The sequence below is a fragment of the Pseudomonas sp. GW821-FHT09E04 genome, assembly GCF_059416185.1.
Genome location: NZ_JBWKOR010000008.1, coordinates 113,421 through 171,091 on the forward strand (window position 1 = coordinate 113,421; position 57,671 = coordinate 171,091).

The window sequence follows — 57,671 nt, forward strand, 5'->3', positions numbered from 1 at the left end:
CTGAAGATCGACGGGAGTTTCGTAAAGGATATGCTGGACGACCCGATTAACCGCGCTATGGTCGAAGTGATCAACCACATCGGGCATGTCATGGGTAAGCAGACAATTGCCGAGTTTGTCGAAACAGCCCAGATCGAGCAGGCATTGCTTGAAATCGGCGTCGATTACGCTCAGGGTTATGTCATCGAACGCCCGCAATTGTTTACCTGCGACAGTTTGCAAAGTCGGCCCGCCAGACCGCAGCCGCTGTTGTTCAAGGCGCCTGGCACGTTCCGTTGAAGTCTCTCGCCGATCCTTACAATCACAAATCAAAAGGAGCCGAACAGTGATCGACACATTCAACCGAACCGGACCACTCATGGAAGCTGCAAGTTATCCTGCCTGGGCACAACAGTTGATTCAGGATTGCAGCGAGAGCAAACGCCGGGTTGTCGAACATGAACTTTACCTGCGCATGCGTGATAACAAGCTCAGCGCCAAGACCATGCGCCAGTACCTGATCGGGGGCTGGCCCGTCGTTGAGCAGTTCGCGTTGTACATGGCGCAGAATCTCACCAAGACCAAGTTCGCCCGTCACCCGGGTGAAGACATGGCGCGGCGCTGGCTGATGCGCAACATCCGCGTCGAACTCAACCATGCCGATTACTGGGTGAACTGGAGTCGGGCCCACGGCGTGAGCCTGGAAGACCTGCAGGCCCAGCAAGTGCCGCCGGAATTGCACGCCCTGAGTCACTGGTGCTGGCACACCAGTTCGGCGGATTCGCTGATCGTGGCCATCGCCGCCACCAACTATGCCATCGAAGGCGCGACCGGGGAGTGGTCGGCGCTGGTCTGTTCGACCGGTGTGTACGCCGCCGCCTTCCCTGAAGAGGACCGAAAGCGGGCGATGAAGTGGCTGAAGATGCACGCCCAGTACGATGATGCCCACCCGTGGGAAGCGCTGGAAATCATCTGCACCCTGGCCGGGATGAACCCGAGTCGGGCCTTGCAGGCGGAACTGCGCCAGGCCGTGTGCAAGAGCTATGACTACATGTACCTGTTCCTCGAGCGCTGCATGCAGCTCGAGTTGACGGAGCGGGTGCTGGTCGGGCGCGAGCGACGGGCGCTGGTCGAGAGCTAGTTTCGGCGACATCCATAAAAAAACGGGAGCCTGTGTGCTCCCGTTTTTTATTGGCCTGATAAGGCTCAGCCGGCCATTGTCAGGCGATTGCGCCCCTCGCGCTTGGCCACGTACAGCGCGCTGTCGGCGCGGCGCAGCAGGCTGTCGGCGGACTCGCCCGGCAGCAGGGTCGAACAACCGAGACTCACGGTCAGTTCGATCAACTGGCCATCGGCGTAGTAGTCCTGGGCTTGTGCTGCATAGCGCAGGCGTTCGCCAACCATCGCGGCGGCTTCGCGGCTGGTGTTGGATAGCAGGATCAGGAACTCTTCCCCGCCATAGCGAAATACCATGTCGACGTTGCGCAACTGGTCCTTGATCGATGCCGCGACGGCTTTGAGCACTTCATCGCCGGCCGTGTGGCCATGGCTGTCGTTGACCTGTTTGAAATGGTCGATGTCCAGCATCAGCAGCGACAACGGTTGCAGGTGTCGACGCGACATCTCGATTTCCCGCTGCAGGGTCTGCTCCATGGCGATGCGGTTGCCGGCGCCGGTCAATGGATCACGCAGCGCGGTTTGCGTCGCGACACGATAGAGCAACGCATTGCGCATCGGGTACAGCAGGGACGACAGGAGCGATTCCAGATTGCCCAGTTCCTGCTCGCTGAAACGCTGGTTGCGGCGAAACACCAGTTCGCCCATGTGCTCGCCGTCGTGGCTGAGGCTGTAGCTGGCGGAATGATGACCACGGGCACCGAATTCCAGGCGCAAGTCGCTGCCGCTGTGCACATAGCTCAAGGCATCGAGCGGCACCAGACGCTGAACTTCGCGGAAGAACAGACCCAGGATACGTTGGGGCTCAAGGCTGGTTTGCAGTTGCAGGCTCATTTGCTGGCGCAATTGCGCCAGGCTGACAGGTCGCTCCAGAAGCGGAGGCAGCTGACCAAAGCCCAGGCGTTGCAATTTGGCACTATCGAAGTCAATTGCAGTGGTCTGGGAGGGTGATTTCATATGGCGTGAGCCCCTAAGCAGTAAGTCTGTCTTACAGGCTGGGTGAGAGCGGCTATGGGCTGCGCGTCATACTGATCCATCAGTCCCGTAGGACATTTGGCGTAAGTTTAGTCTGCCCGATGACGATTAGTCAGCTATCGAATCAGGCCTTGCCCGACTGCCTTCACTCGGCGTGCTTTCAGGGAATGTAGAGCGAAAGTCGTGCCATTCAGTTCAGGTTTTATTAAAACCGTTGCGAATCAAAGGCTTGAGTTTTGTGTGAGGAGAGAGGTGGTGGTTATTTGACTGAAACAGGCCTGCGCAAAGCGGCAAATGCCTGCCGCGACGGGAATCCGCCGCGGCAACAAATGCGACGTATGGCACTACTGAGCGTTGAATGCCTGGCCGTTGATACCCGTGCTGTCCGGGCCCATCAGGTACAGATAGACCGGCATGATCTCTTCCGGAGTCGGGTTGTTCAGCGGGTTTTCGCCCGGGTAAGCCTGAGCGCGCATGCTGGTGCGGGTGGCGCCCGGGTTGATGCTGTTGGAACGCACCGGGGCGACGTTTTCGACTTCGTCGGCCAGGGTTTGCATCAGCCCTTCGGTGGCGAACTTGGACACGCCATAGGCGCCCCAGTACGCGCGGCCCTTGCGCCCGACGCTGCTGGAGGTGAACACCACCGAGGCATCCTGGGACAGTTTGAGCAGCGGCAGCAGGGTGCTGGTCAGCATGAACATCGCGTTGACGTTGACCTGCATGACGCGCATGAAGTTTTCACCGGACAGCTGTTCGATCGGCGTACGCGGGCCGATGATCGAGGCGTTGTGCAGCAGACCGTCGAGGTGGCCGAACTCGGTCTCGATCATCGCCGCCAGCTCATCGTATTGATGGGGCAGGGCGGTTTCGAGGTTGAACGGGATCACCGCCGGCTGCGGATGCCCGGCCGCTTCGATCTCGTCGTAGACCTGGGTCAGGTTGGCTTCGGTCTTGCCCAGCAGCAACACGGTCGCACCGTGGGCCGCGTAGGTCTTGGCGGCCGCCGCACCGATGCCGCGACCGGCACCGGTGACCAGAATGACCCGATCCTTGAGCAATTCGGGGCGAGCGGAGTAATCAAACATATAAAACCTCTAATCCATTAACTTCTGATCAGTCCCACGACCGGCATGGGAATGCAGTGGACACGATTCAGCAACTGCAGAGTGCGTTATCCAGCACCTTGCGCAACTCCAGCGGATGATCCACCACCACGTCCGCGCCCCAGTGCCGCGGGTTGTCGTCCGGGTGAATGTAGCCGTAGGTCACGGCAGCGGTCCTGGTGCCCGCGTCACGGCCGGATTCGATATCGCGCAGATCATCGCCGATAAACAGAACGCTCGATGGATCCAGATCAAGCATCTTGCAGGCGAGGATCAGCATCTCGGGATCCGGTTTGCTGTTCTTCACGTGATCCGGGCAGATCAGCAGGGCCGAGCGCTCGGCCAGCCCCAGTTGCTGCATGATCGGTTCGGCGAAGCGCAATGGCTTGTTGGTGACCACGCCCCAGACCAGATTGGCTTTTTCGATGTCGGCCAGCAATTCGCCCATGCCGTCGAACAGCTTGCTGTGCACGGCGCAGCCGGCGAGGTAGCGCTCGAGGAACTCAAGGCGTAACTCCTCGAAGCCCGGTGATTCCGGATCCATCGAAAACGTCACTGCGACCATGGCCTTGGCGCCGCCGGAGATTTCGTCGCGGATGTGCTTGTCGTTCATTGGCGGCAAACCGCGATCCGCGCGCATCGCCTGGCAAATGGCGATGAAATCCGGCGCGGTGTCGAGCAGCGTGCCGTCCATGTCGAAAAGGACTGCTCTGATGGCCATCGGCTTACTCCTCGCGCAGGGTCTGGATCATGTAGTTGACGTCAACGTCCGCCGCCAGCTTGTAGTGCTTGGTCAGCGGGTTGTAGGTCAGACCGATGATGTCCTTGACGGTGAGGCCGGCCATGCGGCTCCACGCACCCAGCTCGGATGGGCGGATGAATTTCTTGAAGTCGTGGGTGCCGCGTGGCAGCAACTTCATGATGTACTCGGCGCCGACGATGGCGAACAGGTACGCCTTCGGGTTGCGGTTGATGGTGGAGAAGAACACCTGGCCACCAGGCTTGACCATGCGGAAGCAGGCGCGGATCACCGACGATGGGTCCGGCACGTGTTCGAGCATTTCCAGGCAGGTGACGACGTCGAACTGCTCGGGCATTTCTTCGGCCAGGGCTTCGGCGGTGATCTGCCGGTACTCGACGTTCACGCCGGACTCCAACTGATGCAGTTGCGCGACCGCCAGCGGCGCTTCGCCCATGTCGATGCCGGTCACGGTCGCGCCGCGCTGGGCCATGGCTTCGCTGAGGATGCCGCCACCGCAACCGACGTCGAGGACTTTCTTGCCGGCCAGGTTGACGCGCTCGTCAATCCAGTTGACCCGCAGCGGGTTGATGTCGTGCAGCGGTTTGAACTCGCTTTCGCGGTCCCACCAGCGATGGGCCAGTGCTTCGAATTTGGCGATTTCGGCGTGGTCGACGTTGCTCATGATTCAATCCTCTAAAACTTGAAAAAGGCTGTAGCCCCGGAGTTTGCCCCGGGGTGTTTACGATTCGGTGTGGCCGCTGATGCGACGGCCCCAGGCCCGGGCGGTTTCGCCCAGCTGCTGTTCGTCCAGGCGCGTCAGGCGCCGGTCGTCGAGTAATTGCTTGCCGGCGACCCACAGGTGTTTCACACAGTCCCGGCCGGTGGCGTAAATAAGTTGCGAGACCGGGTCATAGACCGGTTGCTGTGCCAGGCCGGACAGATCGAACGCGACAATGTCCGCGGCCTTGCCGAGTTCCAGGGAGCCGGTCTCGGCTTCGATCCCCAAGGCCCGCGCGCCGTTCAGCGTGGCCATGCGCAGCGCCCGATGGGCGTCCAGCGCGGTGGCCGAGCCAGCAACAGCCTTGGCCAACAGTGCCGCCGTGCGGGTTTCGCCCAGCAGGTCCAGATCATTGTTGCTCGCCGCGCCATCGGTGCCGACCGCGACGTTGACCCCGGCCTGCCACAGGCGCTCGACCGGGCAGAAGCCGCTGGCCAGTTTCAGGTTCGACTCCGGGCAATGGATCACATTGGTGTTGCTTTCTACCAGCAACGCCAGGTCGTCATCGCTGATCTGGGTCATGTGCACGGCCTGGAAGCGCGGCCCGAGCAGGCCCAGTCGGCCGAGGCGGGCCAGCGGGCGTTCGCCGCGCTGTTCAACGGCCTGTTGCACTTCGAAAGCGGTTTCGTGGACGTGCATGTGAATCGAGGCGTCCAGCTCTTCGGCGATCACGCGGATTTTTTCCAGGTTCTCATCGCCGACGGTGTAGGGTGCATGAGGGCCGAAGGTAATCTTGATGCGTTCGTGATGCTTCAGGTCGCCGAACAGTTCGACGCCCTGACGAATGGCTTCATCGGCGCTGGCAGCGCCCGGAATCGGGAAATCGAGGATCGGAATGGCGATCTGCGCACGGATTCCGCTGTTGTGCACGCGCTCACTGGCAACCTTCGGGAAGAAATACATGTCCGAGAAACAGGTGATGCCACCTTTTATCTGCTCGGCGATGGCCAGGTCAGTGCCGTCACGCACGAAATCTTCATCGACCCATTTGCCTTCGGCGGGCCAGATGTGGTTTTCCAGCCAGGTCATCAACGGCAGATCGTCAGCGAGGCCGCGGAACAGGGTCATGGCGGCATGGCCATGAGCGTTGATCAGGCCGGGGCTGAGCAGCACGTCCGGCAATTCGCGGACTTCGGCGGCGTTACACTTCAAGGCTTCGGCACGCGGGCCGATGAACACGATGCGACCGTCGCGGATGCCCAGGCCATGCTCCTTGAGCACCACGCCTGCGGGTTCGACGGGTACCAGCCAGGTCGGCAGCAATAATAAGTCGAGCGCAATGGCAGGTTTCGGCATCGAGGGTCGGTTCCAGTGCTTTTGTAAAGGATGGCGAAGTATACCCGAGCGTCTTCGCGGGGGGATCGCTATAATCGGCGGCTTTTGTTCATGAGTGCGGGGTGAGGGATGCGCGATCGACTGTTGGCTGCGGAGAAAGTGAAGGCCATCGATTGGCGTGATGGCGCGCTCCACCTGCTGGATCAGCGCGTTTTGCCATTCGAGGAAAACTGGATCGCCTACACCAGCGCCGCCGGCGTGGCCGAAGCGATTCGCTCGATGGTGGTGCGCGGTGCGCCGGCGATCGGCATCAGTGCTGCGTACGGCATCGTGCTGGCGGCCCGTACCCGGATTGCCGAAGGTGGCGACTGGTATGCGGCGCTGGAAGAGGATTTCATGCTGTTGGCCGATTCCCGTCCGACCGCGGTCAACCTGTTCTGGGCGTTGAATCGCATGCATGACCGGCTGGATCGCCTGAAGGACAACGCCGATCCGCTGGCGGCGCTCGAAGCCGAAGCCATCGCCATTCATGAAAGCGATCGTGAAGCCAACCTGACCATGGCTCAGCTCGGCGTCGACCTGATCCGCAAACATCAGGGCAATGCTCAGGCGATCCTGACCCACTGCAACACCGGCGCCCTGGCCACCGGCGGTTTCGGCACGGCGCTCGGGGTGATCCGCGCGGCGTTCATCGAAGGTATGGTCGAGCGTGTCTATGCCGACGAAACCCGGCCGTGGCTGCAGGGTTCGCGCCTGACCGCGTGGGAGCTGGCCAACGAAGGCATTCCGGTAACGCTCAATGCCGACTCCGCCGCCGCGCACATCATGAAAACCAAAGGCGTGACCTGGGTGATCGTCGGCGCCGACCGGATCACCGCCAACGGCGACGTGGCGAACAAGATCGGTACCTATCAACTGGCGGTCAACGCCATGCACCACGGCGTGCGTTTCATGGTGGTGGCACCGAGTTCGACCATCGACATGAATCTGGCCAGCGGTGATGACATCCCGATCGAAGAGCGCGACGGTGCCGAACTGCTGGAAGTCGGCGGCAAGCGTGTCGGGGCGGATGTCGAAGCGTTCAACCCGGTATTTGACGTGACGCCGGCGGACCTGATCGATGCGATCGTCACCGAAAAAGGCATCGTCGAGCGCCCGGACACCGCGAAAATGGCCCAGTTGATGTGTCGCAAGCGCTTGCATTAAGGGTGTTCACTGCCCGCTAAATGGCCATCGCCAGCAGGCTGACTCCTACAGGTTTTGTGTCCGATACGGATCCTGTGGGAGCCGGCTTGCCAGCGATGGGGCCTTGAAAGTCAATAAACATCCGCAATTTCGTCTCGAAATTTGCATTCGGAGAAGCTCTGAGCCTCTCTCGTCCCCGTTAAGCCTGTCATCGGTCATCTAACTATGCTCCATGCGCATCTGGGGGATAGGTGCGTGGCGGCTCTTGTGATAACATCCGGCGTTTTCCGAGGCAGTCCCACGGGGTTGTCTTCACTGCGCAAATCCAGGGTCAACTTGTTGATTTGTCGTAAGTCGGCGCAAGGCACTCAGCCTGCATCGACGAGCTTCGTGCGTCCCCTATGGATATGGCGAAGTTTCACCAGAAAAAGGAATCAGGCTTCTCATGGGCGAACTGGCCAAAGAAATCCTCCCGGTCAATATCGAAGACGAGCTGAAACAGTCCTATCTCGATTACGCGATGAGCGTGATCGTCGGCCGTGCACTGCCGGATGCGCGCGATGGCTTGAAGCCCGTGCACCGTCGCGTGCTGTTCGCGATGAGCGAGCTGGGCAACGACTTCAACAAGCCGTACAAGAAATCTGCCCGTGTCGTCGGTGACGTGATCGGTAAGTATCACCCGCACGGTGATACCGCGGTGTACGACACCATCGTTCGTATGGCGCAGCCATTCTCGCTGCGTTATCTGCTGGTGGACGGTCAGGGCAACTTCGGTTCGGTGGACGGCGACAACGCCGCGGCCATGCGATACACCGAAGTGCGCATGACCAAGCTGGCGCACGAACTGCTGGCCGACCTGCACAAGGAAACCGTGGACTGGGTGCCGAACTACGACGGCACCGAACTGATCCCGGCGGTCATGCCGACCCGCGTTCCGAACCTGCTGGTCAACGGTTCCAGTGGTATCGCCGTGGGTATGGCGACCAACATTCCGCCGCACAACCTCGGTGAAGTCATCGACGGTTGCCTGGCCCTCATCGACAATCCCGAGCTGACCGTCGATGAGCTGATGCAATACATTCCCGGTCCGGACTTCCCGACCGCCGCGATCATCAACGGTCGCGCCGGCATCATCGAAGCCTACCGCACCGGCCGTGGCCGCATTTACATGCGCGCCCGTTCGATCATCGAAGACATCGACAAGGTCGGTGGCCGTCAGCAGATCGTCATCACCGAGCTGCCTTACCAGCTGAACAAGGCGCGTCTGATCGAGAAGATCGCCGAGCTGGTAAAAGAGAAGAAACTCGAAGGCATCACCGAGCTGCGCGACGAGTCCGACAAGGACGGTATGCGCGTCGTGATCGAGCTGCGTCGCGGCGAAGTGCCTGAGGTGATCCTCAACAACCTCTACGCCCAGACCCAGCTGCAATCGGTATTCGGCATCAACATCGTTGCGCTGATCGACGGTCGTCCACGCATCCTGAACCTCAAGGATCTGCTGGAAGCCTTCGTCCGTCACCGTCGCGAAGTCGTTACCCGCCGTACCGTGTTCGAACTGCGCAAGGCTCGTGAGCGTGGTCACATCCTCGAAGGTCAGGCGGTAGCCCTGTCGAACATCGACCCGGTGATCGCGCTGATCAAGGCTTCGCCGACGCCGTCGGAAGCCAAGGAAGCGCTGGTCAGCACGCCGTGGGAGTCCTCGGCTGTGGTCGCGATGGTCGAGCGTGCCGGTGCCGATTCGTGCCGTCCGGAAAACCTCGATCCGCAATACGGTCTGCGTGAAGGCAAGTACTTCCTGTCGCCGGAACAGGCGCAAGCCATTCTGGAACTGCGTCTGCACCGCCTGACCGGCCTGGAACACGAAAAGCTGCTGGCCGAGTATCAAGAGATCCTCAACCAGATCGGCGAGCTGATCCGCATCCTCAACAGCGCCGTGCGCCTGATGGAAGTGATCCGCGAAGAACTGGAAGTGATCCGTGCCGAATACGGCGACGTGCGCCGCACCGAGATTCTCGATGCACGCCTCGACCTGACCCTGGGTGACATGATCCCGGAAGAAGAGCGCGTCGTGACCATTTCCCACGGCGGCTATGCCAAGACCCAGCCGCTGGCTGCGTACCAGGCCCAGCGTCGTGGCGGTAAAGGCAAATCGGCTACCGGCGTGAAAGATGAGGACTACATCGCTCACCTGCTGGTTGCCAACAGCCACACCACGCTGTTGCTGTTCTCCAGCAAGGGCAAGGTGTACTGGCTCAAGACCTACGAGATTCCGGAAGCGTCCCGCGCCGCTCGTGGTCGTCCGCTGGTCAACCTGCTGCCTCTGGATGACGGTGAGTACATCACCACCATGCTGCCGGTCGATCTCGAAGCCATGAAGCGTCAGGCTGATGAAGAAGAAGCCGAAGGCGCCGAGGCTGATGTAGAAGAAATCGAAAACAGCAACGAAACCGAAGAAGAGCGCAAGGCACGTATCAAGGCTGCCGACCGCAAGAAGGCACCGTTCATCTTCATGTCGACCGCCAACGGTACCGTCAAGAAGACCCCGCTGGTGGCCTTCAGCCGTCAGCGCAGCGTCGGTCTGATCGCGCTGGAGCTGGACGAAGGCGACATCCTGATCTCCGCTGCCATCACCGATGGCGAGCAGGAAATCATGCTGTTCTCCGACGGCGGCAAGGTGACGCGCTTCAAGGAATCCGAAGTCCGCGCCATGGGCCGTACCGCTCGCGGTGTGCGTGGCATGCGTCTGCCGGAAGGGCAGAAGCTGATTTCCATGCTGATCCCGGAAGAAGGCAGCGAGATCCTGACGGCTTCCGAGCGCGGCTACGGCAAGCGCACGGCGATCACCGAGTTCCCTGAATACAAGCGTGGCGGTCAGGGCGTTATCGCCATGGTCAGCAACGAACGTAACGGCCGTCTGGTCGGCGCGGTTCAGGTGCAGGATGGTGAAGAGATCATGCTGATTTCCGACCAGGGCACGCTGGTGCGTACCCGTGTCGACGAAGTCTCCAGTCTGGGTCGTAACACCCAGGGCGTGACCCTGATCAAGCTGGCCAAGGATGAAACCCTGGTTGGTCTGGAGCGGGTCCAGGAGCCTTCGGAAGTCGAGGGTGAAGAGTTTGAGGGTGAAGAAGGTGTCGAGCTGGAAGAAGGCGTGATCGGCGCCGAACCGGACGATGCAGTCGACAACCTGCAGGCGGACGCCGCAGACGAAGAAGAGTCGCAAGACTAACCAAACCGTAGCAGGGCAGAGTGTTTGCTCTGTCCGCTACCGTGATTGCATAGCGAGAGTGGATGTGAGCAAACGAGCCTTTAACTTCTGCGCAGGTCCCGCTGCGCTGCCTGAAGCTGTCCTGTTGCGTGCCCAGTCCGAGCTGCTCGACTGGCACGGCAAGGGTCTGTCGGTCATGGAAATGAGCCATCGTAGTGATGACTACGTGGCCATCGCCGAGAAAGCCGAACAGGACCTGCGCGACCTGCTGTCCATCCCCTCCAATTACAAAGTGCTGTTCCTGCAGGGCGGCGCGAGCCAGCAGTTCGCCGAGATTCCGCTGAACCTGCTGCCCGAGAACGGCACTGCCGACTATGTCGAAACCGGCATCTGGTCGAAGAAAGCCATCGAGGAAGCGCGTCGCTTCGGCAAAATCAACGTTGCCGCCAGCGCCAAGCCTTATGACTACCTGGCCATTCCTGGTCAGAACGAGTGGAAGCTGACCCCGGGTGCGGCCTATCTGCACTATGCGTCAAACGAAACCATCGGTGGCCTGCAGTTTGACTGGGTTCCCGAGGCCGGTGACGTTCCGCTGGTGGTCGACATGTCCTCCGATATCCTCTCGCGCCCGATCGATGTGTCGCAGTACGGTCTGATCTACGCCGGTGCGCAGAAGAACATCGGCCCGAGCGGTCTGGTGGTGGTGATCGTCCGTGAAGACCTGCTGGGTCGTGCCCGCAGTTCGTGCCCGACCATGCTCGACTACAAGGTCTCGGCCGACAACGGTTCGATGTACAACACCCCGGCCACCTATTCCTGGTACCTCTCGGGCCTCGTCTTCGAGTGGCTGAAGGAGCAGGGCGGTGTCGCCGCGATGGAGCAGCGCAACAAGGCGAAGAAAGATCGCCTGTACGGCTTCATCGACAACAGCGATTTCTACACCAACCCGATCAGCGTCAACGCCCGCTCGTGGATGAACGTGCCGTTCCGCCTGGCTGACGAGCGTCTGGACAAGGCGTTCCTGGCCGGCGCCGACGCCCGTGGCCTGCTCAACCTCAAGGGGCATCGTTCGGTCGGCGGCATGCGTGCCTCGATCTATAACGCCCTGGGCCTGGATGCGGTTGAGGCTCTGGTTGGTTACATGGCTGAATTCGAGAAGGAGCATTCCTGATGTCCGAGCAGGAGCTCAAGGCGCTGCGCGTTCGCATCGATAACCTGGATGAGAAGATCCTCCAGCTGATCAGCGATCGTGCACGCTGCGCCGAAGAGGTTGCACGGGTCAAGATGGCCAGTCTGGCCGAAGGCGAGCAGCCGGTGTTCTATCGTCCGGAGCGCGAGGCGCAGGTCCTCAAGCGCGTGATGGAACGCAACAAGGGGCCGCTGGGCAACGAAGAGATGGCGCGGCTGTTCCGCGAAATCATGTCCTCGTGCCTCGCCCTCGAGAACCCGCTGAAAGTAGCCTACCTCGGTCCGGAAGGCACCTTCACCCAAGCGGCGGCCATGAAGCACTTCGGTCACGCGGTGATCAGCAAGCCGATGGCGGCGATCGACGAAGTGTTCCGTGAAGTGGCGGCCGGTGCGGTGAATTTTGGCGTGGTGCCGGTGGAGAACTCCACCGAAGGTGCGGTCAACCACACCCTCGACAGCTTCCTCGAGCACGACATGGTCATCTGTGGCGAAGTCGAGCTGCGGATTCACCACCATCTGCTGGTCGGTGAAAACACCAAGACCGACAGCATCAGCCGCATTTATTCCCACGCCCAGTCGCTGGCCCAGTGCCGCAAGTGGCTGGACGCCCATTACCCGAATGTCGAGCGCGTGGCGGTGTCCAGCAACGCCGAAGCGGCCAAGCGGGTCAAGGGTGAGTGGAACTCGGCGGCGATCGCCGGTGACATGGCGGCCGGGCTGTATGGCCTGACCCGTCTGGCCGAGAAGATCGAGGATCGTCCGGACAACTCCACGCGCTTCCTGATGATCGGTAACCAGGAAGTGCCGCCGACCGGCGACGACAAGACGTCGATCATCGTGTCCATGAGCAACAAGCCCGGCGCGCTCCATGAGCTGCTGGTGCCGTTCCATGACAACGGGATCGACCTGACCCGGATCGAAACCCGTCCGTCGCGCAGCGGTAAATGGACCTACGTGTTCTTCATCGACTTCGTCGGCCATCACCGTGATCCGCTGATCAAGGGTGTGCTGGAAAAGATCAGTCAGGAAGCAGTAGCACTCAAGGTGCTGGGTTCCTACCCGAAAGCAGTTCTTTAAGGGGTGGTAGCAATGAGTGGCAACTTCCTCGCTCTGGCACAGCCGGGCGTGCAACAACTTTCGCCATACGTTCCGGGCAAGCCCGTGGACGAACTGGCTCGCGAACTGGATCTGGATCCGGCGAGCATCGTCAAACTGGCGAGCAACGAAAACCCGCTGGGCGCCAGCCCGAAGGCGCTGGCCGCGATCCGCGAAGCGCTGGACGAACTGACCCGCTATCCGGACGGTAACGGTTTCGCACTGAAATCCCTGCTGGCCGAGCAGTGCCGTGTCGAGCTGAACCAGGTCACCCTGGGCAACGGCTCCAATGACATTCTCGAGCTGGTGGCGCGCGCCTACCTGGCGCCGGGCCTGAATGCCGTGTTCAGTGAGCACGCGTTCGCGGTCTATCCGATTGCGACCCAGGCGGTCGGTGCTCAGGCCAAAGTCGTTCCGGCCAAGGATTGGGGGCATGACCTGCCAGCGATGCTGGCCGCCATCGACGCCAACACTCGCGTCGTGTTCATCGCCAACCCGAATAACCCGACCGGTACCTGGTTCGGCGCCGAGGCGCTGGACGAGTTCCTGCAGGACGTGCCGGAGCACGTGCTGGTGGTGCTGGACGAGGCTTACATCGAATACGCCGAAGGCAGCGATCTGCCGGATGGTCTGGATTTCCTCGCGGCTTACCCGAACCTGCTGGTCTCGCGCACCTTCTCCAAGGCCTATGGTCTGGCGGCCCTGCGGGTTGGCTACGGTTTGTCCACGCCAGTGGTGGCGGATGTGCTGAATCGCGTACGTCAGCCGTTCAACGTCAACAGCCTGGCCTTGGCCGCGGCGTGTGCGGCGTTGAAGGACGAGGAATATCTGGCGCAGAGCCGTCGGCTCAACGAGTCCGGCATGCAACAGCTGGAAGCGGGTTTCCGCGAGCTGGGCCTGAGCTGGATTCCGTCCAAGGGCAACTTTATCTGTGTCGACCTCGCTCAAGTAGCCGCTCCGGTGTTCCAGGGCCTGCTGCGCGAAGGCGTGATCGTGCGTCCGGTGGCCAACTACGGCATGCCGAACCATCTGCGGGTGACCATCGGTCTGCCGGCGGAAAACAGCCGCTTCCTCGAAGCGCTGCGCAAGGTTCTGGCTCGTGGGTGATGTCACTGCGCTGCAATCTGCTGCACCTATGATCGGGCGCCTGGTGGTGGTCGGTCTGGGGTTGATCGGTGGTTCGTTTGCCAAAGGCTTGCGTGAAAGCGGTCTGTGCCGCGAAGTGGTCGGGGTTGATCTCGACCCGCAATCGCGCAAGCTGGCGGTCGAGTTGGGTGTGGTGGATCGCTGCGAAGAAGACCTGGTGGCTGCCTGCCAGGGCGCGGACGTGATCCAGTTGGCGGTGCCGATCCTGGCCATGGAAAAAGTGCTGGCCCGTCTGGCTGGCATGAATCTGGGGCGGGCGATCCTGACGGATGTCGGCAGCGCCAAGGGCAATGTGGTGCGCGCGGCGACCGAAGCGTTCGGCGGCATGCCGGCGCGTTTCGTGCCGGGTCATCCGATTGCCGGTTCCGAGCAGAGCGGGGTGGAAGCCTCCAACTCAGAGCTGTTTCGTCGTCACAAGGTGATTCTGACCCCGCTGGAGCAGACCGATCCGGCTGCGCTGGCAGTGGTTGATCGCTTGTGGCGCGAGCTGGGTGCCGACGTCGAGCACATGCAGGTCGAGCGTCACGATGAAGTGCTGGCGGCGACCAGTCATCTGCCGCACCTGCTGGCCTTCGGTCTGGTTGATTCGCTGGCCAAGCGCAATGAAAACCTTGAGATCTTCCGTTACGCTGCGGGCGGTTTTCGCGATTTCACAAGAATCGCCGGAAGCGACCCGGTCATGTGGCATGACATCTTTCTCGCCAACCGCGAGGCTGTCCTGCGCACACTCGATACATTTCGCAGCGACCTCGACGCCTTGCGCGACGCGGTCGATGCAGGGGATGGGCACCAATTGTTGGGCGTCTTCACGCGCGCCCGGGTTGCCCGCGAGCATTTCAGTAAAATCCTGGCCCGCAGGGCCTATGTGGACGCTATGAATTCCAACGATCTGATTTTCCTGGCTCAACCTGGTGGCCGCCTGTCCGGTCGGATTCGCGTACCAGGTGACAAATCGATTTCCCACCGTTCGATCATGCTCGGTTCTCTGGCTGAAGGCGTCACTGAAGTCGAAGGCTTCCTCGAGGGCGAAGATGCCCTGGCGACCTTGCAGGCGTTCCGCGACATGGGCGTGGTCATCGAAGGCCCGCATCACGGCCGCGTGACCATCCACGGTGTCGGCCTGCACGGCCTGAAACCTGCGCCGGGCCCGATCTATCTGGGCAACTCCGGCACTTCGATGCGTCTGCTGTCCGGCCTGCTGGCCGCGCAGGATTTCGACAGCACTCTGACCGGTGATGCTTCGCTGTCGAAGCGTCCGATGAATCGCGTGGCCAACCCGCTGCGGGAAATGGGCGCCGTGATCGAAACCGCTGCCGAAGGTCGTCCGCCGATGACTATTCGTGGCGGTCACAAGCTCAAAGGCCTGACCTACACCATGCCGATGGCTAGTGCCCAGGTGAAATCCTGCCTGCTGCTGGCGGGTCTGTACGCCGAAGGCAAGACCACCGTGACCGAGCCGGCGCCGACCCGTGACCATACCGAGCGCATGCTGCGCGGCTTCGGCTATCCGGTAAGTGTCAATGGTGCCACGGCATCGGTTGAGTCCGGCGGCAAGCTGAACGCGACCCACATCGAAGTACCGGGCGACATCTCGTCGTCGGCGTTCTTCCTGGTGGCAGCGTCGATCGCCGAAGGTTCGGAGCTGGTGCTCGAGCACGTCGGTATCAACCCGACACGTACCGGTGTGATCGACATCCTGCGCTTGATGGGCGCCGACATCACCCTGGAAAACCAGCGTGAAGTGGGCGGCGAGCCGGTTGCAGACCTGCGCGTGCGAGCAGCTAAACTCAAAGGTATCGAGATTCCGGAAGCGCTGGTTCCACTGGCCATCGACGAGTTCCCGGTACTGTTCGTGGCGGCAGCCTGTGCCGAAGGGCGCACCGTGCTGACCGGCGCCGAAGAGTTGCGGGTCAAGGAATCGGACCGTATCCAGGTCATGGCGGACGGTTTGCTGGCGCTGGGCGTCAAGTGCGAGCCGACCCCGGACGGCATCATCATCGACGGCGGCCAGATTGGCGGCGGCGAAGTGCATGGTCATGGCGATCACCGTATCGCGATGGCTTTCAGCGTGGCCTCGCTGCGCGCCACTGCACCGATCCGCATCCATGATTGCGCCAACGTCGCGACATCGTTCCCGAACTTCCTGGCGCTGTGCGCGCAGGTCGGCATTCGTGTGGCGCAAGAGGCTCAGTCGTGAACAACATTGCTCCGGTCATCACCATCGATGGGCCAAGCGGCTCGGGCAAAGGCACCGTAGCCGGGATTCTGGCCAAGCGTCTGGGCTGGAACCTGCTGGATTCCGGTGCGCTGTATCGCTTGCTGGCGTTTGCTGCGCACAACCATGGTGTCGACCTGACCAATGAAGAGCTGCTGAAGAAACTGGCCGCTCATCTGGATGTGCAGTTCATCGCGGCGACCGACGGTCAGTTGCAGCGCATCATTCTGGAAGGTGATGAAGTCAGCGATGTCATCCGCACCGAGAGCGTCGGTTCCGGCGCTTCCCAGGTGGCTGCATTGCCGGCCGTGCGTGAGGCGCTGCTGCAGCGCCAGCGTGCTTTCCAGGAAGCGCCGGGCCTGGTGGCCGATGGCCGCGACATGGGAACGGTGGTATTTCCGAATGCGCCCTTGAAGATTTTCCTGACCGCCAGTGCCGAGGAGCGGGCGCGCCGTCGATATTTGCAGTTGAAGGGCAAAGTCGAGGGTGTTAGTCTGTCGAGTCTGCTAGATGAGATTCGTGCGCGCGATGAGCGTGATACCCAGCGAGCGGTGGCCCCGCTCAAGCCGGCGGCCGACGCGATACAGCTGGATTCCACGGAGTTGTCCATCGATCAGGTGCTTGAACGCATCATGAGCGAGATCGCCATTCGCGATATCGCCGGGTGACCAAGAAGGCCACAGGGGACCAGTCATAGTCCTGCGGTGCTTCTTTTTAATGAAACTAACCCACATCGTCTGGGATGTGGAGATGGGCGTACTTTTTCGCCCTAATCAACAGGAATTAAAATGAGCGAAAGCTTTGCGGAACTCTTTGAAGAAAGCCTAAAGACCCTGAACCTTCAGGCAGGCTCCATCATCACCGGTGTTATCGTTGATATCGATTACCAAGCTCGCTGGGTAACCGTTCACGCTGGCCTGAAGTCCGAAGCACTGATCCCTCTGGAGCAGTTCTACAACGACGCTGGCGAACTGAACATCAACGTCGGTGACGAAGTTCACGTTGCTCTGGACTCGGTTGAAGACGGTTTCGGTGAAACCAAGCTGTCCCGTGAAAAAGCCAAGCGCGCTGAATGCTGGATCGTTCTGGAAGCAGCCTTCGCAGCTGAGGAAGTGGTCAAGGGCGTTATCAACGGTAAGGTTAAAGGCGGCTTCACTGTCGACGTTAACGGCATCCGTGCGTTCCTGCCAGGTTCCCTGGTTGACGTCCGTCCAGTGCGCGACACCACGCACCTGGAAGGCAAAGAGCTGGAATTCAAGGTCATCAAGCTGGACCAGAAGCGCAACAACGTTGTCGTTTCCCGTCGCAGCGTCCTGGAAGCCGAGAACTCCGCCGAGCGTGAAGCTCTGCTGGAATCCCTGCAAGAAGGCCAGCAAGTCAAAGGTATCGTCAAAAACCTCACCGATTACGGCGCATTCGTCGATCTGGGTGGCGTGGACGGCCTGCTGCACATCACCGACATGGCGTGGAAGCGTATCAAGCACCCTTCCGAAATCGTCAATGTTGGCGACGAGATCGACGTCAAGGTTCTGAAGTACGATCGCGAGCGCAATCGTGTTTCCCTGGGCCTGAAGCAACTGGGCGAAGATCCATGGGTTGCTATCAAAGCCCGTTACCCAGAAAGCACTCGCGTTACCGCTCGTGTAACCAACCTGACCGACTACGGCTGCTTCGCTGAGCTGGAAGAAGGCGTTGAAGGTCTGGTACACGTTTCGGAAATGGACTGGACCAACAAGAACATCCACCCTTCGAAAGTCGTACAAGTCGGCGACGAAGTGGAAGTTATGGTTCTGGACATCGACGAAGAGCGTCGTCGTATCTCCCTGGGCATCAAGCAGTGCAAGTCGAACCCATGGGAAGACTTCTCTGGCCAGTTCAACAAGGGCGATAAAATCTCCGGCACCATCAAGTCGATCACCGATTTCGGTATCTTCATTGGTCTGGACGGCGGCATCGACGGTCTGGTTCACCTGTCCGACATCTCCTGGAACGAAGTGGGCGAAGAAGCCGTACGTCGTTTCAAGAAGGGCGACGAGCTGGACACCGTTATCCTGTCGGTTGACCCAGAGCGCGAGCGTATCTCCCTGGGTATCAAGCAACTGGAAAGCGATCCGTTCTCCGAGTACGTCTCGGTTAACGACAAAGGCGCAATCGTTACTGGCACCGTGAAAGAAGTTGACGCCAAAGGCGCCATCATCGTTCTGGCCGACGATATCGAAGCGACTCTGAAAGCCTCCGAAATCAGCCGTGACCGCGTTGAAGACGCGCGCAACGTTCTGAAAGAAGGCCAGCAAGTAGAAGCCAAGATCATCAGCGTTGATCGTAAGAGCCGCGTAATCCAGCTGTCGATCAAATCGAAAGACGATGCTGAAGAGAAAGAAGCCATCCAGAGCCTGAAAGCAGCTCCGGAAGGTGAAGCAGCTGACACCACTATGGCGGCACTGCTGCGTCAAGCAATGGCCAAACAGAACTGAGTTCTGTCTGATCATTAAAAAGGGCGACTTCGGTCGCCCTTTTTTGTGCCTGCGATTTGGTGTACTGGATTCCCTATTGCTCCTTGTGTGTGAAACCAAAGTCTTCGCTTGGTGGTCTGTTTCTTTAATCGGATCAATCGCCTATTCGCGACTAAGCTTGGTCTTAGGTGTGTAGTAGTCGGGCTGTTGCCTGGCATAAGGAAGTGGATGAACAAGTTTATTCTCCTCGTGGCTGTGCTGGTTTTGGCGGGTTGCACCACAAGTGCCAAAACCCACGCGGTGCGTGGTGTCAGCGGTATAGAGATCGACTGTTCGGGGTTGGGGTCGGGCTGGGAAAAATGTCAAAAGCGTGCGGCGAAGGAGTGCAAGGGGGCAGGTTATAAGGTGCTCACCCGATCTGATGAAGCGAAAGATGAAGATGAATTCCCTTTTGGCTTCAATCCCGCAGGCTACGTGACTCGGACCATGCTGGTGATGTGTCGCTGAGTGTCTGCTGGCGTGGATGTATGGTTTTTCGCCCTGAAAACGGGCGTTTTGACGCTGAAGAAGATATGTCAATCCCTGGGCTGTTCAAAATCTTCCGGGCATGCTAAAACCTTTCAAGCGCTGATCTAGCTGCTTGAAAAAGAAGGGAAAAATATGACGAAGTCGGAGTTGATCGAACGAATTGTCACCCATCAAGGGCTGCTCTCATCCAAGGATGTGGAGCTGGCCATCAAGACCATGCTTGAACAAATGTCCCAATGTCTGGCCACTGGTGATCGGATCGAGATCCGTGGTTTTGGCAGCTTTTCCTTGCACTATCGTGCGCCGCGGGTCGGCCGCAATCCGAAGACTGGTCAGTCTGTCAGCCTTGACGGCAAGTTTGTTCCGCATTTCAAGCCGGGCAAAGAGTTGCGTGATCGCGTGAACGAAGAAGAGGAGGAGGGGGTTTGACAGCCACGACCTTTCAGGGGGTTGCCCATGCGTAACCTCAAACGCATGCTTCTTGGCGTTTTCATTCTTTTACTGATGTTGGTGATCCTGGCGTTTGTGCTGGAGAATCAGCAGTCCATCTCGCTGATGTTCCTTGGCTGGGCGGGGCCGCAACTTCCAGTATCTCTGGTGATGGTTCTCGCGCTGCTCCTTGGGATGCTTGTCGGTCCTGTTCTGGGCTGGTTTCTGGGACGCTCGTCCCGCGCTGTGCGCAAGCGCCTTGTCTGAAAACGACAGGCGCGGGACATCCATCGAATTTGCGGCGCTGCCTGTCTATATCCATTAGTAAAACGTTAATTAAGCTGTAAAATGCAGCCCTTGTTCGATAGTGGCATCGTTACCACATTGATTCAGACTGACTCTGACGGAGGCCTGGGTTATGACGGCTTTCGCATTCATGGATTAGGCTGCGCTCGTTGTGGGCGCGGTCCGTAGCTCAAGGGTATGGTTTCGCGTGAAAATTCTAGTAACCGGCGGCGCTGGGTTTATCGGCTCGGCAGTCATCCGTCATATCATTTCCAACACTAACGACGCTGTCGTGAACGTTGACAAGCTGACTTACGCTGGCAACCTTGAGTCGTTGGGTGAAGTTAGTCAAAACTCACGTTATGCCTTTGAGCGTGTCGATATCTGCGATCGTGATCAAATTGATCGTGTCCTTCGGGAACACCAACCGGATGCAATCATGCATTTGGCTGCTGAATCCCATGTTGACCGTTCGATTTCCGGTCCGTCCGAATTCATCCAGACCAATATCATCGGCACCTACACGTTGCTGGAAGCTGCACGCCAATACTGGTCTGCGCTGGACGATACCCGCAAAGCCGCGTTTCGCTTTCATCACATTTCCACTGATGAAGTGTACGGCGACCTCGAAGGCCCTGAAGATCTCTTCACCGAGACCACGCCTTATCAGCCAAGCTCGCCATACTCTGCCAGCAAGGCCAGCTCCGACCACCTGGTTCGTGCCTGGGCCCGTACCTACGGCCTGCCGACACTGGTCACCAACTGCTCGAACAACTATGGTCCGTGCCACTTCCCTGAGAAGTTGATTCCGCTGATCATTCTCAATGCACTGGAAGGCAAGCCACTGCCGGTTTACGGCAAGGGCAATCAAGTGCGTGACTGGTTGTACGTAGAAGATCATGCACGTGCGCTGTACAAAGTCGTCACCGAGGGTGTCATCGGTGAGACGTACAACATTGGTGGTCACAACGAAAAGCAGAACATCGAAGTGGTTCAAACCCTTTGCGCGCTGCTGGATGAGCTCCGTCCGGACTCAGCTCATCGCCCGCACGCAAGCTTGATTACTTATGTTCAGGATCGTCCGGGACATGATCAGCGTTATGCGATCGATGCGAGCAAGATTCAGCGTGAACTCGGCTGGGCGCCAGAAGAAACCTTCGAGACCGGTATTCGCAAGACGGTGGAATGGTATTTGAACAACGCGCAGTGGGTCGAGCATGTGAAAAGCGGCAGCTATCAGCAGTGGATTGATCAGAACTACAGCGATCGCTCCAATAAAGCATGAGAATCCTTCTTCTTGGAAAAAATGGTCAGGTGGGTTGGGAGCTGCAGCGCTCCCTGGCGCCGCTAGGTGAACTCATCTCGCTGGATCGCCACCTGCTCAACGGCCTGCAGGGCGATCTGTCGGATCCGGAGGCGTTGCGCGCAACGATCCGGCATCTGAAGCCGGACGTGATAGTCAACGCTGCCGCCTACAACGCTGTCGATAAAGCAGAGTCCGAAAAGGAACTCGCTGCCCTGATCAATACCCAGGCAGTCGCCGTCATGGCGGATGAAGCATTGGCTCTGAATGCCTTGCTGGTTCACTACTCTACTGATTATGTGTTCAGTGGTGAGGGTGATGTTCCCTGGAAGGAAGATGACCCTGTTGCGCCCCTTAATCAATACGGAATCAGCAAGCGCGCTGGCGAAGAGGCAATTGTTGCTTCCGGCTGTTCGCACTTGATCTTTCGTACGAGCTGGGTCTATTCCGTCAGAGGCAACAACTTCGCGAAAACCATGTTGCGTCTGGCCAGGGAGCGTGAGGCGTTAAATGTGATTTTCGATCAGGTGGGTGCGCCAACCGGTGCTGACCTGATTGCCGATGTCACTGCCCACGCCATTTTGAAAGTGAAGCAAAGTGCCGATTTGGCGGGCATCTACCATCTGGTTGCCGGTGGTGAAGTTTCCTGGCACGGCTATGCTTCCCATGTCATAGAGTTCGCGCGAAAGATTGGCGAGCAATTGAAGGTGACTGAAGTAAACCCGATCGAGTCGGCGGCCTACCCGACTCCGGCCCGTCGTCCCTTGAATTCACGCCTGAACACCCAGAAACTGCGAAATAATTTTGCCCTTCGCCTGCCGGAATGGCAAAGCGGCGTAAACAGAATGCTGATGGAAGTTTTTAATAAATGATCAAGACAAATCGAAAGGGAATTATTCTGGCCGGTGGTTCGGGAACACGCTTGCACCCGTTGACGTTGGGTGTTTCCAAGCAAATGTTGCCGATCTATGACAAACCGATGATTTTTTATCCGTTGTCCGTGCTCATGCTCGCAGGTATGCGAGAAATCCTGATCATTTCCACCCCTGAAGATCTGCCAAACTTTCGCAAGCTGCTCGGTGACGGCAGCCGCTACGGTATTCAGCTGACCTACGCCGAACAACCAAGTCCTGATGGTTTGGCTCAGGCCTTCATTATCGGTGAGGAGTTCATCGGTAAGGATCCGTGCTGTTTGATCCTCGGTGACAACATATTTTACGGTCAGCACTTCTCCGATAACTTGCGTTCCGCCAGCACTCAGGAAAAAGGCGCGACGGTCTTCGGTTATCACGTTTCTGATCCTGAGCGTTTCGGCGTCGTTGAGTTCGATGCGACTGGTCGGGCATTGAGCATCGAAGAAAAACCGCTCAAGCCTAAATCCAGTTACGCTGTCACCGGTCTTTATTTCTACGATAACCAGGTTGTCGATATTGCCAAGGGCATCAAGCCGTCCGAGCGAGGCGAGCTGGAAATTACAGACGTTAACCGTGCCTATCTCGAGCAACAAACCCTCAATGTCGAAATGCTCGGTCGAGGCTTTGCATGGCTGGATACCGGTACTCACGACTCGCTGCTTGAGGCGAGCCATTTCGTGCACACCATCGAACACCGCCAGGGTTTGAAGGTGGCGTGCCTTGAAGAAATTGCATACAACAATGGCTGGATTACGTCGGATCAGTTGAGCGAGCAGGCAGAGGCCCTCAAGAAAACAGGCTACGGGCAATACCTGAAAAAATTGTTGGATTCGACTTCTTTCTGAGTCTGGAAAGTTCGACATTCAAACAAAGCGTTCAATCCGTGCAAGCAGGAACGGCATGCCAGTAGAACATCCGAAGGTTGCAGTTTTACTGGCTGCCTACAATGGAACACCGTGGATTGAGGAGCAGCTTTCCTCAATCCTCAATCAATCAGCAGTTAATGTAACTGTTTACATCAGTATTGATCCCTCTTCAGACGGTACGGAAGCGCTGTGCCGAGCATACGCCGTTGAGCATCCCGGTGTGGTGATCCTCCCTGAATCCGGACGATTTGGCGGCGCATCGCGTAACTTCTTCAGACTCATCCGTGATGTCGACTTCGATCACTTCGACTTCATCGCTTTTTCGGATCAGGATGACATCTGGCATTCGAACAAGCTGTTTCGTGCAACTCAAAGCATTGCAGAGCAAAGCGTTGATGCGTACTCCAGTAACGTCACTGCATTCTGGCCTGATGGCAAGACTGTCCTTCTGGACAAAGCGCAGCCACAGGTCGATCTGGACTATTTGTTCGAGGCTGCCGGGCCGGGTTGTACTTACGTTATGAGTAACGCTCTGGCGGGCTCGTTAAAGGCTTCAATGCTTGCGAACTGGCAGCAACTGCAAGGCGTCAGCCTGCACGACTGGTATTGCTATGCCTATGCACGAAGCAACGGCTATCGCTGGTATATCGATCCAGGGGCATCTATGGATTATCGCCAGCACGAGCGTAATCAAGTCGGTGCCAATACCGGTCTTCGGCCATTGATTACCCGCTATAAAACCATCCATGACGGCTGGTGGTTCAGTCAGGTTGAACTCATTGCAACGTTGGTGAAGCCGGAGCGCGCGTCATCGGTCGTCAGTGGTGGGCAGTTGCGTGGGATGCAACTGGTCAAGCTTTCCTTCAGGGCCTGGCAATGCAGGCGTCGGGTAAGGGATAAGGTCTTCTTCTTCTTTATCTGCTGGGCTAGCGCATTGTTGGGGAACAAGTCTTGAGCATCATGCCAAAACCGAGCATTTTTGTGTCCGGTGCCAGCGGGTTCGTCGGGCAGCGGCTGATCATGCGCCTGTTGCTCGATAAAAAATACGCGCCTATCGCTGCCGCGCGTCGTGCTACGCAATTGCAGGGATTATGCCCGACTGTGTCTTTTGACATGGATAACCCGAGTCACCGGCCTGATTTGAATGGCGTGGATGTAGTTGTTCATACGGCCGCGCGAGTGCATGTGATGAATGAACTTGCCGAGGACGCCCTCGCTGAGTTTCGCAAGGTCAATGTGGAAGGAACCTTGCGACTGGCGAAACAGGCAGCAGAAGCAGGAGTGCGACGCTTCATTTTCATCAGTTCGATCAAGGTCAATGGGGAAGGCACGCTCCCGGGGAAACCGTTCAGCGCAGATGATGCGCCTGCTCCTCAAGACCCTTATGGGGTCTCCAAGTACGAGGCCGAGCAAGCACTGAAGCAACTGGCACTCGAGACTTCAATGGAGGTTGTGATCATTCGCCCTCCACTGGTCTATGGACCTGGAGTCAAAGCCAATTTTCTGAACATGTTGCGCTGGCTCGACAGAGGGGTTCCGCTGCCGTTAGGTGGCATACGCAACCAGCGAAGTCTGGTTGCGCTTGGCAACCTGGTGGATTTTATCGTCACGTGTATCAATCATCCTGCAGCAGCCAATCAGACATTTCTGGTTAGCGATGGTCGGGACCTCTCCACGCCTCAGTTATTGAACAGCCTGGCGAACGCTCTGGATAAGCGATCCCGGCTGATTGCCTTGCCAGAGTGGCTGATACTCTCTATGGCGACGCTGCTGGGCAAACAAGCGATTGCAAGTCGGGTCTGCGGTTCTCTGCAGGTTGACATCTCCAAGAACTATGAGTTACTGGGGTGGACTCCACCGATACACTCAGATCGAGCCATGCGTCAGACGGCCATTCACTATCAGGAAACATTGGTAAAGCACCGTGCCTGATACCCTGAAGATTCTGAATTCTCTTTCTTCGGTGCCGCAGGCGCGAATGGCGCTCTATAGATGTAACGCACGATTGATGACGGGAATGTTTTGAATGTGAAGCTTTGATTGAGTCTCGCGGCGCGCGGCGGGATACTTCGGATTAACGGTTTAGACTATTTTTACTACTATGGATTATGTATGTCATTCAGCAAAATAAATTTCTGGATTGAAGGTGATATTTCGACCACAAGGATTGTATCGCGCCTGCTGAATGATGTGAGTGGTGAAGGTAGTTGCGATACCCGACTGCTAAGCACTGTTGGCTGGTCATCCCTCGTCAGCGGTGTCAACATCTTTTGCCGGAGTTGTGATCCAAGATACGCCTGGTTGCCGACATACTTGCGCGAGCATGGCATTCCCTATGCGTATTATCTCGATGACAATTTCTGGAAAATCACCGGCTCGGGAGAGTTGGCACGCTATTACAAATCGGCAGAAGTCGTCATGTCGCTTGACGCTTTTGTTGAGAATGCCAGTTTCGTGATTACGCACAACAAAACATTTGCCGAATTTATCAATCGAAGATTTCCCGATGTGAAGTGTGAGTTGTTACCTGTCCCTTTTGACACTTCGCTGATCCATAAGATTGCAAAAAAACTTGCAGTAAAACCTGCAAGAGACGCCGTGGTCGGGTACGCCGGTGGCTATAAGGAAGAAGAGTTTGCGCTGCTTCAGGAAGTGGTTGAGCAGTTAGGGAAAGAGCGGCCGGAAATTCGTTTTGAGTTCATCGGTGGTGTTTCTGATGAATTACGCAGCTTGAATAATGTGCAGTGGTTCCCCGGATTTTCGGACTATTCAAAATTTCTTGAGTTCAAAATGGGGCGAAACTGGAGTGTCGGGTTGGCGCCGTTGATGGAAAGCCAGTTCAACGCTTCCAAGACGAATAATAAGTTCAGAGAGTACGGTGGCTGCGGGATATCCGCGATCTATAGCAATACGACGCCCTATGTCGAGTGCGTAGTGTCGGAGCGCTCCGGTCTGTTGGTTGATAACAATGTTGCCGATTGGGTGGAGGCTATCAAGCGTCTCGTTGATAATCCTCAATTACGCGAAACGATAAAGGAAGAATCCTTCAAATATGTCGAATTGAACCATTCGCATGAGTCGATTATTCCAGCCTGGCGCGAGGCACTCGACAGAATTTCTCATAATTCTGAACGCTTGATGTCTTCCAGAATTAGATTCAACTATGTAAAACATTTCCATCTGAGCGGCATGTCACGCGTCGCCAAGAGAATGGAAGGCGCGACAGCGACTTCGATATATGGATTCGTATTGAAAGGAAAGTTGAAGTCGCTCTTGAACAGGGCTCCTGTTCGAAAAGTGATAAAAACCTTTGCTTTTGTTGCACTGATTGCTGCCGGTTTGTATCTCCTGAAGGCGGGCATAATGTGAGGAAAAAAACTGTTTTGATCGTCTGTAATGATGTCGTCGGGCTAAAAATGGCCGGGCCGGCAATCAGATGTGTGGAAATGGCAAAGGTTCTCTCACAAAGCTTTGACGTTAAGCTATATGCACCGAAAGTTCAGCCGTTGGTTGACGTATTGTTCGAAACAAAAAAGTTCTCGGACGCGGATTTCAAGTCGACAGCAGAAAATGCGGATTTTCTGATAGTTCAAGGTGACGCTTTAAGATCACATCCTTTTTTAAAGGAATCAAAAGGTTGCCTTGTGGTAGACCTTTATTGCCCGGTTCCACTTGAATATCATCAGGCCTCCGAGGGTGTAAGCCTTGATGTAAGAGGAATGACCAGCAATTTTTTATGCGATGTGCTGCTTGAGCAACTCGTGTACGGAGATCACTTCCTTTGTGCCAGTGAAAAACAGCGAGAATTCTGGCTGGGTGCACTGACGTTGGCCGGACGAGTCAACGCAGATCGTTGGCCGCAGGCGAGTCACGCCGATGTTTCCGACCTGATATCGCTGCTGCCATTTGGATTGTCGTCGCAGCGGCCGGCGCTGACCAGGCGAGCGATACGCTCAACCTTTAATATCCCTGCAGATGATTTTGTTCTTGTATGGGGAGGTGGGTTGTATCAATGGTTTGATCCATTGACGCCTATCAAGGCCGTCCACCGCCTGGTTTCGGAAGGTGCACGAGTGCATCTCGTGTTCATTGGGGTCAAGCATCCAAATGCCAGCATTGCTCAGCATGATATGTGTGCTTGCGCAGTCGATCTGGCCACCGAGCTCGGGTTGATCGATAAATTTGTCCACTTTAATTTTGGCTGGGTGGACTATGACGATCGCCATAATTTTCTGCTTGATGCAGATGCCGGTATAAGTTCTCACTTTGATAACCCTGAAACGCGCTTCTCGTTTCGAACCCGGATGCTGGATTATCTCTGGTGTGACTTGCCGATCATCGCAACACAAGGCGATGTGTTTGGTGATTCTCTGATTCCCGAGGGGACGGGTATATCCGTCGGCTTTGAAGACCTTGAGGGCTGGGTTCAGGCTATAACGGTCTTGATGACTGATAAAAGCGAGCATAAAAGATACCAGGAAAACGTTCGCAACTATTCAAAAGGCTTCCGCTGGGACTCTGTAGTACATCCTTTGCTTGAAAGGCTTGGGACAATGACTGTTGCGCCTGATCGATCACTGGTCCGGTCGCACTACGTGAGTGCCAATCAATCAACGGGTTTTTTCTTTCGTTTGCGACGTCGCTATGCTTCAGGCGGGATTCTATCGATTCTCGCGGCTGTGTGGAGACGTTTACGTTAAATGAGGAGTTCCAGGATTGAGGTCGCGTAGTTTGACGTTCCGTAACTATATAAATGGGCATGAGCAGTCGAGTTTTATATGAAAAATCAAGTCCCATCTGTATGTGCAGTGATCATTACCTTCTTTCCAGATCTGGGCAATTTGAGGAATTTGATCGAGTCTTTAAGCGCGCAGGTCGATAGCATCGTTATTGTGGACAATGGGTCGTCGGATTCGATGGAGCTTTTTGTCAGCAAGTTAAGTATTGAAAACAGACCTGTTGTTCTCAGTCTTGGTGAAAACCTGGGTATCGGTCACGCACAGAACGTTGGTATTGAATATGCCAAGACTTCCGACGCAGCCTACGTCGTACTGTTTGATCAGGATAGCTGTCCCGAGAAGAATATGGTTGTGAAGCTGCTTTCGGCAGCGAGGGAGCTGGAGTCATCTGGAGTTCCCTTGGCAGCGGTTGCGCCAGGTTACAAAGACTTCGACGGCGGCAAATTGTCCAGTTTTGTACGTATCGGGTATTTCGGTTTTTCTCGAATAGACTGCGCCCCTGACAGCGGAGTCGTCGAGGCAGACTTTCTAATTTCCTCCGGATCGCTGATTCCCCTTTCGGCAATCGCCAAGGTCGGGGGCGTGGATGCGAGCCTGTTTATCGATCACGTCGACACTGAATGGTGCTTGCGCGCGAAGTCTATGGGACTCAAGCTATTTGGCGTAAACGACGCAATCATGCTGCATTCGTTGGGTGATCGCAGAGCCAGATTCTGGTTTCTTCGTTGGCGAACCGTTCCGTACCATTCACCTTTCCGTTATTACTATATGTTCCGTAATAGCATTCTGCTTCAGCAAAGATCCTATATGCCGCTTCGTTGGAAAATAGCCGACCTTGCACGATGCCTGAGGGCGCTGGTTTTTTTTGGTGTTTTTTCTTCGGATCGAATGGCGTGCGTTAAGATGATGCTCCGTGGTACGCGAGATGGAATAGCCGGTGTTACTGGAAAGATGAAATGAACGCTGTCAGGGGCGCCCGGTGATTCGGGTGTGTAAGGTAAGTGGCTTGCATCGTGATCTACGTGTATAGCGCTTAGAGTCATATCAAATATGAGTAGGTTTTATTTATGGTAGTTCTTGATATTGGCTGTGGAAGGAAAAAAATCACCGGGGCAATCGGCATTGATTTTTCTGCGATGAGCGATGCCGATATCACGCTTGATCTCAATAAGGAACGCCTCCCGTTTGAGGACAGCAGTGTTGATTTCATTTTTTCATCGCATACTCTAGAACATTTGACGATCGAGGGCTTTCTTCATGTCATGGAGGAGTGCTATCGGGTTTTGAAGCCGGCTGGTCAACTCAAGATCGTTGTTCCCTATTTTACAACCACGGCTAACCTGGCCAATCCATTTCACAATAACAACATCTGTTTCAACGAGCATACGTTTCGGTTCTTTTCCTCTGATTCGGAAACAGATGCAATGGCGAAGCACGAGTATGCATCACCCAGTTGCCCGCATTGGGGGCTGAGATACTCTGCGAACAGTGAAATCGGTATTGAGTTCAAGACCTTGTCAGTATCCTATTTCTACTTTCCAGAATATGTGGACTCTTCTGACAAGGAGAAATTTTTGGCACGCTCCTCGAAAATGAATGTGGTGGATCAGATCGCCTATTCCCTGGAAGCGGTCAAGCCGTGTCCTGTGCGTCCTGAAACAGGTCCTGTCGGGACCAAGGATGACCCGTTTGCATTTGTTGAGCAGCAGCTCCAGCACATCAATAATCAGATCGCCTATCTTGAAGCTAGAGAGGTGGATGAGTCAGAACTCCTTACTGCGAAGCGTGTAGTGACGACTACGAGAAAAGACGGAAGTATTTTCAGTGTTGACGGGGTTCTGACTCCAGTCAACTTCCTGGTTTATGAGCTTGATGCCGTCATTCAGGATCTTCGTCGCAAGATTGATGCTCTGGGGTAGTCGAGCGAAGACGCTACGATCATCTGTCTCGCACCTCTAAGTCCCGACAGAATGCTTACTGTTTTTAGTGAGCAAGATGCCGGGATTTTTTGATTCCGTTTGTATTAGACCGAATGAAACGCTCGCCGAGGATCTCGCCGGTGGGTAGGTGGCCGCCTTTTGTCTGGATTCAGGATAGGGGGCGTGGCGGTGTTACTGCGTCCCCTCCCAACCACTCCTTCGTACAGGGCAAGCAGAGACGGAGCCTTGTCGGAAGGCGGACGGTTTTGTTCACCCGGCGCCCTGCACGACGGTACAATTCAGAAACTATTTAGCCAAGCCAGAGGATTGTCTGCAATGGGTTATATCAAGGAGCACTGGGGCTATTTGACCGGTGCGGGTGCGTATCCGGGCGTCGATTGCTTAAGGGCGCTGGCGGTTGCGCTTGTAGTTCTCTACCACTTCCATTTGTTTCCTGTCGGTTGGATAGGCGTAGACATATTTTTTGTACTGAGTGGTTTTTTGATCGGTGGAATTATTCTCGATAAAACAACATCGGGTCGTTTCGATTTTGTGGAGTTTTACAAGAAGAGAGCTTTACGAATACTTCCAATTTATTATTTTATAATGCTTTTGTGTTTTGTATTGAAAGCGGGTGGGGTGTTCGATTTTATAGCTGTAAAAAGCATGCTTTCGGGGATGTTGTTTCTGCAGACAACGGGGCCTTACTTCTTTCCGGGCTATTTCAATATCAATGAGGCTTACATCCCTGGCGGCTCGTGGAGTCTGGTCATTGAGGAGATGTTCTACCTGATTGCCCCATTGGTGATTGTCCTGGTTTCTTACCTTTCGGGTAAAAAGCCATGGCCGATGCTGGTTGTGCTGGTGGTTGCTTATCTTTCAGGTATTGCAGTACGGGCCGCAATGACATCAGGTTTTGCACCCGATGATTCCAGTTGGTACTTCGCAAGTTTTATTCAGTTCCATTCTCGATATGATGAACTGGCAGTCGGTGTCCTAGCGGCGGCTTACTTAAGGTTTACCCGTGATGTAAGATCGCAATCCGCGTGGTGGATTTCGGCGGCAATTATTCTGAGTTTTCTTTTTCTTGTTTATATCTATGGAAAGCCTGAGTTTCTTGCGAAGCCGTTCCTGATAACGCGAGACACCCTTTGGCTGCCAACACTCTTGGGGGCGATAGGTGCTTGTTTTGTGCTCGGTGCTTACTGGATGCCTCTACAAGTAAAACCCATTGTGTTGCTTGCCAGGTTGTCGTACCCGCTTTACCTGGTTCATATATTGTTTCTTGAGATCACCAATAGGTACATCGGTGGCGGTTTGCTCAAGTGGTTGGCTGATACATTTACCGAACACGGCTTGTCTATAATCCGGATAGCAATCTGTGTTTTTCTTTCTTATCTTGTTTCCTTGTTGGTGGAATATCCATTTATCAGGATGTACAAGAGGAAAGATAACAAGAGGGTAAGCAAGGAGGGGATGGAAGTGGCTCCCGTGTAAGCCGGTTTCTCGTCTTTGACATTCTGCTCGTGGGGCAGTGTGTGGTCGAAGAGGATCGCGACTTGTATGGGAAACCTGGCCGGGAAGGAAGAACTTCCTCCTCGGCCAAGCTATCCTGAGATGCTAAGTGTTTACGCGGTTCTTGACAGGATTTCGATCATCGCTTCTTGAATGCCTGCTTCTCGAAGTCTGTTTTTATAGGCATCGATATCATAATTTGCTCTGAAGAACTCTACAGTTCTTGAGTGCGCATCGATAGACGCGTAACACGCTCCGGGAATTCTGTCCCTGGCCTGGCCTACAGAACCCGGGTTGACGATGATTCCGGCTCCGGCTGGCCGTTGCATTGGATGGTGCGTGTGTCCGAGCACCAGGTAGTCCATTGCGTCGGGCCAGGCAAAGCCTATCTCCGTATCCTTATAGATGTACTCTTCAGCGTTATGTGGGCTTCCGTGCGCTACATACATGGCTGTATCGACAGGCGTGCTTTTTTCATCGGTCGAAAAGCGCAGCTCCAGAGCGTCCGGAAGTGATGAAAGCCACTTCAGGTTCTCGTCGGTCAGCGATTCTCGTGTGCTCTGTATTCTGTACTTCGATTCTCGGCTATCGGAATAGCTGAGCTCGCCCAGTACGTATTTGTCATGATTGCCTTTTATGCAATGTACTTTGCGTTCTCGCAGTAACTGGCAAACCTCGTTCGGCTCGGTGTAGTAGCCCAGGAGGTCGCCAGCGCAAACGATATCCGCCGAGGGCGGTATTGAGTCCAATACCGCTTGCAGGGCGGGGAGGTTGGCGTGTACATCGGCAATGATGTACACGGGCGCTCCACGATAAGGTAACAGCAAGGGGAGGCTGCTCATTATTCGAAGTACAGCTCTTCGTAGTAACGCAGGAATCGGCCAGACTGTGCAATCTTCCAGCCATTGAAAGGTTCTTGTTTGACGATGTTGTATACAAAGGCTGCGCACGAGTTGTAGCCGTAGTATGCCTTGGAGGCCTCGGTTGAACTCAAACGACCATTGATTTCAAACAAAACGGGACCGGTTTCGGTCTGGATCAACTGAACGTTGAAGTGGCCAAAGTCCAAGCCTTCTTCAATCAGTGCCTTGCCGATATTATTCAGATAAGAGGAAATGCTTTCATCCAGGACGATTTCACCATAGGAGGTGGCGCCGTCCGGCGTCAGTGTTCTCTTGAAAATGATATGGTTGATTTCTTTGGTGTAACGGTCAACGTAGCAACCGCAAGTGTACTCGTTGCCTGTCAACAGTTCTTGAACCAGGAAGGAGTCAACTTTGATGTTTTCTTCCGCGATCAGCTTCTTGGCTTCAGCGAGCCCGGAAACCTTATAGATGCTGCGAGAAGAGGAGCTATGGTTCGGTTTGATTACAATCGGGCCGGAGATGTTGCCGGACTCCAGGTACTCACTCAGCGAGCTGGTCTTTGGAACTCTGATGCCATGTCGCTCCAGCACGGCTGACGTGGAGACCTTGTCCATGCAGATGTCAGTGATGCTTGAGGAGAGCGTTGCGGCTCGCAGTGTTTCATCGCGATAGTTGGCTACCGCCGCCAGCTCGTGCTGTGTGCCGGAGAACACAATTTGAATGTCGTGCTCTTTTACATAGTTTCGCAGGTGGCTGTGATACTCAGGGGATGCCGCCAGAGGAAAGATAGGCGTCTTGACTACAGGTGCTGAGGGCAGGGAAAAAAAGCGCCCGGCACCCAGCTCTTCACTGTTGGCGAAGTGGATGTTCAGAGGCTCGCCAAAGTCGTGAAATGCCAAGGCCTTGTAAATGCTCTGTCCCATTACAGAGCCCGCACCGGTAATCAGAATATTCATGTTCTATGTTAAACCTGTAAATTGATTTCTTCGACATAGCCAGCGAAAGCACTTTTGAAAGAGTTCCACTGAGGGGCATAGCCTGGCAGGATTGTCGGCTGCATGGTTCTGACATCAAAAGCCGACAGATCATTTTCTATGTGTTTGTTGATGACTTCCAGCCCGGTCATTTCGGCTGCCAGCGCCACGATTTCAGCAATGCTGGCAGAGTCCGGGTAGCCAGTGTTCAGAACGCGTGTTGTCGATGCCAGATCAAATCCGTCTGTCGCAATCCATTTCAGTAATTGGACCAGTTCAGTGATGTGGACATACGTGCGTCTTTTGAGGCCTGCACCGTACTGAGCGAGACTGCTCTTCTGGCGGATGCCTTGCTCGATCGCCTTGAAGAAGTTTCCGTGTTTCTGGCCTACGCCAAAGACATCGGCAATTCTTACCGAGACAAAGGGGACTCTGATCAGATCTTCGAACAGTTTTTCGCCGAAAACCTTGGAGGCAGAGTAGTAATCGTTGCAGCGCAGCTTATCGCCAGTGCGGCAGTTCAAGGCGTAGGGGTAGACGTTGTTGGTGGAAGCGTAGATCAAGCCACGATGTTTTTCGTTGACCTGTTCCAGTACCAGCGTGTCGATAAGGGTGTTTTCAGAAAGTGCGCTGCTTGTATTGTTCATGTTTGCCGCAAGATGAACAATCAATGAGCCAGCTGGAAGTTGAGTAAAGTCAGTCTCAACAAAATCTGGAGTCTCGAAAGACTCCAGAAATTTGCTTCCGACATATCCGGTTGATCCGGTTACCGCAATGCGGTAACCGGCTGAATATTTGCATCGGAGATTCATGGTCAGAGACCCGTTCTGACTACTTTCTTCAGAGTCTCTACGATGAACTCTACGTCATTCTTGGTAACGCCCATGTGCATCGGCAGAGAGATCAGCTCATTGCTGGCCTTGTGTGCGGCAGGGCATTTGCCGGCGCCCGAGCTGTACAAGCGGTATTCGGTGTTGTCGCGATAGTGCACGCCTGGGTAGATCTCGTGCTCATTCATGGCCATCAGTACTTCATCGCGTTTTGCAACACGAACCTGGAACAGGTGGCGGGACGATTCGCAGCCTGGCGAAACCAGAACCGGCTCGATCAGTGTTTCGCCTTCCAGGGCTTCCAGGTACCAGTCGGCCAGTTGGCGGCGATAGGCGTTGTCGCGGTCAAGGTACTTCAGCGAGACCAGGCCGATGGCGGCCATGATGGAGTTGCCGTGATATTTGAAACCCAGCTCTTCCACGTCGTACTTCCATTTGTAGGCACCCTGACTGGCGGTGCGTGCAAATGTGTCCTTGTTGATCCCGAGCCATGCCAGCTTGCGTGCACGTTCGTCGTCTTCCTTGTCGCGGAAGCAGATCATCCCGGAGTCGGCGGTTGCCAGGTTTTTTACGGCCTGGAAGCTGAATACGGTGACGTCTGCGTCGTGGCCAACGTGCTTGCCGTCAACACGGGTACCCGCCATGTGAGCGGCGTCCAGAACGACCTTGATGTCGCGATCCTTGCACAGCTTGAGCACTTTTTCGTACTGGCCGACGTTACCGCCCAGGCCGACGAAGATGATCGCCTTGGTCTTGTCGGTGATCTTGCGCTCTACATCGACCGGGTCAAGGCAGAGGTATTGGTCGACATCAGCGAAAACCGGGGTGAGTTCGGCTTGGATGATCGCGTGGTTGGTCGATACGAAGGTCAGCGCCGTAGTGATGACTTCGGCATCGTCGCCCCAGCCATACTTCGTCTTCATCATGTGGAATGCCAGGTGCAGACCAACCGTGTTGGAGCTCAGGAAGTGCGCATGCGGCAGGCCTGTGTAGGCTTTCCAGGCCTCTTCCATTTCGACTGTCTTGAAGCCCAGACCGGTCCAGCCTTTTTCCAGGCATTCGCGGATGCCTTCAAGGCATTCGTCGACTCGGAAGTTTGGAACAAAAAGTTGCGTTGCCACAGTATCACCCCGCGTGATTATTCAAATATTTGTTAATAACGACATCTGGCTCACCATCTTCGACGATGCTGCCGTGATCGATCCAGATAACTCTATTGCACAGCTTGCGCAGCAAGTCGGGCTGATGGGATACGAATACCATGATGCTAGAGCTATCAATGAAATCATGCATGCGTGCCAGTGCCTTATCGATGAATTCTGCATCACCACCGGCAAAAAGTTCATCGAGAATAAGAATGTCTGGATGAACGGCGGTGGCGATAGCAAAAGCCAGGCGCATGTACATCCCTGTGGAGTAGTACTTCACAGGGGTGTCAATGAACTCGGCCAAACCCGTGAATTCAATGATTTCGGGTTCGATCTTTTTGAGCATGGACTTGCTGTAGCCGAGAATCGCGCCGTTGAGGTAGATGTTCTCACGGCCGCTCAGCTCAACGTTGAAGCCTGCTCCAATTTCCAGCAGAGGGGCAATTCGGCCATTGACCGTTACAGATCCCTCTGTCGCGCAGTAAATGCCGCAAATGGCTTTCAGCAGCGTACTTTTTCCTGCTCCGTTGTGACCCACAATCCCGATCCGGTCGCCATGAACGATCTCGAGATTGAGGTTTTTCAGTGCGCGGAATTCCGTGTATTTGCTTTTGTTGTGGCGCTTCAGCAGCCCAGCAAAAAATTCCTTCAGCGACTGACCTTTATCATGGTACAGGCGGAAGTTTAGATTTAGATCTTTTATCGAGATACTTGAGTTCATATCGATCACAACTTGAATACTATGTATCGATCATGCTTTTTGAATATGTACATACCAAAAAGCAAGCTGAGAATTGCCAGTGTCACAACCTTTGCATAAACATCGGGTCCGGCGAGGGAGCCTTCATAGATAGGCAGTCGGAAGATTTCGATGAACAGGGTCAACGGGTTCAACGCAAAGATCCATCTGTAGGTCTCCGGAACGAAAGAGAGCGGGTAGATGATCGGCGTCAGATAGTAAAGGGCTTGCAGCACCACGCCCACGATGTTGGGCAGGTCACGGAACGAAACGGTCGCGATGCTCAATGCCAGTCCCAGGCCTACTGCAAAGGCGAACAGCAACAGGAAGTTTATTGGCAGGATAAAGAGCGAAGCAGTAAAAGGAGCGCCGATGGCAAGGGCGATGATGAACAGGCAGATCGTGCTGAAAATAGCGTCGACCAGCAGGCTTATCGAGGTGGAAATGACGAAAATCTGTTTCGGTATGTGGATTTTCTTGATTAATGACTCGTTGTTCAGCAATGCCTGCATGCCTTGGGCCAGGCAGTTCGAGAATAGCGTGAAGGGTACGAGTCCCGAGAACAGAAAGATTGCAAACGTCTTGAGTGGCCATCTCATGATCATCGAGAATACGATAGAGGTCACGACCATGGTCAGTAGCGGGTTTAACAATGTCCAGAAAAAACCGAGGGCGGTTCTTCTGTAACGCATTGTCAACTGTTGCCAAATCAACTGCTTGAGCACTAATTTGTATTGGAATAGCTCTTTAAAAAAAATGCTGAACACAATGTTTTATTCCGAGGCGAAAGGCCAGATTGCATGTTTCTCAAAAAGAGGTCGCCCTTGCATGTGGACGGCCTGCCAAGTGTTTTACTGATACCGTTGTGTTGAACGTTGCCCGGGTATCAGGAAAACATATCCATGTCCGCAAAATAATCATGCTCCGAAAGCGTGGTGCATGATGCAGTTGAGTTTGATTGTTTCAGCCGTTCGCTGATAATCGCTTTTTCGGCTTTACACATGCTTGCACCTCCATTTCTTTCGGAATTCCGAATCAGCCTGCCTGGACCGCGCGACAGCATACCAGCATGCATCGGTCGAATGAAGCCAGCCACCCATTTAGGCGAGGGGCGACGAGCGGTGAAAGCCACGCTGTGCGAGCGATTGGCCAGGTTTGGCCGGTGTACGGTCAATGGGTGGTCCGTGTGTATTCGGGCAGGTGCTCTGTGGACTTGTCTTGCGCAGCAGCCAGGTTCGATGTGCTTGATGTGAAGGTGTGGAGGTTCTCTCGAGGGGGCATTATCCTTGGCTGTCGTTGAAGGAGCGGCTGACCGTTCACGAAAGGCAATCATGTGCCGGTGGCACTGATCAATAACACCTGCGCTGTTGCGGTCACCTTCCAAAGGAAGAGAGTACTCCGGCAAGATCAGGTTGAAGCCTGACAGAGCATTCTCCTGGGGTTGTCCGAGCGCAGTGTTGTATCAAATTAGCCGACTTTTTCGGAGCCCGGTCGAGTATGAGTTTCTGGTGGTTTTTTATTGGCGCGGGTGTCGCATCGTTCGTGCTCACGGCCCTTTTGCGCCAATATGCGCTCGCACGCAGTCTGATGGATATTCCCAATGCCCGCAGTTCGCACTCGGTTGCGACGCCGAGGGGCGGCGGCGTTTCGATTGTGATCGTGTTTCTTCTGGGGCTTTGCGTTCTCTATGGACAATCGCTGACAAGCCTTGCCACCTTTCTCGGGATGGCGGCGGCGGGAGTCGTCATAGCGGTTATCGGGTTTATGGATGATCACGGCCACATTGCCGCTCGCTGGCGGCTTGCCGGGCATTTCTGTGCGGCAGCCTGGATGGTTTTCTGGCTCAACGGTTTCGAGACGATCAAGCTGTTCGGGCTGACCGTTCATCTGGGCTGGAGCGGTGCCGTCATTGCGGCGATCTATCTGGTGTGGATGCTCAACCTCTACAACTTCATGGACGGTATCGATGGCATTGCCAGCGTCGAGGCGATCAGCGCCTGCGCAGGGGCATGCCTGCTGTACGCGCTTGATGGTCAGCCGGTGTTGATCTGGGTTCCGCTATTGTTATCCCTGGCGGTCGCAGGTTTTCTGATCTGGAACTTTCCGCCCGCCAGAATTTTCATGGGCGATGCAGGCAGCGGGTTCCTTGGCATCATTCTGGGTGGTATTTCGCTGGCGGCTGCTAGTGTTGACTCCAGGTGGTTCTGGGTCTGGAACATTCTGCTGGGCGTTTTCATCGTTGATGCGACATTTACGCTGTTGCGCCGATTGGTGCGGGGGGACAAAGTTTATGAGGCTCATCGAAGTCATGCTTACCAGTACGCCTCTCGCCTCTACGGCAAGCATCTCCCGGTGACGCTTGGGGTCTTGTTGATCAATGTATTCTGGTTGCTGCCCGTGGCTTTTTCGGTTGTGTATCTTGATGTCGATGGTGCAGCGGCTCTGACGATTGCCTATGTGCCCCTGTTACTGATTGCCATCAAGTATCGCGCGGGTGAGCTGGAGCGTCCCGTCCCTACAGCGTAGCGCACAATACATTTGGGTCCGGCCGTCATGAATTCCCGTAAAATGCCAACACATCGTCGTCAGGGAAAGGGCCATCCGGTTGAGGTTTATGGATAAGATACGAGCGTTTTTGTTGGGGTTACCGAGGCGGCAGAAGCGCCTCATCCAGGTCGCTACGGACATTTTTCTGGTCTGGATGGCTTTGTGGCTGGCGTTCATCGTTCGTCTCGGGATTGACGATATGTACAACCCGCTGCGCATTCATTTCTGGCTATTCGCTTGCGCTCCCGTCATCGCCGTTCCTCTTTTCATACGATTCGGTATGTACCGTGCCGTGATGCGCTATTTCGGCAACGATGCGCTGATTGCGATCATCAAGGCCGTCAGCCTTTCTGCCTTGATCCTGGCACTTGTGGTTTTCTGGTACAGCAATCATGAAGCTGTCGTCCCGCGCTCGATCATTTTCAACTACTGGTGGCTGAGCCTTGTGATCATCGGTGGGCTGCGCCTGTGCATGCGCCAGTACTTCATGGGTGACTGGTTCACCGCAGCGCAACATGTACCGTTCGCCAGCCGGGATGATGGCCTGACCAAAGTGGCGATCTACGGGGCGGGTGTCGCGGGCAACCAGCTTGTCGCGGCATTGCGCATGGGGCGGGTCATGCGTCCTGTCGCGTTCATCGACGATGATTCCAGTATTGCCGACCGGTCTATCTCGGGTCTGCAGGTCTACAAGCCAAAACACATTCAACAGATGATCGATGTCACCGGGGCGCAGGAAATTCTCCTGGCGCTGCCTTCATCGACTCGGGCGCGTCGCAGGGAAATCCTCAATCTGCTGGAGGGTTTCCCCCTTCATGTGCGCAGCGTGCCCAATTTCACGGATCTGGCCAGTGGCCGGGTCAAGGTCGAGGATATCCAGGAGGTCGATATCGCCGACCTGCTGGGGCGTGACTCGGTGCCGGCTCAGCCGGACCTGCTCGAGCGCTGCATCCGGGGCAAGACCGTGATGGTCACCGGGGCGGGTGGATCGATCGGTTCGGAGTTGTGCCGGCAAATCTTTGTGTTGGGGCCGACCACCCTGTTGCTGTTCGAACACAGCGAATTCAATCTTTACAGCATTCTGTCCGAACTTGAGCAACGGGGATGCCGGGAGGCGGTGCGGGTGCGGTTGCTGCCCATCCTCGGTTCGATCCGTCAGCCGGAAAAGTTGCTCGACGTAATGAAAACCTGGAAGGTCGACACCGTTTACCACGCGGCGGCCTACAAGCATGTACCGATGGTTGAACACAACATTGCCGAGGGTGTGTTGAACAACGTGATCGGTACGCTCAACACGGCGCAAGCGGCGTTGCAGTCCGGTGTTTCGAACTTTGTACTGATCTCGACCGACAAGGCTGTTCGCCCGACCAACGTCATGGGCAGTACCAAGCGTCTGGCAGAGTTGACCCTCCAGGCTCTGAGTCGGGAAGTGGCTCCGGTGCTGTTCGGCGACAAGGCCAATGTTTCCCGTGTCAACAAGACCCGCTTCACCATGGTGCGTTTTGGCAACGTGCTGGGTTCGTCCGGTTCCGTGATCCCGCTGTTTCACAGCCAGATCAAGTCCGGCGGGCCGCTGACCGTGACTCATCCGAAGATCACCCGCTACTTCATGACGATCCCGGAGGCGGCACAACTGGTGATCCAGGCAGGTTCCATGGGGCAGGGCGGTGATGTGTTCGTGCTGGATATGGGCGAGCCGGTCAGGATTGTCGAACTCGCCGAGAAAATGATTCACCTGTCGGGTTTGAGTATTCGTTCCGAGCGCAATCCTCAGGGCGACATTTCCATCGAGTTCACAGGTTTGCGCCCGGGTGAAAAGCTCTACGAAGAATTGCTGATCGGCGACAATGTTGCCGCCACGCCGCATCCGATGATCATGACGGCCAATGAGGACCACTTGCCCTGGGACGTTCTGAAGTCCCGGCTGAGTGAACTGCTCGCGGCTGTCGAAGCGGATGACTACTCCCGCGTCCGCCAGCTTCTGCGCGAAACGGTCAGCGGCTACACGCCGGACGGCGAGATTGTCGACTGGATCCACCAGCAACGCCGCCTCGAGCCCTGATTGTTTCACATCCTGTAACGGACGCATTTTTGACTTGTCCCGATCATCGCCTAACTTTGAGGAGCAGCTTCGGAAAAGCTGCTTTCTCAATTGATGATGGAGCGTCACATATGCGTACCGGTTATTTCTACTCCCTGATTTTTGCCCTGCTGACCAGTGCCTCGATTGCCGCCATCGCTGCGCCTGTGGCGCCGTCCGATGCGAACAAGGTCCCAATGGTGATGGATTCGTCAGCCACTTCCGACGTCCACAAAGTCGATCTCAACGGGGCCGATGCAGCCACCCTTCAAAAGGAGCTGGCGGGTGTTGGAGAGGCCAAGGCCAAGGCAATTGTTGCATATCGTGAAACAAACGGGCCGTTTGCATCCGTCGATGAGTTGCTGGAAGTGAAAGGCATCGGCAAAGCGATCCTGGATCGCAATCGCGACAAACTGGAAGTGAACTAAGCTGATTGTTCAACGCCAAGGGGCCGGTCATTGACCGGCCCTTTTTGCTTTCCGGTTCTGAAGGACTGTGAAGAGGGCTGAGGGCCTTTTCGTCGGAACATGTAAAATTATGGCTATCATATTGCGATGAGATTATGCCTATAATAATTTCGCCCTCCCCGGAAGCTTTCCTGCTTTCAGAGGCTGCTCATTCCTCACGCATTCCAGGAGTATCGTCATGAATTCCCCGAAATCCCAAGGTACGGCGCTTGTCACGGGCGCGTCTTCCGGCATTGGTGCGGTGTATGCCGAGCGGTTGGCGGCGCGTGGTTTTGATCTGTTGCTGGTGGCTCGCGATCAGGAGCGCCTGGAGTCTGCTGCGGGCAGGCTGCGGGACGCTCACGGTGTCCAGGTCGAAGTATTGAAGGCTGATCTGACGCAAAAGGACGAAGTGCTCAAGCTTGAGCAGCGCCTGCGCAGCGATTCCAGCATCAGCCTGCTGGTGAACAATGCAGGGGTGGCGGTCAATGGATTGCTGGCCAATGCCGATCCCGAGGTGCTGGAACAACTGATTCAATTGAACGTCACCACACTGACCCGATTGGCAGCCGCCGCAGCCGCTGCGTTTACCAAGGCCGGGCGCGGCACGATCATCAATATCGCGTCAGTGGTCGCCTTGTTCCCCGAACGTTTCAATGCCACCTACAGTGCCAGCAAGGCCTACGTGTTGAGCCTCACTCAGTCGCTCAATACGGAGCTCGAAGGCACCGGGGTCAAGGTGCAAGCGGTATTGCCGGGTGTGACCCGCACTGAAATCTGGGAACGTTCCGGTTTTGATGCCAGCGGTATTCCGGCGGAGATGGTCATGGAGGCGGGCGAGATGGTGGATGCCGCGCTGTCGGGGCTGGATCAGGGTGAGCTCGTCACCATTCCTTCGCTGCCCGATGCCGCAGAGTGGCAAGCCTTCGTTGCCGCACGTCATGTGATGGCGCCCAACCTGTCCCACAGTTCGGCGGCCAGCCGTTACAAGTAAAAAACTTAAGAGTCGTGAGAGGTCAACCCGATATGGATCAGCGTCGAATAGTTGTCACGGGTATGGGCCTGGTATCGCCCTTGGGCAGTGGTGTCGAAGTCGTCTGGCAGCGTCTGCTTGCCGGGCGCTCGGGCTTGCGCCAGTTGCCGGAAGCGGTGGTTGCCGATCTGCCGGCCCGGGTCGGTGGTGTGGTGCCGACGACGGAAGAAGACGCCGAAGCCGGTTTCGATCCGGATCGGGCGACGCCGCCCAAAGAACAGAAGAAGATGGACCGTTTCATTCTGTTCGCCATGGAGGCTGCCCGTCAGGCGCTGGAGCAAGCTGGATGGCAACCTTCGGACGCCAATGCTCAGGAACGCACGGCCACCATCATCGGTTCGGGTGTCGGTGGCTTCGGTGCGATTGCCGATGCCGTGCGTACCACCGACAGTCGTGGGCCACGGCGTTTGTCACCGTTCACCATTCCATCGTTTCTGGTCAACCTCGCGGCAGGCCATGTCTCGATTCAGCATGGGCTCAAAGGTCCGATTGGTGCACCGGTCACCGCGTGTGCCGCGGGTGTCCAGGCGATCGGTGACGCCGCTCGGCTGATTCGCGCCGGTGAGGCCGATATTGCGGTGTGCGGTGGTGCAGAAGCGTCTATCGATCGAGTCAGTCTTGCCGGTTTCGCAGCGGCGCGGGCGTTGTCCAGCGGCTACAACGAAACACCCGAACGAGCCTCGCGGCCGTTCGACAGTGGCCGGGACGGTTTTGTGATGGGTGAAGGCGCAGGGCTGCTGGTGATCGAATCGCTGGATCACGCATTGGCCCGTGGTGCCAGGCCACTGGCTGAACTGGTCGGCTACGGCACCAGCGCCGACGCCTATCACCTGACTGCTGGACCGGAAGACGGCAGCGGAGCTCGACGAGCCATGACGTTGGCGCTGGCTCAGGCCGGTATCGCGCCGGATCAGGTGCAGCATCTGAATGCGCATGCGACCTCGACGCCGGTTGGCGACCTGGGTGAACTGGCTGCAATCAAGTCGGTGTTTGGAACGCAGAACAAAATCGCCGTGACCTCGACCAAGTCCGCCACCGGGCATTTGCTGGGTGCTGCCGGCGGCCTTGAGGCGATCTTCACGCTGCTGGCTATCCGCGACCAGGTCGTTCCGCCGACCCTCAACCTGGACAATCCCGATCCGGCCAGCGAAGGCGTGGACATTGTCCACGGTCAGGCGCGGTCGATGCCGATCGAGTACGCGCTGTCCAACGGGTTCGGATTCGGTGGGGTCAATGCGAGCGTGTTGTTCAAGCGTTGGCGGGATTAGTCTTCGGAGCGCTTGAGGTGTTCGCGGGTGACGTCGAGGATCTGTTGGGCAAGCCCGGCATCCGCGACGCTGCGTGAGAGCAGGAGCGCGCCCGCCAGTGTGGCCATGATGACGATGCTGCGTTCGGCCGCGTCCTCGCCTTCGAGGGTGTTCTGGATCTGATCCAGACGCGCTTTCAGCACGGCGTCGCTGGTCGGGCTCGGTTGGCCGCGCAATCCCAGTTCCGAAGAAATGGTCAGCAGCGGGCAGCCTTCATGAGGCGAGGTCTGGTGCCACTCGGACAGGTACGTATCGATGAAGGCTTCCAGCGGTTTTTCCTGGGCGAACAGTTCCTCGCACAAGCCTGCGACCTGATCGCCGGCGGCTTGCAGGGCTTTTTCGACCAGGTCGTCCTTGGATTTGAAATGCGAATAAAAGCCGCCGTGGGTCAGGCCCAGCGCTTTCATCAACGGTTGCAGTCCGGTCGCGCTGATGCCGTCCTTGCGAAACCGTTCGGACGCTTCCTTGATGATGCGCTGATGGGTCTGGGCTTTATGATCTTGCGAGTAACGCATTTAAACTCTCCGCAACAAGAGCACCATCTTAACCAATGAGAATTGAATGGTGACTGTACTTCTACTTCTAAAAAGCCTGCCGATGAATCCAACATGTTCGTAACAGCCATCAACGGTTGGCACGGATAGTGGTTGCAGCTCACAAAGTTGCCATCACCGAAGGAGCAGGAGAACCATGTACAAAGACTATCCGGCCGCCTATCAAGTCAGTAAAGGCTCGGCCTTGCAGGTCAATGCGCCGTTTTATGAGCGGATTCGCGACCAGAAGGCTGCGCGGACCCTGATCGAGCAATTCGAAGTGCCGATCCGCACCGGCCGCGCCTGGCATGTTCCGGCGGGGCATGTGTTTCGTGTCACCACACCGGTGGGGCCGCAGGTGGGCGACTTCAATGTGTGGAATGCCCACGACCCGCGCGAACGGATGTGGGCGGCCCGGACCCGTCAACTGCAGGGCGCCCATGTCAGCACCCACGATCGCCTCTGGTCGAACCTGCCTTTTCTGCGGCCAATGGTCACCATCACCGATGACAGCCTGGCCGGTTATGGCATCGACGAGCACGGCGGGCGCCTGCACGATTTGCTCGGTACGCGCTGCGATCCCTATGTGAACAAAATGCTCACCGGCGAAGACTTTCATCATCACTGCCACTCCAACCTGACCCGCGCCGTGCTACCGCACGGTCTGACCGAGTTCGACGTGCATGACGTGCTCAATATCTTCCAGTGCACGGGCCTTAACCACGATGACCTGTACTTCATGAAAGCCTGTCCGGCGCAGAAGGGTGACTATCTGGAGTTCTTTGCGGAAATCGACTTGCTGTGTGCGTTATCGACCTGTCCTGGCGGTGATCTGTCGCTGGCGATGTGGGGGCCGGATGCGCAGGATCCGTTGAGTGTGTGCCGTCCGCTGGGTGTGGAAATCTATCGGCTGGAGGATTCGCTGCTCGAAGGCTGGAGCCAGCCAGAACGTGCGGCGTACAAAGGCCTGCATGGCTTGCACATTGCCAAGGCTGACTGGGAAAAGTAACCGCAATAGAAAAACAAACCCCGCCGATTCAGGCGGGGTTTTTCGTTCAGCGGTCCTGCGCGTCCTTGACGTCCGCTTCGGCATTGCGTTGCGCGACGCGTTGACGTTGTTCCTCGGTCAGTTCGACCTTGTTGGCGGTGTCACGCAGCATCATCAGACCCCCCACGATCGAGCCGATTGCAACGACCAGAATCAACCAGGCATACCAGGGCATAGCGGCTCTCCTTAATGGCAGGTCGCCGGGCGAGGATTTCGCCGGGCGATGCTGCTTACCACGTTTGAGCGATGGAAAATCGCAGTGGTTCCATTCTAGGCCGGTTATGCCCGGTACACCCGCACAGCTTCTATTGACCGGTCAGCATCGCATCGGCCGGCGCGTTCGCGCGCAACTGGCCAGTGAGCAGGAAATAGCCGAATCCGACCGCCATGAAACCGAGGAAGATCAGCCCGATCAGTGCGTTGAACCAGGCCATCGCCACCAGGCACACCACCGCCAGCACCAGCGCGATGAACGGGATCAGCGGGTAGCACGGCGCGCGAAACGTGCGCTCCAGATTCGGTTCGGTTTTGCGCAGCTTGAACAGACTGAGCATGCTCATGATGTACATCACGATGGCGCCGAACACGGCCATGGTGATCATTGCGGCGGTGAGGGTCATGCCGCCGAGGTTGATCAGACCGTCGCTGTAAATGGCGGCAATGCCGATGATTCCGCCGGCGATGATCGCCCGGTGCGGCGTCTGGAAACGCGACAGCTTCGCCAGCGAGGCAGGCAGGTAACCGGCGCGGGCGAGGGCGAAAAACTGCCGCGAGTAACCAAGAATGATCCCGTGGAAACTCGCCACCAGACCGAACAGGCCGATCCACACCAACATGTGCAACCAGCCGGAATTGTCGCCGACCACTGCTTTCATCGCCTGCGGCAACGGATCGTTGATGTTCGACAGGGTGCGCCAGTCGCCGACGCCGCCGGCAAAGAACATCACGCCCATCGCCAGCAGCACCAATGTCAGGATGCCGCTGATGTAGGCCTTGGGAATCGTGCGTTTCGGATCCTTGGCTTCTTCGGCGGCCATGGCCGCGCCTTCGATGGCAAGAAAGAACCAGATCGCAAACGGAATCGCCGCGAACATCCCGGCAATTGCCGGTGCGCCGAAAACGTCCGAGCCGGCCCAGCCATTGAGCGCGAAGTTGCTGAAGCTGAAGGCCGGTGCAACCACGCCCATGAACACCAGCAACTCGGCGACGGCCAGCACGCAGACGATCAACTCGAAGGTCGCTGCCAGTTTCACACCGAGGATGTTCAGCCCCATGAAGACGATGTAAGCGCCGACCGCTGCGTGTTTCGGATCGAGGGCCGGAAACTGCACGTTCAGATAGGCACCGATTGCCAACGCAATCGCGGGCGGGGCGAAGACGAATTCGATCAGCGTCGCCAGGCCTGCGATCAATCCGCCTTTTTCACCGAACGCCCGGCGACTGTAGGCGAACGGCCCGCCCGCGTGAGGAATCGCCGTGGTCAGTTCGGTGAAGCTGAAAATGAAGCAGGTGTACATGGTCGCGACCATGAATGACGTCACCAGAAAACCCAGTGTCCCCGCGACGCCCCAGCCGTAACTCCAGCCGAAGTACTCCCCGGAAATCACCAGCCCCACCGCGATACCCCACAGATGCAACGTGCCCAGCGTGGGTTTGAGTTGTGTATTCATGCCTTTGCTCCCTGAACGGTTTGGAAAGCTCGGGGGAGGGCGTGTGCAGTGGACGTGCCATTTTGTATTGGCGGGTCGTAATGCGTTGAAAGCTGTCGTATCGGGGATGTTCGCCACTCGATAGCGCACATTTCTGTGCGCCAGTCAGGTGCACCGCCCACCAGATGCCGTCGTAAAGAAGGCATAAACCCACTCTTTACGCTTTCTTTATGTCCCGCACGCACCCTCGGTCTCGTTCCTTTACAGCCTCCTTTCCGACAATGCCTCCACACGCGGCAATACGCCGTAACACGGAGATCTTCCATGAGCGTTCTGGACGGGGTGTCCCTGCTGCTGGCAGTGGGGCTGTTCATTTATCTGTTGGTTGCGCTGTTGCGCGCGGACCGGAACTAGGAGCGGCTATGCACAGTTATGACTATTGGCAGATCCTCGCGTTTTTCGCGTTGGTGTTGCTGCCGGCGCCGTTCCTCGGGCGCTTCTACTACAAGGTAATGGAAGGTCAGCGCACCTGGCTGACGCCGATTCTCGGCCCGGTCGAGCGCGGCTGTTATCGCGTGGCCGGGGTCAATCCGCAGGACGAACAGAGCTGGCAGAAGTACACGCTGGCGCTGCTGGCGTTCAACCTGGCGGGTTTCCTGCTGCTGTTCGCGATCCTGTTGTTCCAGGATCACTTGCCGCTGAACCCGCAAAACCTGCCGGGCCAGGAGTGGACGCAAGCGTTCAACACCGCCGTCAGTTTCATGACCAACACCAACTGGCAGTCCTACAGCGGTGAAGCGACCCTCAGCTACCTGAGCCAGATGGTCGGCCTCACCGTGCAGAACTTCGTCAGCGCCGCCACCGGCCTCGCGGTACTGGTTGCGTTGTGCCGTGGCATCGGTCGCAAGTCCACCAAGACCCTCGGTAACTTCTGGGTCGACATGACTCGCGCCACTCTCTACGGCCTGCTGCCGCTGTGCCTGCTGCTGGCGCTGTACCTGGTGTGGCAGGGCGTCCCGCAGACCTTCGCGCAATATGTGAATGCGGTGACGATGCAAGGCGTCGATCAAGTGATCCCGCTCGGCCCGGCGGCCAGCCAGATTGCAATCAAGCAACTGGGCACCAACGGCGGTGGTTTCTTCGGCGTCAACTCGGCGCATCCGTTCGAGAACCCGACCGCGTGGAGCAACCTGTTTGAAGTCACCTCGATCATCCTGATCCCGGTCGCGCTGGTGTTCACCTTCGGCCATTACGTGAAGGACCTGCGTCAGAGCCGCGCCATCATCGGTTGCATGCTCGCGCTGTTCCTGATCGGCGGCGCCACTTCGCTGTGGGCCGAGTATCAGCCGAACCCTGCGCTGAACAACGTGGCCGTCGAACAGACCGCGCCGCTGGAAGGCAAGGAATCGCGCTTCGGCACCACCGCCACCGTGCTGTGGTCGGTGACCACCACCGCGGCCTCGAACGGTTCGGTCAACGGCATGCATGACAGCCTCAACCCGCTTAGCGGCATGGTCGCGCTGGTCAACATGATGGTCGGCGAGGTGATCTTCGGCGGTGTCGGTGCCGGGCTCTACGGCATGTTGCTGAACGTGCTGATCGCGGTATTCCTCGCCGGCCTGATGATCGGCCGCACCCCGGAATACCTCGGCAAGAAACTCCAGGCCCGCGAAGTGCAATTGCTGGTCGTGACCTTGCTGGTGATGCCGGTCGGCGTGCTGGTGCTGGGCGCGATTGCCGCTGCACTGCCTGGCCCGGCGGCGACCATCAGCAACCCTGGCCCCCATGGTTTCAGCCAGTTGCTGTACGCCTACACCTCGGCCAGCGCCAACAACGGTTCGGCGTTCGGTGGCCTGAGTGCCAACACACCGTTCCATAACCTGATGCTGGGTCTGGGCATGTTGATCGGTCGCTTCGGTTACATCCTCCCGGTACTGGCCCTGGCCGGCAGCCTGGCGATGAAGAAAACCGCACCGATCGGCCAGAACAGCTTCCCGACCCACGGCCCGCTGTTCGTGACCCTGTTGACCGTGACCATTTTGCTGGTGGGCGGCCTGACCTTCTTGCCGACCCTGGCGCTCGGCCCGATTGCCGAACACCTGAGCATGGGCTTCTAAGGAATCCATCATGAATATGCATGTTCCAGCTTCAAAACCTGCGGTAGCTGCCAAGTCGGCAGAAGCGCCCAAAACCGCGATCAGCGCCCTGTGGCGTCCGGCGCTGGTGCAAGCGTTCGTCAAGCTCGACCCGCGCCAACTGGTGCGCTCGCCAGTGATGCTGGTGGTCGAACTGACGGCGATCTTCACTACCGTGTTGTGCTTCATTCCGGACAACGTCGTGCCGACCTTCGTCGCGGCGCAAATTGCCCTGTGGCTGTGGTTCACCGTGCTGTTCGCCAACTTCGCCGAAGCGCTGGCCGAAGGTCGTGGCAAGGCCCGCGCCGACAGCCTCAAGGCTGGCAGCGAAGGCCTGAGCGCCCGTCGCAAACTGGCCAACGGCAGCTTCCAGGTAGTGCCGGCCGCCAGCCTGCGCAAGGGCGATGTGGTGCGCGTCGAGGCCGGGGAAATGATCCCCGGTGACGGCGAGGTCATCGAAGGCATCGCGGCGGTCAACGAAGCCGCGATTACCGGTGAATCGGCGCCAGTGATCCGCGAGTCCGGTGGCGACCGTTCCGCCGTCACCGGCAACACGCGTCTGGTGTCTGACTGGCTGATGGTGAAAATCACCGCTAACCCTGGTGAGTCGACTCTGGATCGCATGATCGCGCTGGTCGAAGGCGCCAAACGCCAGAAGACCCCGAACGAAGTGGCGCTGGACATCCTGCTGATCGGCCTGACCCTGATCTTCCTGCTGGTGGTCGTGACCCTGCAACCGTTCGCCCACTTTGCCAATGGCAGCCTGCCGCTGGTGTTCCTGGTGGCGCTGTTGGTCACGCTGATTCCGACCACCATCGGCGGTCTGCTGTCGGCGATCGGTATCGCCGGGATGGATCGTCTGGTGCGCCTGAACGTGATTGCCAAGTCCGGTCGTGCAGTGGAAGCGGCGGGTGACGTGCACGTGTTGCTGCTGGACAAGACCGGCACCATCACCTTCGGCAACCGTCGTTGCAGCGCGGTGTATGCCGCTCCCGGCGTAAGCGGCCGCGAGCTGGCCGAAGGCGCGCTGTTTGCTTCGCTCGCCGATGAAACCGCCGAAGGCAAGTCCATCGTCGAGTACCTGCGTGGCCTGCATCCGCAAGCGGAACCTGCGCTGGAGGTATTGACCGCCGTGCCGTTCAGCGCGGAAACCCGCTTGTCCGGTGTCGACTATCAGGGCCGCGTATTCCGCAAAGGTGCAGTGGATTCGTTGCTGGGGTTTATCGGTCAACAACGTTCGGATCTGGCCCCGAGCCTGTCCCGTGAAATCGACAAGATCGCCCAGAGCGGTGGCACGCCGTTGCTGGTCTGCGCCGACGGCAAACTGCTCGGTGCGATTCATCTGAAAGACGTGGTCAAGCCAGGTATCCGCGAGCGTTTCGCCGAGCTGCGCAAGCTGGGGATTCGCACGGTGATGGTCACCGGCGACAACCCGCTGACCGCTGCCGCGATTGCCGCTGAAGCAGGCGTCGACGACGTGCTGGCCGAAGCGACACCGGAGAAAAAACTGGCACGCATCCGTCACGAGCAGAACGACGGTCGCCTGGTCGCGATGTGCGGCGACGGCGCCAACGATGCCCCGGCGCTGGCCCAGGCTGACGTCGGCATGGCGATGAACGACGGCACTCAGGCGGCGCGCGAAGCGGCCAACATGGTCGACCTCGACAGCGATCCGACCAAGCTGCTGGACGTGGTGCAGATCGGCAAGGAATTGCTGGTGACCCGTGGCGCGCTGACGACCTTTTCCATCGCCAACGACGTGGCCAAGTACTTCGCGATCCTGCCGGCGCTATTCGCTGCGATCTACCCGCAACTGGGCGTGCTGAACATCATGCACCTGAGCAGTCCGCAGAGCGCGATCCTGTCGGCCATCGTCTTTAACGCCCTGATCATCGTCGTGCTGATTCCGCTGGCCCTGCGCGGCGTGCGGGTGCAGGCCGCGAGTGCGGCGGCGCTGTTGCGACGCAACCTGCTGATCTATGGCCTGGGCGGGATTCTGGTGCCGTTCGTGGGGATCAAGGCGATCGACATGCTGTTGACGGCGTTGCATCTGGTTTGAACCTGAACAGCGGTGTGCCGGGCACACCGCTTCAAGCACGAATTCGAGGAGTCTGAAATGTCCACAATGATCCGTCCGGCCCTGAGCCTGCTGGTGCTGATGACCCTGGTCACCGGCGTTGCCTATCCACTGGTGGTGACTGGCGTCGCGCAAGTCGCCTTCCCCGAGCAGGCCAGCGGCAGTCTGGTGCACGACGCCGAAGGCAAGGTACGCGGCTCATCACTGATCGCTCAGGATTTTGTCGGCGATGCCTGGTTCCATCCGCGTCCATCAGCCGGTGCCTTTGCCACTGTTTCGAGCAGCGCGAGTAACCTGGCGCCGAGCAATCCGGCGTTGGCCACCCGGGTGATCGATGACGCCAACAAGTTGCAGGTGCCCGGTCAGGGCCCGGTGCCATTGGCGCTGTTGACCACGTCCGGCAGCGGTCTCGATCCGCACTTGCCACCGGCCGCGATTGCCTATCAACTGGCGCGTGTTGCGGCAGCGCGCAATGTGCCGGTGGCGACTCTGCAGCAGTTGCTGGACGCACACATCGAACAGCCGCTGGTGGGCCCGCCGGTGGTGAATGTGCTGGCGCTGAACATGGCGCTGGAAAAGTTGTAATGAATCAATCAGGAAGAGACCTTCAAGCATGAGTGACTCCGGCCGCGCCGATGCGCTGTTAGCAGACCTGCCCCGCGACGGCCGTGGCCGGCTCAAGGTTTTTCTCGGCGCCGCGCCGGGCGTGGGCAAGACCTACGCGATGTTGCAGGCGGCTCACAGCCAGTTGCGTCAGGGCGTGAAAGTCATCGCCGGCGTGGTCGAAACCCACGGCCGCGCCGAAACCGAAGCGCTGCTCGGCGGCTTGCCGCAACTGCCGCTTGTGCGTTCGGAATACCGTGGCGTGACGCTGGAGGAAATGGACCTCGACGGTCTGCTCGCAGCAAAACCGAAACTGGTGCTGGTCGATGAACTGGCCCACAGCAACGCCCCCGGCAGCCGTCACGCCAAACGCTGGCAGGACATTCAGGAATTGCTCGCCGCCGGCATCGACGTCTACACCACGGTCAACGTCCAGCACCTGGAAAGCCTCAACGATCAGGTGCGCGGCATCACCGGTGTGCAGGTGCGCGAAACCCTGCCGGACTGGGTGTTGCAGGAAGCCTACGAACTGCTGCTGATCGACCTGCCGCCTCGGGAGCTGCTCGAGCGCTTGCGCGAGGGCAAGGTCTATGTGCCGGAGCAGGCACGGGCCGCGATCGATGCGTTTTTCACCCAGACCAACCTCACCGCACTGCGTGAACTGGCGATGCAGACCGCCGCGGCGCAGGTCGATAACGATCTTGCCCAGGGCTATCGCCAGCTTGGCCAGGCTGCGCCGGCGGTGCGCGGACGTTTGCTGGTCGGGGTCGACGGCAATGCCGATGCCGAACGGCTGGTGCGTCATGCCAGTCGGGTCGCCCAGCGTCGGCATTTGCCGTGGAGTCTGGTGCACGTCGATAACGGCAGCGTGCGCGATGAACAAACACGCCTGCGCCTGCAAAGCGCCCAGCAACTGGCCGAGCGGCTTGGCGGCGAAGTGGTGTTGTTGCGGGCCGGCGAAGTGGCGAAGACCTTGATCCAGCACGCCACCGAGCGCCGGGCAAGTCTGGTGCTGGTCGGCCAGTCGCGGCCGAGTTTGCGTCGGCGTTTGTTTGGCGGTGGTCTGGCGGCGCGTTTGTTGCGTCAGTCCCACGGTCTGGAAATCAACGTGCTGGACAGCGATCACAAACAACATTCGGCACGCCTGCGGCCGGCGCCGGCTCTGGTGTGGTTCGACTATGCGCTGGCGCTGGTGGCGACCATTCTGGCCAGTGCGCTGGCGTGGGCGGTGTCCAGCGTATTGCCGTTGCCGAACATCTCGCTGGTGTTCCTCGCCGCAGTATTGCTGGTGGCGGTGCGCAGCAGCCTTGGGCCGTCGCTGGCCTGTGCGGCACTGTCGTTTCTGACCTATGACTTTCTGTTCATCCCGCCGAATTTTTCCTTCGCTATCCAGCGTGAAGAAGACGTACTGACCTTGCTGTTCTTCCTGCTGATGGCGGCGCTCACCGGTAACCTGGCGGCGCGTCAGCGTCGGCAATTGCAGGCGTTGCGCGATACCCAGGAAGAGACCACCGAGTTGCTCGACCTGTCGCGCAAACTCACTGCCGCCACCGACCGTCAGGCCGTGGTCAGCGCCGCCGCCCAGCACCTCAATGGCTGGAGCGATCTGCAATTGTGCCTGCTCAATCGTGATGGCCAGGGCGGCTGGAAAGTCGAGACCGGCGGGCCGTTGCAATTCACCGAAGCGGAACGCGCCGCCGCCGACTGGGCCTGGCAACACGATCAACCGGCGGGCATGGGCACCGGCACCTTGCCGTTCGGTCGCTGGTGGTGGTGGCCGCTGTCGGTGGAGGACGGGCCGCTGGCGCTGCTCGGTGTGTGTGCCAAAGAAGGCCAGACATTGAGTGGGCAACGCCGCCGCTTGTTGACCGCGCTGAGCCAGCCGCTGGCCCAGGCACTGGCCCGGGCGCAACTGGCCGATGACCTGGAAGCCGCGCGCCTGCACGGCGAAACCGAACAGCTGCGCAGCGCCTTGCTGGCCTCGGTGTCACACGATCTGCGCACGCCGCTGACGTCAATGCGCGGCAGTATCGACAGCCTGCTGGCGCTCGGCGAAGCGATCCCGCTGGAGGATCGCCGCGAGTTGCTCGAAGGCACTCGCGATGAAGCCGAGCGTCTCGACCGTTACATTCAGAACCTGCTGGACATGACTCGCCTCGGTCACGGTGCCCTGAAACTGGCGCGGGACTGGGTGTCGCCAGCGGACATCGTCGGCAGTGCGCTCAATCGTCTGCGGGCGGTGCTGTCATCGTTGCAAGTGAGCACGGATGTGCCGGCCGAGTTGCCGCTGCTGTTCGTCCATGCCGCGTTGATCGAGCAGGCGCTGGTGAATGTGCTGGAGAACGCCGCGCGGTTTTCGCCGTCCCACGGCCGTCTGCAATTGCGTGCCGGGGCGGATGACAGCGAAGTGTTTTTCTCGGTCAGCGATGAAGGGCCGGGGATTCCGGTCGATGAGCGGGCGAAGATTTTCGACATGTTCTACACCGCCGCCCGGGGTGATCGTGGCGGGCAGGGAACCGGCCTGGGGCTGGCGATCTGTCAGGGCATGGTCGGTGCCCATGGCGGGCGGATCAGTGTCGGCGACGGTATCGACGGACACGGCACCTGCATCACCCTGCACCTGCCTTTGCAGGCGCAACCGGGGATGGACGGTGAAGCCTGATCCGCGCTGCGCTACTCTCTTGCCACTCTTTTGTGTTGATGTGAACTCATGACTCAGACCGCGACCATTTTGGTCATCGATGATGAACCGCAGATCCGCAAGTTCCTGCGCATCAGCCTCGTTTCCCAAGGCTACAAAGTGCTGGAGGCCGGCACCGGTGCCGAGGGCCTGGCCCAGGCTGCGCTGAACAAACCTGACCTGTTGGTGCTCGACCTCGGCCTGCCGGACATGGACGGCCAACAAGTTTTGCGCGAGTTTCGCGAGTGGGCTACGGCGCCGGTGCTGGTGCTCTCGGTGCGCGCCAGCGAAGGGCAGAAGGTCCAGGCGCTGGATGGCGGCGCCAATGATTACGTGACCAAACCCTTCGGCATTCAGGAGTTTCTCGCCCGGGTCCGCGCGTTGTTGCGCCAGGCGCCGGCCGGAGAAGCGCAGCAAGCGGCGTTGGTGTTTGGCCCGCTGACGGTGGACCTGGCCTATCGCCGGGTGCTGCTCGACGGCGTCGAAGTCGCCCTGACCCGCAAGGAATACGCCGTGCTGGCGCAACTGGCGCGGCATCCGGGACGGGTGATCACCCAGCAGCAATTGCTCAAGGACATCTGGGGCCCGACCCATACCGAGGACAGTCACTATTTGCGGATCGTGGTCGGACACCTGCGGCAGAAACTGGCGGACGATCCGACCCGGCCACGATTCATCGTGACCGAGGCCGGCGTTGGTTATCGGTTGTTGAACGAGAACAGCCTTTAGTTCTGTTCACTCTCGTAGCGGTCGAGGGTGTCCCGGGCGATCTCGCGGCCCAATGCGATCAGCTCCGGCGCCTTATAGAACTCGAAGAACCGGCAGACCCGCTTCGGCACGTTGATCAGGATGTCCGGCGGATACCCGGCGATCTTGTACTGCGCCAGCGAGGTCTGCATCACCTCGAAACTCTGGTTGATCAAGTCCAGCAATGACGCCGGCCCGACGTTATCGATGATGAACGAACCGGTGGCGGATTTCGGGGCGCCGTCGCGTTCGGGGGCTGCGGCCGGTTGCTGGGTTTCAGGCTCGGCGCCTTCGACCCACGGATTGATTTCCGCCGCTTCGGCGCGCAGCGCTTCCTGTTCCAGCAACAGCAATTGCTCGGCCTGTTTGCGGCGGAACGGCATCTTCGATCCCAGCGAACTGATCAGGCTGTCGAAGCGTGTGCGAAACGCCGCGGGACGCTGTATCACCGGCAATTTGTAATGACGCTGGTTGGTCGAGTTGAGGTTGACCGCGATGATCAGATCGCAGTGGCTCGACACCACCGGCACGATCGGCAACGGGTTGAGAATCCCGCCGTCCACCAGCATCCGGTTGCCTTGCATGACGGGCGTGAACAGGCTGGGAATCGCCGCCGAGGCACGCATCGCCTGATGCAGGCAACCTTCCTGAAACCAGATTTCCTGTTGATTGGTGAGGTCGGCGGCCACCGCCGTGTAGGGGATGCGCAGGTCTTCGATGTTGATCTCGCCGACGATCTTGCGGATCTGGCCGAAGACCTTTTCGCCACGGATCGCGCCGAGTCGGAAACTCACGTCCACCAGACGCAGCACATCGAGATAATCCAGGCTTTCGATCCAGTTGCGGTATTCGTCGAGTTTGCCGGCGGCGTAGATCCCGCCGACCACGGCGCCCATCGAACAACCGGCAATACAGGCGATGTCGTAACCACGCCGTTCAATCTCTTCGATGACCCCGATATGGGCATAGCCCCGGGCGCCACCGGAGCCCAGCACCAGTGCGACACGCTTTTTCATCAGACTTCCTCCCGACAGGTTTCCACAATGCACCCATCGAGGGCCGGGCTACAATCGTCACGGTCGCTCGGGGTGGCAGTGGCGTCGTTATTTCGATACTTCATGACCCGCTGGCGTTATCTTTCGCAGTGCGGTGGATCCACAGGGCACAAGGCACTTTTTCGCCGCCGAACCGTCTTAACTGCACGACTGTTGACCTATCTTTGAGGTGTAAGTGATGAAAGCCTGGATCTGTGTGCCCTTGATTGCCCTGGCATTGGCCGGTTGCGCTGGCAAGACCGCCTACCGCGACAGCTGCGGCAGCCAGCTCGACGCGGCGTGGCATGAACTGGATCTGGCCAAGGCCGAAGGTTTCGCCGGCACGGTCAGCTACTCCAAAGCCCTGTCGTTGCTGACAGCGGCCAAGACTCAGCAGCAATTCGAGGGATTCGAGGGTTGCAGCAGAAAAGCCGAGAAGGCGCGTTTCTACATTCGCGAATCCCGCGCCGGGCGCTAAGCTGCTGACGTAGCGCAAGTGCGGGTGCCTTGCGCAGGTGCACACTCATGCAGCGTCATTGAATTCAGGAGCAAGTAATGTCTGCGTTGGTTGATCGGTTGGTGGCTCATGTCCTGAGCCTGGAAGTCAGGCTGCTGGCCTGTCAGGCACGTTTGACCGCTCGGACCGACCCAGAGGCGCTGCATGATCTGCGAACCACCGTGCGCCGCTTGCGCAGCCTTTTGCGGCCGTTGCGCGGTTTGCCCGGTGTCGAGCAACTGGAAGTCGCAGCGGCCGGCGTCGGGCAACTGACCACGCCATGGCGCGACCGCGAGGTGCTGGCGGCGTACCTGCTCGAACATGGTCAACCTGAGGCCGCGCAGCGGCGCATGGCGCAGATGGCCGAGGCTTATCCGGCATTGGCGGCGAGTGCGGAAGTGGCTTCGCTGCTGATGATCCTCGACGCGTTTCCGCGTTTCCTGCGGGCGTCCCAGCGTCAGGGATTGCTCAATGATCTGGACAAACGCATCGAAAAACGCCTGGGCAAACAATGGAAGAACCTCGACGTGGCGCTGCACGATCCGGCCCACGACCGTCATCGCCTGCGCCTGCTGATCAAGCGTGTGCGTTACGGCATCGAAGCCTATCCCGAACTCGATCGCCTGCCGAAACCCGCGTTGGAGCGTCTGAAGTCCGCACAGGGCGCGCTGGGTGACTGGCACGATTGCTGGCAATGGCTGGCGAAGGCCGAACAGGAGGCGGATCTGCAACCCTGCGTCGCCACTTGGCAGGCAACCATGATCAAGGCCGAAAGCAAGGCTGACCGGGTGCTGGAAAAGCTCAGCGCCGCCTGCTTCAAGTCCTGAAACCCTCTTCAGCTCGGCGCGCTGTCTTATCTGTCAGTCTCTTTGACCGGAATGGACGCTGCGCCGCTCTGCCGCGCTGGTTAAGATCCGGTCATTCCCTTTTTCGTGTCCGAGGTTCCCATGCGCTTTTGCGATCTGATCGATGCTGTCCGTCGTCAACCGGAGGTCACCATTCCGGCCGAGTGGGGCCAGGGCCGGGCCAGTTTTGGCGGATTGGTTGCCGCGCTGCAATTTGAAGTGATGCGCACCAAGGTACCCACCGATCGGCCGGTGCGTTCGCTGGCCATCAGTTTTGTCGGCCCGGTCGAGCCCGAGGTGCCGGTGAGCTTCGAGGTCGAGGTGCTGCGCGAAGGCAAAGCGGTCATTCAAGTGCTGGGACGCGCCGTGCAGAACGGCCAGGTGGTGACGATGGTGCAAGGCAGCTTCGGTGCTTCGCGCCCCTCGGAAGTGGCGGTTGAAGCCTATCCGGCGCCCGAGATGAAGCATTGGGACGACTGCCAGGAGTTGCCGTACATCAAAGGTGTGACCCCGGAGTTCATGCGCCATCTGGCGATGCGCTGGAGTGTCGGCGGTATGCCGTTCACTGGTAATCAGTCGCGGCTGATGGGCGGTTGGGTGCGCTTGCGTGGGGATGTGAAGGAAGAACCGGTCAACGAAGCGCATCTGCTGGCGCTGGTCGATGCCTGGCCGCCCGCGCTGTTGCCGTACCTGAAAAAACCGGCACCGGGCAGCACGCTGACCTGGACCATCGAATTCGTTCAGCCATTACACGACTTGAGCACGCTGGACTGGTGCCAATATCTGGCGGACATCGAGTATGCCGCCGACGGCTATGGCCACGTTGCTGCCAAGCTGT

53 protein-coding genes (2 of these 53 cut by a window edge) are annotated in these 57,671 nt (G+C 57.7%); 38 read left to right on the forward strand and 15 right to left on the reverse strand.

The genetic code is table 11. The features are described 5' to 3' along the window. Positions 1-279, forward strand: partial view of an EAL domain-containing protein gene (locus tag AC07N4_RS26095; protein WP_102620490.1) — the 3' portion only. The gene continues 2,184 nt to the left of window position 1, outside the view; only the last 279 of its 2,463 coding nucleotides appear in the window; its start codon lies beyond the left edge, outside the window; its stop codon occupies positions 277-279. Between the two features lie 79 nt (positions 280-358). Next, complete coding sequence (locus AC07N4_RS26100; RefSeq protein ID WP_219737125.1) at positions 359-1,120, forward strand: iron-containing redox enzyme family protein; 762 nt, start codon at positions 359-361, stop codon at positions 1,118-1,120. 65 nt (positions 1,121-1,185) lie between these two features. Here AC07N4_RS26100 and AC07N4_RS26105 read toward each other — a convergent pair whose 3' ends face one another. The 5 genes from AC07N4_RS26105 to AC07N4_RS26125 form a co-directional block, all read right to left on the reverse strand. Continuing rightward, positions 1,186-2,112: a GGDEF domain-containing protein gene (locus tag AC07N4_RS26105; RefSeq protein WP_096821014.1), complete on the reverse strand. Its 927-nt coding sequence runs from the start codon at positions 2,110-2,112 to the stop codon at positions 1,186-1,188. A gap of 362 nt (positions 2,113-2,474) precedes the next feature. Further along, positions 2,475-3,215: a YciK family oxidoreductase gene (locus AC07N4_RS26110; protein WP_007950904.1), complete on the reverse strand. Its 741-nt coding sequence runs from the start codon at positions 3,213-3,215 to the stop codon at positions 2,475-2,477. 67 nt (positions 3,216-3,282) lie between these two features. After that, the gene (gene mupP / locus AC07N4_RS26115) at positions 3,283-3,954 is read right to left on the reverse strand and encodes an N-acetylmuramic acid 6-phosphate phosphatase MupP (protein WP_169431383.1); all 672 of its coding nucleotides are present in this window, start codon (positions 3,952-3,954) and stop codon (positions 3,283-3,285) included. Between the two features lie 4 nt (positions 3,955-3,958). Further along, entirely contained in the window at positions 3,959-4,657 is a 699-nt protein-coding gene (ubiG, locus tag AC07N4_RS26120; RefSeq protein ID WP_007950906.1) for a bifunctional 2-polyprenyl-6-hydroxyphenol methylase/3-demethylubiquinol 3-O-methyltransferase UbiG, read from the reverse strand. A gap of 57 nt (positions 4,658-4,714) precedes the next feature. Next, positions 4,715-6,049: a TRZ/ATZ family hydrolase gene (locus AC07N4_RS26125; protein ID WP_102620488.1), complete on the reverse strand. Its 1,335-nt coding sequence runs from the start codon at positions 6,047-6,049 to the stop codon at positions 4,715-4,717. 108 nt (positions 6,050-6,157) lie between these two features. Between AC07N4_RS26125 and mtnA the strand changes: the two genes are divergently transcribed. From mtnA to AC07N4_RS26230, 21 genes are all read left to right on the forward strand, one after another. Further along, positions 6,158-7,234 carry an S-methyl-5-thioribose-1-phosphate isomerase gene (gene mtnA, locus AC07N4_RS26130; protein ID WP_096821017.1) on the forward strand — a complete coding sequence of 359 codons (1,077 nt, stop codon included), beginning with the start codon at positions 6,158-6,160 and terminating at the stop codon, positions 7,232-7,234. 424 nt (positions 7,235-7,658) lie between these two features. Then, on the forward strand, positions 7,659-10,442 hold the full coding sequence (gene gyrA, locus AC07N4_RS26135) for a DNA gyrase subunit A (RefSeq protein ID WP_096821018.1): 2,784 nt from the start codon (positions 7,659-7,661) through the stop codon (positions 10,440-10,442). Positions 10,443-10,506: 64 nt separating this feature from the next. Next, positions 10,507-11,592 carry a 3-phosphoserine/phosphohydroxythreonine transaminase gene (gene serC / locus AC07N4_RS26140; RefSeq protein WP_493066376.1) on the forward strand — a complete coding sequence of 362 codons (1,086 nt, stop codon included), beginning with the start codon at positions 10,507-10,509 and terminating at the stop codon, positions 11,590-11,592. Further along, a complete protein-coding gene (gene pheA / locus AC07N4_RS26145; protein WP_007950913.1) occupies positions 11,592-12,686 on the forward strand; it encodes a prephenate dehydratase in 1,095 nt (364 codons plus the stop codon). The genes serC and pheA overlap by 1 nt, the downstream gene beginning before the upstream one ends. 12 nt (positions 12,687-12,698) lie before the next feature. After that, positions 12,699-13,811, forward strand: a complete 1,113-nt coding sequence (gene hisC, locus AC07N4_RS26150; protein WP_493066377.1) for a histidinol-phosphate transaminase — start codon at positions 12,699-12,701, stop codon at positions 13,809-13,811. Positions 13,812-13,839: 28 nt separating this feature from the next. After that, complete coding sequence (locus AC07N4_RS26155; RefSeq protein WP_493066423.1) at positions 13,840-16,047, forward strand: bifunctional prephenate dehydrogenase/3-phosphoshikimate 1-carboxyvinyltransferase; 2,208 nt, start codon at positions 13,840-13,842, stop codon at positions 16,045-16,047. After that, on the forward strand, positions 16,044-16,733 hold the full coding sequence (gene cmk / locus AC07N4_RS26160; protein WP_011335369.1) for a (d)CMP kinase: 690 nt from the start codon (positions 16,044-16,046) through the stop codon (positions 16,731-16,733). Before AC07N4_RS26155 ends, cmk begins: the two co-directional genes overlap by 4 nt. 120 nt (positions 16,734-16,853) lie before the next feature. Continuing rightward, positions 16,854-18,539, forward strand: coding sequence for a 30S ribosomal protein S1 (rpsA, locus tag AC07N4_RS26165; RefSeq protein WP_007950918.1), 1,686 nt, complete (start codon positions 16,854-16,856; stop codon positions 18,537-18,539). A 207-nt stretch (positions 18,540-18,746) separates the two neighbouring features. Then, a complete protein-coding gene (locus AC07N4_RS26170) occupies positions 18,747-19,025 on the forward strand; it encodes a hypothetical protein (protein ID WP_102620483.1) in 279 nt (92 codons plus the stop codon). 153 nt (positions 19,026-19,178) lie between these two features. Next, positions 19,179-19,475, forward strand: a complete 297-nt coding sequence (ihfB, locus tag AC07N4_RS26175) for an integration host factor subunit beta (protein ID WP_003189779.1) — start codon at positions 19,179-19,181, stop codon at positions 19,473-19,475. A 27-nt stretch (positions 19,476-19,502) separates the two neighbouring features. Then, entirely contained in the window at positions 19,503-19,742 is a 240-nt protein-coding gene (locus AC07N4_RS26180; RefSeq protein ID WP_102620482.1) for a lipopolysaccharide assembly protein LapA domain-containing protein, read from the forward strand. A 226-nt stretch (positions 19,743-19,968) separates the two neighbouring features. Continuing rightward, a complete protein-coding gene (gene rfbB, locus AC07N4_RS26185) occupies positions 19,969-21,045 on the forward strand; it encodes a dTDP-glucose 4,6-dehydratase (RefSeq protein ID WP_102620481.1) in 1,077 nt (358 codons plus the stop codon). Further along, complete coding sequence (gene rfbD, locus AC07N4_RS26190) at positions 21,042-21,935, forward strand: dTDP-4-dehydrorhamnose reductase (RefSeq protein ID WP_114884651.1); 894 nt, start codon at positions 21,042-21,044, stop codon at positions 21,933-21,935. The genes rfbB and rfbD overlap by 4 nt, the downstream gene beginning before the upstream one ends. After that, positions 21,932-22,822 (forward strand): glucose-1-phosphate thymidylyltransferase RfbA, encoded by an 891-nt coding sequence (rfbA, locus tag AC07N4_RS26195; protein WP_102620479.1) that lies wholly within the window; start codon positions 21,932-21,934, stop codon positions 22,820-22,822. The genes rfbD and rfbA overlap by 4 nt, the downstream gene beginning before the upstream one ends. Positions 22,823-22,877: 55 nt before the next feature. Then, complete coding sequence (locus AC07N4_RS26200; RefSeq protein WP_273538234.1) at positions 22,878-23,798, forward strand: glycosyltransferase; 921 nt, start codon at positions 22,878-22,880, stop codon at positions 23,796-23,798. A gap of 5 nt (positions 23,799-23,803) precedes the next feature. Beyond that, on the forward strand, positions 23,804-24,775 hold the full coding sequence (locus AC07N4_RS26205) for a UDP-glucose 4-epimerase family protein (RefSeq protein WP_493066424.1): 972 nt from the start codon (positions 23,804-23,806) through the stop codon (positions 24,773-24,775). Between the two features lie 180 nt (positions 24,776-24,955). Next, entirely contained in the window at positions 24,956-26,212 is a 1,257-nt protein-coding gene (locus AC07N4_RS26210) for a glycosyltransferase family protein (protein ID WP_493066378.1), read from the forward strand. Continuing rightward, positions 26,209-27,543 carry a glycosyltransferase gene (locus AC07N4_RS26215; RefSeq protein WP_146013085.1) on the forward strand — a complete coding sequence of 445 codons (1,335 nt, stop codon included), beginning with the start codon at positions 26,209-26,211 and terminating at the stop codon, positions 27,541-27,543. The genes AC07N4_RS26210 and AC07N4_RS26215 overlap by 4 nt, the downstream gene beginning before the upstream one ends. Positions 27,544-27,621: 78 nt before the next feature. Further along, entirely contained in the window at positions 27,622-28,542 is a 921-nt protein-coding gene (locus tag AC07N4_RS26220) for a glycosyltransferase family 2 protein (RefSeq protein ID WP_102620474.1), read from the forward strand. Positions 28,543-28,649: 107 nt separating this feature from the next. Continuing rightward, complete coding sequence (locus AC07N4_RS26225; protein ID WP_493066379.1) at positions 28,650-29,501, forward strand: class I SAM-dependent methyltransferase; 852 nt, start codon at positions 28,650-28,652, stop codon at positions 29,499-29,501. A gap of 183 nt (positions 29,502-29,684) precedes the next feature. After that, complete coding sequence (locus AC07N4_RS26230) at positions 29,685-30,998, forward strand: acyltransferase family protein (RefSeq protein WP_493066380.1); 1,314 nt, start codon at positions 29,685-29,687, stop codon at positions 30,996-30,998. Positions 30,999-31,129: 131 nt separating this feature from the next. Here the strand turns inward: AC07N4_RS26230 and AC07N4_RS26235 are convergent, their stop codons facing one another. Genes AC07N4_RS26235 through AC07N4_RS26260 form a run of 6 tightly spaced genes read right to left on the reverse strand, consistent with a single transcriptional unit; the run spans position 31,130 to position 36,340 of the window. Beyond that, positions 31,130-31,816: a metallophosphoesterase family protein gene (locus tag AC07N4_RS26235; protein WP_493066381.1), complete on the reverse strand. Its 687-nt coding sequence runs from the start codon at positions 31,814-31,816 to the stop codon at positions 31,130-31,132. 41 nt (positions 31,817-31,857) lie between these two features. Next, positions 31,858-32,838 (reverse strand): ATP-grasp domain-containing protein, encoded by a 981-nt coding sequence (locus tag AC07N4_RS26240; protein ID WP_096821033.1) that lies wholly within the window; start codon positions 32,836-32,838, stop codon positions 31,858-31,860. An 8-nt stretch (positions 32,839-32,846) separates the two neighbouring features. After that, complete coding sequence (locus AC07N4_RS26245) at positions 32,847-33,668, reverse strand: NAD-dependent epimerase/dehydratase family protein (RefSeq protein ID WP_493066382.1); 822 nt, start codon at positions 33,666-33,668, stop codon at positions 32,847-32,849. A gap of 2 nt (positions 33,669-33,670) precedes the next feature. Beyond that, a complete protein-coding gene (locus tag AC07N4_RS26250) occupies positions 33,671-34,807 on the reverse strand; it encodes a DegT/DnrJ/EryC1/StrS family aminotransferase (protein ID WP_102620469.1) in 1,137 nt (378 codons plus the stop codon). 4 nt (positions 34,808-34,811) lie between these two features. Continuing rightward, complete coding sequence (locus AC07N4_RS26255) at positions 34,812-35,555, reverse strand: ABC transporter ATP-binding protein (RefSeq protein ID WP_173861324.1); 744 nt, start codon at positions 35,553-35,555, stop codon at positions 34,812-34,814. 5 nt (positions 35,556-35,560) lie between these two features. Then, on the reverse strand, positions 35,561-36,340 hold the full coding sequence (locus tag AC07N4_RS26260; RefSeq protein WP_102620467.1) for an ABC transporter permease: 780 nt from the start codon (positions 36,338-36,340) through the stop codon (positions 35,561-35,563). 730 nt (positions 36,341-37,070) lie between these two features. Between AC07N4_RS26260 and AC07N4_RS26265 the strand changes: the two genes are divergently transcribed. The 5 genes from AC07N4_RS26265 (at position 37,071) to fabF (ending at position 42,947) form a co-directional block, all read left to right on the forward strand. Beyond that, on the forward strand, positions 37,071-38,099 hold the full coding sequence (locus AC07N4_RS26265; RefSeq protein ID WP_102620466.1) for an MraY family glycosyltransferase: 1,029 nt from the start codon (positions 37,071-37,073) through the stop codon (positions 38,097-38,099). An 88-nt stretch (positions 38,100-38,187) separates the two neighbouring features. After that, positions 38,188-40,182, forward strand: a complete 1,995-nt coding sequence (locus AC07N4_RS26270) for a polysaccharide biosynthesis protein (RefSeq protein WP_102620465.1) — start codon at positions 38,188-38,190, stop codon at positions 40,180-40,182. A gap of 110 nt (positions 40,183-40,292) precedes the next feature. Continuing rightward, positions 40,293-40,628 carry a ComEA family DNA-binding protein gene (locus tag AC07N4_RS26275; protein WP_493066383.1) on the forward strand — a complete coding sequence of 112 codons (336 nt, stop codon included), beginning with the start codon at positions 40,293-40,295 and terminating at the stop codon, positions 40,626-40,628. 217 nt (positions 40,629-40,845) lie between these two features. Beyond that, positions 40,846-41,640, forward strand: a complete 795-nt coding sequence (locus AC07N4_RS26280) for an SDR family NAD(P)-dependent oxidoreductase (protein ID WP_102620463.1) — start codon at positions 40,846-40,848, stop codon at positions 41,638-41,640. Between the two features lie 32 nt (positions 41,641-41,672). Then, a complete protein-coding gene (gene fabF, locus AC07N4_RS26285) occupies positions 41,673-42,947 on the forward strand; it encodes a beta-ketoacyl-ACP synthase II (protein ID WP_102620462.1) in 1,275 nt (424 codons plus the stop codon). Here fabF and AC07N4_RS26290 read toward each other — a convergent pair. Continuing rightward, positions 42,944-43,501 carry a TetR/AcrR family transcriptional regulator gene (locus tag AC07N4_RS26290; protein WP_102620461.1) on the reverse strand — a complete coding sequence of 186 codons (558 nt, stop codon included), beginning with the start codon at positions 43,499-43,501 and terminating at the stop codon, positions 42,944-42,946. The two genes, fabF and AC07N4_RS26290, sit on opposite strands and share 4 nt — an antisense overlap. A 175-nt stretch (positions 43,502-43,676) precedes the next feature. Between AC07N4_RS26290 and AC07N4_RS26295 the strand changes: the two genes are divergently transcribed. Next, positions 43,677-44,528 (forward strand): urea carboxylase-associated family protein, encoded by an 852-nt coding sequence (locus AC07N4_RS26295; protein ID WP_096821044.1) that lies wholly within the window; start codon positions 43,677-43,679, stop codon positions 44,526-44,528. 46 nt (positions 44,529-44,574) lie between these two features. On the opposite strand, the gene AC07N4_RS26300 is transcribed toward AC07N4_RS26295, so the two are convergent. Both AC07N4_RS26300 and eat read right to left on the reverse strand, forming a co-directional pair. After that, positions 44,575-44,742 carry a DUF2897 family protein gene (locus tag AC07N4_RS26300; RefSeq protein ID WP_102620460.1) on the reverse strand — a complete coding sequence of 56 codons (168 nt, stop codon included), beginning with the start codon at positions 44,740-44,742 and terminating at the stop codon, positions 44,575-44,577. A 130-nt stretch (positions 44,743-44,872) separates the two neighbouring features. Further along, positions 44,873-46,237 (reverse strand): ethanolamine permease, encoded by a 1,365-nt coding sequence (gene eat, locus AC07N4_RS26305; RefSeq protein WP_102620459.1) that lies wholly within the window; start codon positions 46,235-46,237, stop codon positions 44,873-44,875. Positions 46,238-46,540: 303 nt separating this feature from the next. Between eat and kdpF the strand changes: the two genes are divergently transcribed. The 6 genes from kdpF to AC07N4_RS26335 are packed head-to-tail and all read left to right on the forward strand — an operon-like array spanning position 46,541 to position 54,440. Next, the gene (gene kdpF, locus AC07N4_RS26310; protein ID WP_007899818.1) at positions 46,541-46,630 is read left to right on the forward strand and encodes a K(+)-transporting ATPase subunit F; all 90 of its coding nucleotides are present in this window, start codon (positions 46,541-46,543) and stop codon (positions 46,628-46,630) included. Between the two features lie 8 nt (positions 46,631-46,638). Next, on the forward strand, positions 46,639-48,333 hold the full coding sequence (gene kdpA, locus AC07N4_RS26315; RefSeq protein WP_102620458.1) for a potassium-transporting ATPase subunit KdpA: 1,695 nt from the start codon (positions 46,639-46,641) through the stop codon (positions 48,331-48,333). Positions 48,334-48,343: 10 nt separating this feature from the next. Further along, positions 48,344-50,410, forward strand: a complete 2,067-nt coding sequence (gene kdpB, locus AC07N4_RS26320; protein ID WP_096821048.1) for a potassium-transporting ATPase subunit KdpB — start codon at positions 48,344-48,346, stop codon at positions 50,408-50,410. A gap of 57 nt (positions 50,411-50,467) precedes the next feature. Next, the gene (gene kdpC, locus AC07N4_RS26325; RefSeq protein ID WP_493066384.1) at positions 50,468-51,013 is read left to right on the forward strand and encodes a potassium-transporting ATPase subunit KdpC; all 546 of its coding nucleotides are present in this window, start codon (positions 50,468-50,470) and stop codon (positions 51,011-51,013) included. Between the two features lie 28 nt (positions 51,014-51,041). Then, the gene (locus AC07N4_RS26330) at positions 51,042-53,693 is read left to right on the forward strand and encodes a DUF4118 domain-containing protein (RefSeq protein ID WP_493066385.1); all 2,652 of its coding nucleotides are present in this window, start codon (positions 51,042-51,044) and stop codon (positions 53,691-53,693) included. 48 nt (positions 53,694-53,741) lie between these two features. Beyond that, positions 53,742-54,440 (forward strand): response regulator, encoded by a 699-nt coding sequence (locus AC07N4_RS26335; protein ID WP_102620456.1) that lies wholly within the window; start codon positions 53,742-53,744, stop codon positions 54,438-54,440. On the opposite strand, the gene AC07N4_RS26340 is transcribed toward AC07N4_RS26335, so the two are convergent. Beyond that, complete coding sequence (locus AC07N4_RS26340) at positions 54,437-55,474, reverse strand: patatin-like phospholipase family protein (protein ID WP_096821052.1); 1,038 nt, start codon at positions 55,472-55,474, stop codon at positions 54,437-54,439. The two genes, AC07N4_RS26335 and AC07N4_RS26340, sit on opposite strands and share 4 nt — an antisense overlap. 217 nt (positions 55,475-55,691) lie before the next feature. On the opposite strand from AC07N4_RS26340, the gene AC07N4_RS26345 reads away from it, so the two are divergent. From AC07N4_RS26345 to AC07N4_RS26355, 3 genes are all read left to right on the forward strand, one after another. Continuing rightward, positions 55,692-55,970, forward strand: a complete 279-nt coding sequence (locus AC07N4_RS26345; RefSeq protein WP_096821053.1) for a hypothetical protein — start codon at positions 55,692-55,694, stop codon at positions 55,968-55,970. A gap of 77 nt (positions 55,971-56,047) precedes the next feature. Then, on the forward strand, positions 56,048-56,815 hold the full coding sequence (locus AC07N4_RS26350) for a CHAD domain-containing protein (RefSeq protein WP_102620455.1): 768 nt from the start codon (positions 56,048-56,050) through the stop codon (positions 56,813-56,815). 120 nt (positions 56,816-56,935) lie between these two features. Further along, on the forward strand, positions 56,936-57,671 hold the 5' portion of the coding sequence (locus AC07N4_RS26355) for an acyl-CoA thioesterase (RefSeq protein ID WP_192558646.1). 59 nt of this gene lie beyond the right edge of the window; only the first 736 of its 795 coding nucleotides appear in the window; the start codon lies at positions 56,936-56,938; its stop codon lies beyond the right edge, outside the window.

Excerpts from the sequence above, each read along its gene's own strand:
- AC07N4_RS26225 (WP_493066379.1), top strand. The coding sequence starts at position 28,650 with ATGGTAGTTCTTGATATTGGCTGTGGAAGGAAAAAAATCACCGGGGCA.
- kdpB (WP_096821048.1), top strand. The coding sequence starts at position 48,344 with ATGAATATGCATGTTCCAGCTTCAAAACCTGCGGTAGCTGCCAAGTCG.
- AC07N4_RS26335 (WP_102620456.1), top strand. The coding sequence starts at position 53,742 with ATGACTCAGACCGCGACCATTTTGGTCATCGATGATGAACCGCAGATC.
- AC07N4_RS26270 (WP_102620465.1), top strand. The coding sequence starts at position 38,188 with ATGGATAAGATACGAGCGTTTTTGTTGGGGTTACCGAGGCGGCAGAAG.
- kdpC (WP_493066384.1), top strand. The coding sequence starts at position 50,468 with ATGTCCACAATGATCCGTCCGGCCCTGAGCCTGCTGGTGCTGATGACC.
- eat (WP_102620459.1), bottom strand. The coding sequence starts at position 46,237 with ATGAATACACAACTCAAACCCACGCTGGGCACGTTGCATCTGTGGGGT.
- AC07N4_RS26300 (WP_102620460.1), bottom strand. The coding sequence starts at position 44,742 with ATGCCCTGGTATGCCTGGTTGATTCTGGTCGTTGCAATCGGCTCGATC.
- AC07N4_RS26200 (WP_273538234.1), top strand. The coding sequence starts at position 22,878 with ATGCCAGTAGAACATCCGAAGGTTGCAGTTTTACTGGCTGCCTACAAT.
- AC07N4_RS26280 (WP_102620463.1), top strand. The coding sequence starts at position 40,846 with ATGAATTCCCCGAAATCCCAAGGTACGGCGCTTGTCACGGGCGCGTCT.
- AC07N4_RS26210 (WP_493066378.1), top strand. The coding sequence starts at position 24,956 with ATGTCATTCAGCAAAATAAATTTCTGGATTGAAGGTGATATTTCGACC.
- kdpF (WP_007899818.1), top strand. The coding sequence starts at position 46,541 with ATGAGCGTTCTGGACGGGGTGTCCCTGCTGCTGGCAGTGGGGCTGTTC.
- AC07N4_RS26125 (WP_102620488.1), bottom strand. The coding sequence starts at position 6,049 with ATGCCGAAACCTGCCATTGCGCTCGACTTATTATTGCTGCCGACCTGG.
- rpsA (WP_007950918.1), top strand. The coding sequence starts at position 16,854 with ATGAGCGAAAGCTTTGCGGAACTCTTTGAAGAAAGCCTAAAGACCCTG.
- pheA (WP_007950913.1), top strand. The coding sequence starts at position 11,592 with ATGTCCGAGCAGGAGCTCAAGGCGCTGCGCGTTCGCATCGATAACCTG.
- hisC (WP_493066377.1), top strand. The coding sequence starts at position 12,699 with ATGAGTGGCAACTTCCTCGCTCTGGCACAGCCGGGCGTGCAACAACTT.
- AC07N4_RS26100 (WP_219737125.1), top strand. The coding sequence starts at position 359 with ATGGAAGCTGCAAGTTATCCTGCCTGGGCACAACAGTTGATTCAGGAT.
- ihfB (WP_003189779.1), top strand. The coding sequence starts at position 19,179 with ATGACGAAGTCGGAGTTGATCGAACGAATTGTCACCCATCAAGGGCTG.
- AC07N4_RS26240 (WP_096821033.1), bottom strand. The coding sequence starts at position 32,838 with ATGAATATTCTGATTACCGGTGCGGGCTCTGTAATGGGACAGAGCATT.
- AC07N4_RS26345 (WP_096821053.1), top strand. The coding sequence starts at position 55,692 with ATGAAAGCCTGGATCTGTGTGCCCTTGATTGCCCTGGCATTGGCCGGT.
- AC07N4_RS26180 (WP_102620482.1), top strand. The coding sequence starts at position 19,503 with ATGCGTAACCTCAAACGCATGCTTCTTGGCGTTTTCATTCTTTTACTG.
- AC07N4_RS26155 (WP_493066423.1), top strand. The coding sequence starts at position 13,840 with ATGATCGGGCGCCTGGTGGTGGTCGGTCTGGGGTTGATCGGTGGTTCG.
- AC07N4_RS26265 (WP_102620466.1), top strand. The coding sequence starts at position 37,071 with ATGAGTTTCTGGTGGTTTTTTATTGGCGCGGGTGTCGCATCGTTCGTG.
- AC07N4_RS26220 (WP_102620474.1), top strand. The coding sequence starts at position 27,622 with ATGAAAAATCAAGTCCCATCTGTATGTGCAGTGATCATTACCTTCTTT.
- fabF (WP_102620462.1), top strand. The coding sequence starts at position 41,673 with ATGGATCAGCGTCGAATAGTTGTCACGGGTATGGGCCTGGTATCGCCC.
- AC07N4_RS26110 (WP_007950904.1), bottom strand. The coding sequence starts at position 3,215 with ATGTTTGATTACTCCGCTCGCCCCGAATTGCTCAAGGATCGGGTCATT.
- gyrA (WP_096821018.1), top strand. The coding sequence starts at position 7,659 with ATGGGCGAACTGGCCAAAGAAATCCTCCCGGTCAATATCGAAGACGAG.
- mupP (WP_169431383.1), bottom strand. The coding sequence starts at position 3,954 with ATGGCCATCAGAGCAGTCCTTTTCGACATGGACGGCACGCTGCTCGAC.
- mtnA (WP_096821017.1), top strand. The coding sequence starts at position 6,158 with ATGCGCGATCGACTGTTGGCTGCGGAGAAAGTGAAGGCCATCGATTGG.
- AC07N4_RS26340 (WP_096821052.1), bottom strand. The coding sequence starts at position 55,474 with ATGAAAAAGCGTGTCGCACTGGTGCTGGGCTCCGGTGGCGCCCGGGGC.
- AC07N4_RS26105 (WP_096821014.1), bottom strand. The coding sequence starts at position 2,112 with ATGAAATCACCCTCCCAGACCACTGCAATTGACTTCGATAGTGCCAAA.
- AC07N4_RS26170 (WP_102620483.1), top strand. The coding sequence starts at position 18,747 with ATGAACAAGTTTATTCTCCTCGTGGCTGTGCTGGTTTTGGCGGGTTGC.
- AC07N4_RS26330 (WP_493066385.1), top strand. The coding sequence starts at position 51,042 with ATGAGTGACTCCGGCCGCGCCGATGCGCTGTTAGCAGACCTGCCCCGC.
- kdpA (WP_102620458.1), top strand. The coding sequence starts at position 46,639 with ATGCACAGTTATGACTATTGGCAGATCCTCGCGTTTTTCGCGTTGGTG.
- ubiG (WP_007950906.1), bottom strand. The coding sequence starts at position 4,657 with ATGAGCAACGTCGACCACGCCGAAATCGCCAAATTCGAAGCACTGGCC.
- AC07N4_RS26295 (WP_096821044.1), top strand. The coding sequence starts at position 43,677 with ATGTACAAAGACTATCCGGCCGCCTATCAAGTCAGTAAAGGCTCGGCC.
- rfbA (WP_102620479.1), top strand. The coding sequence starts at position 21,932 with ATGATCAAGACAAATCGAAAGGGAATTATTCTGGCCGGTGGTTCGGGA.
- rfbD (WP_114884651.1), top strand. The coding sequence starts at position 21,042 with ATGAGAATCCTTCTTCTTGGAAAAAATGGTCAGGTGGGTTGGGAGCTG.
- AC07N4_RS26205 (WP_493066424.1), top strand. The coding sequence starts at position 23,804 with ATGCCAAAACCGAGCATTTTTGTGTCCGGTGCCAGCGGGTTCGTCGGG.
- AC07N4_RS26350 (WP_102620455.1), top strand. The coding sequence starts at position 56,048 with ATGTCTGCGTTGGTTGATCGGTTGGTGGCTCATGTCCTGAGCCTGGAA.
- AC07N4_RS26290 (WP_102620461.1), bottom strand. The coding sequence starts at position 43,501 with ATGCGTTACTCGCAAGATCATAAAGCCCAGACCCATCAGCGCATCATC.
- AC07N4_RS26245 (WP_493066382.1), bottom strand. The coding sequence starts at position 33,668 with ATGAATCTCCGATGCAAATATTCAGCCGGTTACCGCATTGCGGTAACC.
- AC07N4_RS26255 (WP_173861324.1), bottom strand. The coding sequence starts at position 35,555 with ATGAACTCAAGTATCTCGATAAAAGATCTAAATCTAAACTTCCGCCTG.
- AC07N4_RS26275 (WP_493066383.1), top strand. The coding sequence starts at position 40,293 with ATGCGTACCGGTTATTTCTACTCCCTGATTTTTGCCCTGCTGACCAGT.